This window comes from Marinobacter alexandrii (genome assembly GCF_005871205.1).
GTDB lineage: Bacteria > Pseudomonadota > Gammaproteobacteria > Pseudomonadales > Oleiphilaceae > Marinobacter > Marinobacter alexandrii.
Genome location: NZ_SWKM01000013.1, coordinates 1 through 57,671 on the forward strand (window position 1 = coordinate 1; position 57,671 = coordinate 57,671).

The following is a 57,671-nucleotide window of genomic DNA, read 5'->3' on the forward strand; positions in this document are numbered from 1 at the left end:
ATCCGAAATACCTCGGCCAGCGCCCACACGAATTACTTGGTCAATTTTTTAAAGAGCGGTTGAGCTGCTGCTCAATCAAGGTGGCGTATTCTACATCGTGTCGCCGCCTTGTCAACCGTTTATTTTCAATGTTTTCCGTCTCCGGAAAGCGCCGAAAATCAACCGGCTTACTGCTTGTTTCGAGAGGCGCATTCTACAGCGAATCGAGCCTCTGTCAACCGCTTTCCGAAGAATCTTGAAACTCAATTTCTTCAACAATTTCAAACGGTTGCCTTCCTAGGGTGCCGCTGCATCAGTGACTTGCCCCTCAGAAGAGATGCGCATTCTACAGACCTGCTCAGAGGTGTCAACGGTTGCTTTTAACTTTTTTCAAAAACCGTTTCTGACCGCTTCAAACCACCCTCTTACAGGGGTCTCTATTATAGACCACTATAGACAGTCTCGCCTGACTAGAGTTCCACCTTTACTGCCGCTGCCGCCCCACGTGCCAGCTCCCGTGCCTGCCCAATAGTTTCACCACGAGCCAGAGCCACACCCATGCGCCGACGGCCCTTCAGTTCCGGCTTACCAAACAGGCGCAACTGAGTGTCTGGCTGAGCCAGGGCATTCTCCAAACCTGAGAAACGAACATTGCCGGACTCCCCCTCTGGCAAAATTACCGCAGAGGCCGACGGGCCATTCTGACGAATCGCCGGAATCGGCAAACCAAGGATCGCTCTCGCATGCAGGGCGAACTCAGACAACTCCTGGGAAACCAGGGTAACCAGACCCGTGTCATGGGGGCGCGGTGATACTTCCGAGAACCACACCTCATCACCTTTAACGAACAGCTCTACACCATACAGTCCGTAGCCACCCAGATTGTCGACGACAGCACGGGCAATCTCCATGGAACGATCCAGTGCCAGCGGTGACATTGGCTGGGGCTGCCAGGACTCCCGATAATCACCATCTTCCTGGCGATGCCCGATCGGATCACAGAAAGACACGCCATCGCGATGCTTCACTGTCAACAGGGTGATCTCGTAATCGAAATCAACGAATCCCTCGACAATCACTCGCCCCTTGCCGGCACGACCACCCGACTGGGCATAGTCCCAGGCAGAATCCACACCATCTTCATTCTTTATCGTACTCTGGCCCTTACCGGACGAACTCATCACCGGTTTGACAACAAGAGGAAGGCCCACTTCCTTAACAGCCGCCAGATATTCACCCTGGTTACCGGCAAATCGGTAAGGCGAGGTTGGCAACCCAAGCTCCTCAGCGGCAAGCCTACGAATGCCTTCGCGATTCATAGTCAGATTCACAGCACGAGCAGTTGGAATGACCCGATAACCCTCGTCCTCCAGCTTCACCAACTCTGGCGTAGCAATAGCTTCAATCTCAGGAACGATCAGCTGGGGCTGCTCCTGTTCAATCACCCGGCGCAAGCTGGTCGCATCCAACATGTCGATAACGTGGCTACGATGTGCCACCTGCATGGCGGGCGCGTCGGCATAGCGGTCAACGGCAATCACTTCTACACCCAAACGCTGAAGTTCGATCACCACTTCTTTGCCCAGTTCGCCTGCGCCGCAGAACAATACCTTGAATGCGCCTTCTTTATAGGGAGTGCCGATTTGAACCGTGCTGGTTGCTTCTGTCATGCCTGAGCCTGTCTTCCAGTTAAAGGGGGTTTCGGTGGCTGGGTTACAGCGCTACGTTTTCTTCGCGCACAGCGACTTGACGCAGCACTTCCCTGCGTTCGTCGTTGGTCATTTGTGTCCAGCGAAGAATCTCATCACCGGTCCGCTGACAACCAATGCACATGTCGTTTTCATCGAGCGCGCATACCTGAACACAGGGTGAACGCACTTTATCTGCCACACTCATCGGGACGGCTCGCAGGGTTTCAGCTTGGCCAGGTACCGAGCGCCGTTCTGCACATAGTGCTGTGCACTCATCTCCAACATCTTCTTCTGGTTGTCGTTCAACTCCCGTTTGATCTTGCCGGGTGAACCAACCACCATGGAACCATCAGGTATCTCCATGCCTTCGGGAATCAGGGTATTGGCCCCGATTAAACAGTGCTTGCCGATCTTTGCTCCGTTGAGAACCACCGCGTTGATGCCAATGAGACTGTAATCGCCGATATCGCAGCCATGCAGCATGGCCTTGTGACCAACGGTAACGCCCCGCCCCAGTGTCAGCGGTATTCCCGGATCAGTGTGCAGCACCGAGCCATCCTGGACATTACTTTCCGGGCCTACTGTGATCAGTTCGTTGTCGCCCCGGATAACCACATTGAACCAGACACTCGATTTTTCCATCAAGCGCACACTTCCGATAACTGATGCGTTGTCCGCAACAAACTGACCTTCGCCACTCAGTTCGGGGATACGCGTATCCAGCTCGTAAAACATGTCAGCCTCCTCAGCCTGCATTGGGCGGTTCCAGCAAATCGATACCGGCATCGTACACAGCGTTCATAAAATCGACCAGAACCACCGCCGACAATCCCCAAATCTGATAACGACCCCAGCGATAACAAGGCACATAAAAGGTATGGTTGAGGAAGTTCAGCGCATCTGTTCGTTCGCGCCGGTCTTCAAGCAAAAACGACAAGGGAACACGAAATACGCTATCGATCTCATGGGGATTGGGTTCCATGGGGTGGTCCACCGGTATCACCCCAACATAAGGCGTGACCAGAATACCGTATCGGGACATCACCTGGCTCAAGGGGGCTATAATTTGCACCTGCTCCGGCGGCAAGCCGATCTCTTCGTGGGTTTCCCGCAGGGCGGTGGCCGCCAGTGATGGGTCCCCCGGATCCCGCTTGCCTCCGGGATAGGCAACCTGGCCCCGATGAGTGTTCAGATTCGAGGATCTCAACGTAAAGACCATTTCCGGGTTACGATAATCGTCTGTAATAGGCACCAGGATGCCGGCTTCCGGGTAATCCAGCGCCAGCTGCCTGGGTGCATAACCCGCCAGACGTTCGGCAAGTAAATCGCGCAAATTGTCGCTCCAGGGGTACATCGCAGGTTGGATGAGACAGAGGCAGCCACGATCGTTAAACTGACTACCAAACCAATTTCCAGTATACGGGGAAACACATGAAGTACTGCAGCACATGCGGCCATCTGGTTGAACAACGCATCCCCGAGGGCGATAACCGCCACCGCTATGTTTGCGTAAGCTGCGAAACCATACATTACCAGAACCCTCGCATTGTCGCAGGCACGGTCCCCATCTGGCAGGGCAAAATCCTGTTGTGCCGCCGCGCCATCGAACCCCGATACGGCTACTGGACTCTACCAGCAGGCTTCATGGAAAATGCCGAGACGACCATTGAGGCCGCCGAACGGGAAACACGGGAAGAAGCGCTGGCCGAGGTCGACATCGAGGGCTTGTACTCGATCATCGATGTGCCCCATATCAACCAGGTGCACATGTTCTACCGGGCTACCCTGAAAGATGGCACGTACGGGGCTGGCGAGGAATCCCTGGAAACCCAGCTGTTCGCCCTTGATGATATTCCCTGGAACGAACTGTCCTTCCCGACGGTCCGCAAAACCCTGGAGCTGTTTATTGAGGACTTCGGAAAAGAGTCCTTTGGCGTACACGTGCAGGACATTCGGCACCCGATGTCCTCATCAACCCGCAGGGACTGATTACAGCTCCTCGATTCGATACACCTCATAGGCAGGCTCTTCATAGGGATGGGCCTGCTTCAGCGCCTTTAGCGCCTCACCGACCAAGGCATCTTCACATACAAGCTCCACCTTATACTCCGCCACTACCTCCAGCTCACCCTTGTTGCCCAAAAATGGATCGCTGCCTGCCAGTGGTCGAAACTGGCCTTGCCCCAGAGATTGCCAGGCACAGCTGTCGTAATCACCGATCTTGCCTGCCCCGGATTTAAACAGCGCATTTTTGGTCTGCTCCAAATGAGTCTCGGGTACGAAATAGCACAATTTATACATGGCAACCTCCCTGGACATTCGGACATTTTTTGTACAGATTAATGGCTTAGACACTTACCCACAGAATCTGTGGATAACTCTGGGGAAAGTTTTGGGGAACACGCCTCAAAACCCCGGAATTACTGCACTTGTGTCAAATTGGCGACAAAATCACCCGATTGTTTTTATTTTTATTTTTCAACGAGTTATATGTATTGGGCAAAAGTTGAACCTATTTCCCTTTCTTTGTGCACAGAACGCACAACCAGGCACCATCAGTGTGCATAAAACAAATGAGTCAAGGGCTATTTTGCCAAAGTTTCGGGTTTTGGGCCTTGATATTTGCTTCAATTACGGGAATCCATAACACAAAAAAAACCGGCCATGGAGAATGTCTTCGTCAGACACTTCCAGGGCCGGCTTTGTTCAGTCCGCGGTTTTAGGCGAACCAGTGCCTCGCGTTCCTGAACATGCGAATCCAGGGACCGTCCTCTTCCCAGCCCTCAGGGCACCAGGAATGCTGGACCGCACGAAATACCCGTTCCGGGTGAGGCATCATGATGGTCACCCGGCCATCGCGGGTGGTCAGGCCTGTAATTCCGCCTTCAGAGCCGTTCGGATTGAACGGATAGCGCTCCGTTGCCTGGCCACGGTTGTCGACGTAACGCAGGGCTACCAGTTCGTTTTCGGTGAGATTGGCAGCACTACCAACGCCATTGAACTCGATCCGGCCTTCGCCGTGAGCGACGGCAATGGGCATGCGTGAGCCCGCCATGCCATCAAGGAACGCCGACGGCGACTGCATCACTTCCGCCATCACCAACCGAGCCTCGAACTGCTCCGACTGGTTACGCACGAACCGCGGCCAACCTTCGCTGCCAGGAATCAGTTCGTGCAGGTTGGACAGCATCTGACAACCATTGCACACGCCCAGGGCGAGCGTGTCCTGGCGGTTGAAGAAACCGGCAAACTGATCACGAACCCGGTCACTGAAGAGAATGGACTTGGCCCAGCCCTCGCCGGCGCCGAGCACGTCGCCGTAGGAGAATCCACCACAGGCTACCAGACTGTTAAAGCCTTCCAATGTAACCCGTCCGGACAGCAAGTCGCTCATGTGAACGTCGACTGATTCAAAACCGGCCCGATCGAATGCAGCGGCCATCTCTGTCTGGCCGTTAACGCCCTGCTCTCTGAGCACTGCAACCTTCGGACGCGCACCCGTATTGATGTAAGGCGCCGTGATGTCCTCGTTGATGTCGTAGGTGAGCTCAGCACTCAACCCCGGATCTTCGGCATCCAAAAGGTTGTCGAATTCTTCCTGGGCACAATCCGCGTTGTCACGCAGGGACTGGATACGATAGCTGGTTTCAGACCACAGCCGCTGCAGCTCAACACGCGGCTCATCCACCACGAATTCACCGCCAAAACTCAGCCGCAGCTGGTCGTCGTCGTTCAGGGTACCGATCACACTGGTGTGGTCGCCAAGGCCCGCTCCAGAGAGCTGCTGCAGGACGAAGTCGGTATCTTCACGGCGAACCTGAATAACCGCACCCAGCTCTTCGTTGAAAAGTTCGCGGGCGAATTGCGACGCATCCTCGGCCAGCCCGTCGAGCTTGACGTCAACGCCGGTGCGACCAGCGAAGCTCATCTCGGCCAGGGTGACGAACAGACCACCGTCAGAGCGGTCGTGGTAGGCCAGCAACTTGGCATCGCTGATCAGCCCCTGGATGACCGCAAAGAACGCCTTGATGTCTTCCGGATCATCAAGATCCGGAGCCACCGCACCTACCTGGCGATACACCTGGGCCAGCGCTGAACCACCCAGGCGGTTCTGGCCGGCGGCCAGATCGATCAGAATCAGGTCGGTGTCACCGGCGCTGGTGATCAGCTGCGGCGTCAGGGTCTTGGCAACATCGACGACGGGTGCAAAGCCGCTGACCACCAGGGAGAGTGGCGCAGTGACGCTCTTCTGCTCGCCGCTGTCCTCTTCTTCCCACATAGTCTTCATGGACATGGAGTCCTTGCCCACCGGGATAGTGATACCCAGCTCAGGGCACAGTTCCATACCGACGGCCCGCACGGTTTCGTACAGGTTTTCGTCCTCGCCCGGATGACCAGCGGCGGCCATCCAGTTGGCGGACAGCCTAATGTCGGAAAGCTGGCTGATCGGGGCCGCAGCCATGTTGGTGATCACCTCACCAACCGCCATACGGCCAGACGCCGGAGCATCGATAACCGCAACCGGGGTGCGCTCACCCATGGCCATGGCTTCACCGGCACGGACGTCGAAGGAACTGGCGGTAACCGCCACATCGCTGACCGGCACCTGCCAAGGGCCAACCATCTGATCACGGGCGACCAGGCCAGTAATGGTCCGGTCGCCAATGGTGATCAGGAAGTTCTTGGAGCCCACTGATGGCAATCGCAGAACCCGGCGAATGGCATCGTTCAGGTCAATCTTGGTGGAATCAAAGATTGGCTTGGTAAAGGAGGCGCGGCTGACACTGCGGTGCATGCGTGGCGGCTTACCAAACAGCACATCCATCGGCAGATCGACCGGCTTGTCATCGAAATAGGAATCGCCCAGTTCGAGGTGGTGGCTCTCGGTGGCCTCACCGATCACGGCGTACGGACAACGCTCACGACGGCAAAGCGCGTCGAACCGGTCCAGGTTCTCCGGTGCCACCGCCATTACGTAGCGTTCCTGGGATTCGTTACACCAGATCTCCAGCGGAGACATGCCCGGCTCATCACTGGGAATATCCCGCAGCTCGAACTTGCCGCCCCGGCCGCCGTCTTTCACCAGCTCGGGCATCGCATTGGACAGGCCACCGGCACCCACGTCATGGATAAAGCAGATCGGGTTGTGGTCGCCCATCTGCCAGCAGCGGTCGATCACTTCCTGGCAGCGACGCTCCATTTCCGGGTTGTCGCGCTGAACCGACGCAAAATCGAGGTTCTCATTACTTGAACCAGAATCCATGGACGAGGCCGCACCGCCGCCCAGGCCTATCAGCATGGAAGGACCACCGAGCACGATTAACTTGGCGTCAACCGGGATATCGCCCTTCTCCACGTGATCTTCACGGATGTTGCCCAGACCACCGGCAATCATGATCGGCTTGTGGTAACCGCGGACTTCGTCGCCCGCCGCACCCGGCACTTTTTCCTCAAAGGTACGGAAGTAACCGGCCAGGTTCGGGCGGCCAAATTCGTTGTTGAATGAAGCGCCGCCAATGGGCCCTTCAATCATGATGTCCAGCGCCGAGGCAATGCGCTCGGGCTTGCCGTAACCGATTTCCCACGGCTGGGTATCGCCCGGCAGGTTCAGATTGGACACTGTGAATCCGCTCAATCCCGCTTTTGGCTTGGAACCACGACCGGTGGCACCCTCATCACGGATCTCACCACCAGAGCCGGTGGCCGAACCTGCCGCCGGCGCAATCGCGGTCGGGTGGTTATGGGTTTCCACCTTCATCAGGATGTGGATGTCTTCCTGTTTGTAGCCGTAGACACCTGTCTCCGGATCCGGGAAGAAGCGGCCACCACGGCTGCCACGAATAACGGACGCGTTGTCCTTATACGCAGACAGCACCCCTTCGCTGTTCATTTCGAAGGTGTTGCGAATCATCGCAAACAGCGATTTTTCCTGACCTTCACCGTCGATATCCCAGGAGGCGTTGAAAATCTTGTGCCGGCAGTGTTCCGAGTTGGCCTGGGCAAACATCATCAGTTCAACGTCGGTTGGATCCCTCTGAAGATCAGTGAACGATTTCGCCAGGTAATCAATCTCGTCTTCCGCCAACGCCAGACCCAGGCGGCTATTGGCCTCGACCAGGGCAGTACGGCCGCCTGCAAGAACCGGTACGCGGCCGAGTGGGCGAGGCTCTTCATGACTGAACAGCAGTTCGGCACCGCCCATCTCATGAAACACCTTTTGGGTCATGCGATCATGCAGCAGTGCCGCAATCTTCTCGCGCTGAGCGAGCCCCAGCTTTTTGCTGGCACGAACGTAGAAAGCTGTACCACGCTCAATACGATGAATTTGGCGCAGGCCACAGTTACGGGCGATGTCCGTCGCCTTACTGGACCAGGGCGACAGGGTGCCGGGCCTGGGAACAACCAGGAAAAGCACACCGTCTGGCTCCTCAACAGGAACGCTGGGGCCGTAGGTTAGCAGTCGGTCGAGGATCGCCTGCTCAGACGCTGACAGGCTGTCCTCCAGATCCACGAAGTGCATGAACTCGGCGTATACATGCTCGACTTCAGGAACAGCATCCTGGATACGAGCGTGCAATTTGCGTGAGCGGAATGGCGAGAGCGCGGGAGCGCCGCGAAGTTCAAGCATGATATCAACCTGTATCGCGCGAAACGGGGGATGTCTGGGTGCAATTTTGAAAGGCCGACATGATACTCGAAACCGAGGTCGGGATACAGCGCCGCGGTAGGGAATTCCCGCGGGTACAATTGACATTGTTTTGCATGTAAATTGATCAGCTTTGTTGACCCGCTCACCGGCAGCGACGATCATAAAGGTGTGGCAATGGAAGCTACACCGAGTGCGACACCGGATACGTCCAATACTCATACACTGACGTATCCCGACGATTCAGCTGTAAGGGAGTCCAGGGAATTGCTCAGATTCTTGACTGCTTTCGCAGCCGCACCGGTTCAGGTGATCCTGTTGATCAGTGCAGCTGTGGCCTTAGTTGGCTGCTCGCGCCCCAGTACACTGCAGGAAGTTCTCGCAGAGGACGTTCTGCATGTGATTACCCGTGAAGCCCCCTCGATCTATTACGAAGGGCGCAACGGTGCGACCGGCTATGATTACGAACTGGCAAAACGGTTTGCCGATGAACTCGGCGTCGAGCTGCGGGTTCGCGTGGCCGACGATAACACTGAAATTCTGTCCGTTCTGTCCAGAAATTACGCCCACATCGGCCTCGCCGGTTTATCGGGCCAGCCGGGCATAGCTGGCGAATACCGGGTGCTGCCCACCGGAATCACCGCACAGTCGGTGGTGGTTTACCACCGGGACCTCATGCGCCCGGACTCACTGAATGACCTGACCGGACAAACCCTCCACCTGGTTGCCGAAAGCAATCATGAGCACCTGATCGCCAATGAGAATCAAGGCCTTGACTGGCAGGTCCATCCGAGTATCGATGCGGCCGGTGTGCTGGCGCGGGTGGAGAGCGGTGAGTTTGCCTACGCCGTGGTGTCGTCCAACGAACTGGAACTGAATCACGTCTTCTACCCCCATGTGAAGAAGGCCTTCTATCTGGGAGAGCCGGAAGAACTTGCCTGGCTCTTCCCCACTGACCAGGACAACACTCTGGTAAACGCTGCAGCCGAGTTTCTTGAGAAGCTAAAGGCTGACGGCACCCTGGACCAACTCGCCGAGCGCTTCTACGGCCACCTCGACCAGTTGAACTATGTCGGTGCACGAACGTTCATGCATCACGTCGACAACCGCCTGCCCAAGTATGAAGCCCTATTTCAGGACTACGCCAGCGATTTCGGGATCGACTGGCGGTTGCTCGCCGCCATTGGATACCAGGAATCCCACTGGCGCCCAAATGCGGTCTCGCCGACCGGAGTACGTGGGCTGATGATGCTGACCCGTAATACCGCCAGCTACATTGGCATTAACAACCGAATGGACGCCGAGGAAAGCATCCAGGGTGGCGCCAAGTATTTTCGGATGGTGCACCGGAAAATCCCGAAGCGGATTCCAGAGCCGGACCGCACCTGGTTCGCACTGGCCTCCTATAATGTCGGCTATGGTCATCTTGAAGATGCCCGCCGCCTGACGGAGGGCGCTGGCAAGAATCCGGATCGCTGGATGGACGTAAAGGAGTTTCTGCCTCTGCTCGCGCAGAAGGAGTGGTACACCAAGACACGATTCGGCTTTGCCCGTGGCCACGAGCCGGTTCTTTATGTGCAGAACATCCGTCGTTATTACGACGTCCTGGCTCGGATTACCGAGCAGGCACAGCCCGATACCGCTCCACCTGCTGAGATGGTGAATCTGGAGCCCCAAAACCCGGAGACCGCTTCAGACTCACAAAGCCAGCCAGACATGCGGGCAAGCCTGCCGACCGAACTGGGCCTGATTCCTCCCACACTCTAGTAGAGACCGTAGGCGGTTAGAGCTCTGGAGCCCGGGCTTCCAGCGCGCTGTCAACCTGGCTGGAGGAGAACCCGCGACGATTCAGAAACCGGGCCTGACGCACCTTCTCATCCCAGTCATCTTCAAGATCCACCAGGCCAAATCGCTTTTCCCTGAGCAACACGGCGCGGCGACACCAGTCCTCTTCGGTCATGTCTTTCAGGCACTGCGGCGTACGATGCACGCCTCGCTGTTGAAGCTCCCCCAAAATGCGCAGAGGACCGTAACCGATGTCCATCCGCTGTCGGGCGTACACGTCCGCAAAGCGGTCGTCGTCCAGCCAGCCCTCGTCCTCATAGTCGTCGAGCACCTGCTCAATAATGGCCGATTCGATCTTGCGCTGACGAAGTTTCAACGACAGCTCCAGACGACTGTGCTCGCGCCTGGCCAGCAGCCTCAGGGCTGCCGAACGGGCCTTGTATTCCTGATCATCCTGATTTTCCGGTTTTGCCATTCAAACTCTTCCCGCGTGCGTCGTCAAAACGCTAGACTAGCCACCAAATTCATTCCTGCCGGAGTACACCGGCAGGCAGTACCCGGCTTCCTGATTTGGAAGCCGATGGCCGGTGGCGGCTTACTTTGCCCGACACCGTGAACTGGTTTCAATCCCAAAGGATACCCTCATGGCCGCATTCCTCCAGTATCTGTTTAAATCGCGCAAGTCCCAGGGCGCAACCGCAACACGCCAAAACCAGCCCCGGACGCCGGACGTCGAACAAGCTGAGAAAGCCGAGAAGGACGAGGCACGAGCCAACCTCAGGGAATCCCAGCTGAAAGCCCTCGAGGGCTCACCGACGCAGAAGGAACTTGCCGAACTGGCCATCTCCGGGGCCACCGCCGAAGTGCGGCTGAACGCTGCCAACCGTTTAACCGATGGCAATTGCCTGCAAACGGTTCAGAAAAAGGCGAAAGGCCGCGATAAAAGCGTCTACCAGGCAGTTCGGCAATCACTGCAGAAACTTCGCGAGGAACAGGCCCGGCTTGAGGCTATTTCCGATGCCATTACTACCCTGATAAACACCGCTAGCGAGCAGGCCCGGAGCGAAGACACCAAACTCTATGAGGCACGTCTGGAGACCCTGAACCAGAAATGGGTGGAACTGGAAGCACACGCCACCGAAGAACAGACGCGAGCGTTCCTGGAAGCGAGCTACCGCTGCAAAGAACGGCTGCAGGCCATCCAGTCAGCCCGTGAGGAAGAAGCGCGCCACCTGGAACAGACGCACCAACGGGACGAGACCCTGAGCCTGCTCTCCAAGACACTGGAAGACCTACGCAGCCAGTCACCGGACACCCTGCCCTCCCTGGCATCTCTGGATGCCCTGCAAAAGACACAGGAAAACCGCTGGCTCGAAGCCACGCGTGATACTCAGGTGGACAAGCAGCAGCAAAAAACCTACGACGCCACCATGCTGGCCCTGCGCAACTACATTAGTGCCGTTCGCCAGATTGGTCAGGCCAGGGAGACACTGGCAGAGCTGGCCGACGCAGCCGCTGGCGAGGGAGCCTCCGATGAGCAACGTACCCAGGCCAAGGCCGTGAGCCAGGAAATCAACTGGCCCAACGGCTTCCCGATGCCGTCCCTGCTGGTGCCGGTTCACAAGCTGGCCGGCCAGCGCAAACAGGCGGCACCAGCCAAAGTAGAAGATCTGGAAAAGCAGAAAGTCATCGCTGCGGACCTCGACGCCACCATTGCCAATCTGGAAGCGGCCCTGGAGGCCAAGCAGTTGAAGGAATCGCGGCAGTTGTTCAAAACCGCGCAACAGCAGTTCAAATCCCTGGATCATCGCAATGGCAAGCCGTTCCAGGCCCGAATGCAACTGTTGACCGGGCAGCTTCGAGAACTGGGCGACTGGCTCGGCTTTGCCACAGAACCGAAGCAGATTGCCCTGTGCGAACAGATGGAGCATCTGGCCAAGCAGCCCATAGAGCCCGAAGCCAAGGCTGAGCGAATCAAGGAGCTCCAGAACGAATGGCGCAACCTCGGCGGCTCTTCAGACCGGGAACTCTGGTCACGCTTCAAGGCTGCCTCGGACAAGGCATACGAGCCGTGTAAGGAGTACTTTTCCGCCAAGTCGGGGCTCAAGCGCGCGAACCTGGAAACACGGCGGGCGATCTGCGCGGAGCTCGAAACTTTCCTTGCCAATGCCGATTGGACCAGCATCGACTGGAAAGCCGCCGAAAAGATTCACCTGACGGCACGCCAGGAATGGAAAGCAGCCTGGCCAGTGGAGTTCCGGGAAAACCGACAGGTGCAGAAGCACTTCGACAGCCTGCTGAAGCAGCTGGAAGCTCCGCTGGATGAGGAACGTCAGAAGAATGAGGCCCTGAAGCAGGACATCGTCGATAAGGCTGAGGCCCTGATCGATCATGAGCCCCTTCAGGACGCCATGAACCAGGCGAAAAACCTGCAGTCCGACTGGAAAGCCATTGGCATTACCCGGCACCGGGAAGATCGCAAGCTCTGGCAGGCGTTCCGTAAAGCCTGTGACCAGATCTTCGCCCGGCGCGATGCCCAGCGCAGCGAGCAACAACAGGCCACCCAGGCGGCCGATGACGCCGCAGGAGCAGTCCTGCAGGAAACCCAGGGCATTCAACGGGGTCAGGACGTCAGCGCGCTGAGCGAAGCCCTGACCACACTGAACAACCTGCAAACGCTGGCGTTGTCATCCGACGTGAAAGAGCGTGTGCAGGAAGAGAAGCGGCGCCTGAAAAAGGCGCTGGCCGATCAGCAAATGCTGCAGGACATCAGCACCTGGCAATCCCTGGTGCTGGCCCGTACCGATGGGCAGCCCGAGCCAGAGCAGGTTCCCAGGCACTGGCCGGAACTGGCCGCATTGCAGCAGGCGTACGATCACAGCGAATTGGTGATTCGCGCCGAAATTCTCAGCGGCGTCGACTCGCCGGCCTCGGACCAGCAGCGCCGCATGGAAATCCAGGTTCAGCGCCTGGCAGAAGGTATGGGGTCTTCAGAACAAAATACCAATCAGATAGTGGAACTGGAAAAACTAGTCGCAAACTGGTGCCTCAAGCTCTCTGGGCAGGCACCCGACCAGGCCTTGGCAGAACGGCTGAATAATGCGCTGGCAGCCGTGGCTTCGGACTGAACAACCGATTCACTCACGCTGATGTTCCCGAACAAAATCCCTGGCGGCCATGACCTCTGCCAGGGATTTTTCTTTCATGGTCTTGAGTTCCTCATCGGCCAGGTAGAACATCATATCAATGGAATGTCGGTAATACCGGTTTGGCAGACGGTTTAACGCCACACACATCACATCGGTCAGATAGTCGGTGGTGTCCGCCTCCTGCCGCGTGGCGTCAATCGCGTCCAACACCAGCCGTTCGTAAAAGTTGTCGACAGCATCTCTAAGGGACATGTCACTGCGCCTCTCTTGGCTTCATGCACTTACCACTAACCATAGAAGCCTCCAGTGAAGTTGTCATATTGGCTGAGCAATTTCGCCAATTCGATTGGCAGCCGCCGTCATTACCCCCACTCCCCTCAAACCGCTATGGTTACGCCATCAGCATTTCTATCCGTAACAACAACGATCAGAGGACAGACCATGACCACCGAGGCGTATATTTTCGACGCGGTCCGCACCCCGCGGGGAAAGGGCAAGAAAGACGGCTCGCTGCACAGCGTCAAACCAATCACCTTGCTCACCACCGTGTTGAACGCATTGCAGCAAAGAAACAGCCTGGATACCGCTCAGGTTGATGACATTGTCATGGGCTGTGTCACCGCTGTCGGCGACCAGGGCGCCGATATTGCCAAGACCGCCGCCCTGGCCGCGGACTGGGATGAAAAAGTGGCGGGCGTAACCCTGAACCGTTTCTGCGCCTCTGGCCTGGAAGCTGTCAACCTGGCAGCCATGAAGGTTCGTTCGGGTTGGGAAGACCTGGTGGTTGCCGGTGGTGTTGAAGCCATGTCGAGGGTGCCCATGGGCTCCGACGGCGGCGCCTGGGCTTCCGACCCTGAAACTAACCTGCACACCGGTTTTATGCCCCAGGGTATTGGCGCCGACCTGATAGCCACCCTCGAAGGATTCAGCCGGGCAGACGTGGACGGCTTTGCGGTCAAGTCCCAGCAGAAAGCCGCCAATGCCTGGGCCAACGACTATTTCGCCAAATCCATCGTACCGGTAACCGATCAGAACGGCGTCACCATTCTCGACCGGGACGAACAGGTTCGCCCTGATACGTCCGTCGATTCCCTGGCTGGCCTGAAACCCTCGTTCCAAATGATGGGCGAAATGGGCTTTGATGGCGTAGCCCGTGAAAAATACCACTACGTTGAGCAGATCAACCACGTGCACCACGCCGGTAACTCCTCAGGCATTGTTGATGGCGCCACCGCCATGCTGATTGGCAGTGAGGCCAAGGGCAAAGCCATGGGCCTGACACCTCGCGCCCGCATTGTCGCAACCGCCGTGACCAGCACCGATCCCACGATCATGCTGACAGGCCCGGCGCCGGCTGCCCGCAAGGCTCTGGAGAAGGCCGGCATGACGGTCGACCAAATTGACCTGTTCGAAGTGAACGAGGCCTTCGCCTCGGTGGTGATGCGATTCCAGCGGGAACTGTCGGTTCCGGATGAGAAGGTGAATGTGAACGGCGGCGCCATCGCCATGGGCCACCCGCTGGGAGCCACCGGTGCCATGATCCTGGGCACGCTTCTGGACGAGCTGGAGCGCCGGGAATTGCGCTATGGCCTCGCCACCCTGTGTGTTGGCGGCGGCATGGGCATTGCCACCATCATTGAACGCGTCTGAACCCGACCCATTTCCGACAGGAGAACCGATTATGAGTGCTATCCGTTACGACCTGGGTTCAGACCAGATTCTGACCCTGACCATCGACATGCCCGGCCAGTCCGCCAACACCATGAATGGCGCGTTCCGCGAGGCGCTGACCGAGACCGTCGCCCAGGTGAAATGCGATCTGGATGACCTGCGTGGCATCATCATCACATCGGCCAAGAAAACCTTTTTTGCCGGTGGCGACCTGAAAGAGCTTCACAAGGTCACCCGCGCCGATGCGCAGGCCTTCGAGGCGATGGTAAACGGCCTGAAAGCCGATATGCGCGCGCTTGAGACCTGCGGCAAACCCGTGGTTGCCGCCATCAACGGCAGCGCCCTCGGCGGCGGGCTGGAAATCGCCCTCGCCTGCCACCATCGCGTGGCACTGAACGACGACAAACTGCAGTTGGGCCTGCCCGAGGTCACCCTCGGCCTGCTGCCCGGTGGTGGCGGAACCCAACGTCTGCCCCGAATGATCGGGCTTGAAGCGGCGTTTCCCTACCTGATGGAAGGTAAGAAAGTGAATCCGGCCGCAGCCTTGAAGGCCGGTATTGTCGACGAACTGGTCGACAGCACCGACGATCTGATTACCCGTGCCCGGGCATTCATCGAAGCCAACCCCAGCTGCCAGCAGCCCTGGGATCAGAAAGGCTTCAGCCTGCCCGGTGGTGCGCCACAGCATCCTGCCATGGCGCAAAAACTGGCGATTGCGCCCGCCATGCTGAAACAGAAGACCAAAGGCTGCTACCCCGCGCCGGAACGCATTCTTTCTGCGGCGGTTGAAGGTGCGCAGGTCGATTTTGATAACGGCAGCCTGATCGAAACCCGGTACTTTGCCGAGCTGGTTATTGGCCAGGTCGCCAAGAACATGACCGGCACCTTCTGGTTCCAGCTCAATGCCATCAAGGCCGGTGGTAGTCGTCCCAATGGCATTGAGAAGGAAAGCTTCCGAAAGGTCGGAGTGCTTGGCGCTGGCATGATGGGCGCGGGCATTGCGTACTCCACCGCTACCCGAGGCATTGAGGTGGTGCTGAAAGACGTTTCGGTCGAAAACGCCGAGAAGGGTAAAAGCTATTCGGACAAGCTGCTGGCCAAGAAAGTCAGCCGGGGCCGGATGACGGAAGAGCAGAAGGCGGAGATTCTTGGCCGAATCAAGGCCACCGACAGTGCTGACGATCTGGACGGCTGCGATCTGGTCATCGAGGCGGTGTTCGAGGACAGCGACCTGAAAGCCAAGGTCACCCAGGAAGCGGAGCCTAAACTGAAGCCCAATGGCATCTTCGCCTCCAACACTTCAACCATTCCCATTACCCAGTTGGCCGAAGCCTCCAACGCGCCGGAGAATTTCATTGGCCTGCACTTCTTCTCACCCGTGGACAAAATGCAGCTGGTGGAAATTATCGTGGGCAAAAACACCTCCGATGACACCCTGGCCCGGGCGTTCGATTACGTGCAGCAAATCGGCAAGATCCCCATTGTGGTGAATGACAGCCGCGGCTTCTTCACCTCCCGGGTGTTTGGCACCTTTGTAAACGAAGGCATCTGCATGCTCGGCGAGGGCATTCACCCCGCCAGCATCGAGAACGCCGGCGTTCTTTCCGGCATGCCGGTTGGCCCTCTGGCTATTTCCGACGAAGTCAGCCTGACTCTGATGCGCCACATCCGCGACCAGAGCAAGAAGGACACCGAGGCGGCTGGCAATACGTGGCGCCCGCACCCGGCCGAAGCCGTAATCGATCAGATGCTGGATCAGCATGCCCGCAAGGGCAAAGCGGCCGGCGCCGGCTTCTATGCGTACCCGGCCAGCGGCAAGAAACACCTGTGGCCTGAACTGGAAAGCCAGTTTGTCGATGCAGGCAAAGCTCGTTCGGCGGCATTGCAGGATCTTAAGGATCGGATCCTCTTCATTCAGGCGATCGAAACCGTTCGTTGCCTGGAGGAAGGTGTACTGCGCACCATTGAAGACGCCAACGTGGGCAGCATCTTCGGAATCGGTTATGCGCCCTGGACCGGCGGCGCTATCCAGTTCATTAACCAGTATGGCGTGCGCGCTTTCACCGATCGGGCCCAGGAACTGGCGCAGCAGCACGGCGAACGATTTGCTCCGCCGAAACTGCTACTCGAAAAAGCCGAGGCAAACGCCCCGTTCGCCTGACAATCCTGTGAGAGGGGCGCTGCTCCTCTCATTTTTTCTCTCATTTCACCCCTCATTTTCCAACTCCAGCCCGACCTGTTCGACGTCACACATGACAATTTCATGGACAGATTGTCACGAACCGAAACGACATACCTATGGCAACAGTGATAGCGCTTACCTACAATAAATTGATTCGCCAACGGGTTTGAACGGTTCTCAAATTGGGACCGGCGCCCAGCACCGTCAGGTAAGCATTTATGACCATCGCGGAAAGATTTGTCGCCCAGCACACCCCAGCCAGACCCACCCGAATAGGACTCTGCAAGGCCTTAACCATGGCTCTGCTGGTCGCGGCACCCTGGGGGCTGCAGGCGAAAGTCGATGAGTCCCTTACCTATGAGCCCGTTGCGCCGACCATCGATCAGGCCCGAGCCAACATCCTGATAGCCCGCCAACTGCAATTCACCCATTTCCGGGATCTGGGCATCAGCGATGAGTTGTCCGGCGATGTATTCGACGCCTACCTGGAATACCTCGATGGCCAACGGATCTATCTCACCCGGCAGGACCTGACCAAGATCAACCGGGTTAAGAGCCAACTGGGTGCGGCCCTTAAAACCGGCCAGCTCCAACCCGGGTTCGACATTTACAACCTGGTCCAGCAGCGGGTCATTGAACGGCTCCAGTTCGCCCTGGACCTGATCGACGACGGCATCACAAAACTGGATTTCAGTGCCGATGAAAGCATTCTTCTGGATCGCTCGGACGCCGAGTGGGAAGCCGACACGGAGGCGCTGGACGCTCTCTGGGTAAAACGCATCAAAAATGCGGTGCTGGCGCAGCGACTAAACGGCACCGACGACGAAACCATCGAAGACAACCTGCGTCGCCGTTACGAAGGCCAATTGAAACGGGCCTACCAGGCGCGCAGCGAAGATGCTTTTCAGGCTTACATGAACGCCTTCACCGGCATGTGGGATCCGCACACCTCCTACTTCTCGCCGCGCACCTCCGAGAACTTCAACATCAACATGAGCCTGTCTTTGGAAGGTATTGGTGCGGTGCTACAGTCTGATAACGAATACACCAAGGTTGTGCGCCTGGTTCCTGGCGGCCCGGCCTCCAAGCAGGGTCAACTGCAGCCTGCCGACCGCATTGTGTCGGTAGCCCAGGACGACAAAAAACCGGTCAACGTCATTGGCTGGCGCCTCGATGAAGTTGTCGATCTCATTCGCGGACCACGGAATTCCGTGGTTAGCCTGGAGGTGATTCCGGCCAACGCCAGCGATGAAACCATCACCAAGACCATCGCCATCAAGCGCGACGAGGTCAAGCTGGAGGAGCAAAGCGCCAGCAAGGACGTCATTGAACTTGAGCGCGGCGGCACCGACTACACCGTGGGTGTGATCACCATTCCTACCTTCTACGCCGACTTTCAGGCGATGCAGGCCGGTGATCCGAACTACAAGAGCACCACCCGGGACGTCCGCAACCTGATAACCGAGCTTGAGCAGGAGGACGGCGTTGATGGCCTGGTGATTGACCTTCGCAACAATGGCGGTGGCGCCCTGCACGAAGCCAACGATCTGGTCGGCCTGTTCATCGACAAAGGACCAACCGTTCAGATCCGCAACGCCAACAACGACGTTCAAGTGCTCAACGATGAGGACCCGTCGGTTTCCTACGATGGCCCGCTGGTGGTGCTGACCAACCGCATGAGCGCGTCTGCGTCCGAGATCTTCGCTGGCGCCATTCAGGATTACGGCCGCGGCCTGGTCGTGGGCTCGCAAACCTTCGGCAAAGGCACGGTGCAGGCGGTTCGGCCTCTGAACCATGGCCAGTTGAAGATCACCCAGTCCAAGTTCTACCGGGTATCCGGCGGCTCCACGCAGCACAAAGGCGTGATCCCGGACATCGAAATCCCGTCCCGGATCGACAACGACCGTATCGGTGAAAATGCCCTCGACCACGCCCTGCCCTGGGACCAGATTGAGGCTGTTCCCCACAATCGTTACTTTGATTTCACCGGTATCATCGATGAGCTGAGGGATCGCCACGAGGCGCGTTTCTCAGACAGCGCGGAATTCAGCCTGCTGCAACAGGAAATCAACTTCCTGAAAGAGCAGCGCAACCTGGATTCCGTCAGCCTGAACTTCGATACCCGCAAGAGCCAGCATGAGCAGATCGAGCGGACCCGGCTAACCATCGCCAATGCCCGTCGCGAACTGCGTGGCGATAAGCCTTTTGCGACCCTGGAAGACCTCGAAGACTGGCAGGATCAGCAAGCCGCTGAGCTGGACAATACCGACGACGAACTGGATTTCGTTATTCGCGAAGGCGGGCACATCATGGCGGACATGCTGGAACTGGATCAGCAAATGGCTTCCATTGTCACGCCGCGTCAATTCGCGGCGCAGGCGCCAGCCCAATAAACGGAACGGGACGGAGTATGTCAGAGAACGACAAGGACCAGCCGTCCCGAACTTCACGACGCGCGCTCCAGGACACCCTGCTGGATGCCCTGCACGCGATGCGGTCGATGGAGGAAATCAAGACCCTGGAAACAGCCAGCGATCAGGAGCCAAAAGACCCCGAGGGTCTGATTGACCGGCTGGCCAATCTTACCGGCTCGGCCATCCGCTTTGGCGTTCGGGCCACAGACACCTCCGTGCGCGTTGGTCGTGCGCTGATCAACTCCCAGGACCAACTTCGCGCCATGCTTACCGCAGGCCAATCCCTGAAAGACATCCGCGAGGTGGCCGGCCTGACCCTCTCGGAGATGAGCGAAGCGCTCGACCTCAGGGACAAGTCGGTGCTTGAGGCCATCGAAAACGGTACCAGCACCCTGTCTTTTGAGCTGATCCTGCGCCTTGCCGCCTTGATCGCCCGGAACGACCCCATTCCATTCATCATGCGCACCACTCGCAACTACAATCCGGAAGTCTGGCAAATCCTGAACGATTGGGGTGTGGGGCGGTTGCCACTGCAGTTCGAGCGGGAACGGGAGTTCATCAATATTTTCCGCCGGCACGACGATGCGCGAAACCTGTCCGATGAAGGCTTTCAGAAGGTACTGGAGTTCACCCGTCAGAGCTTTGAAATGTCCCTGCACTTCGTTGAGGAACAGGAGAAGCAGGTGGCCGATTTTAAAGCCAGCTATGCCGAAAACCATGCCGGAAAACCATCTAAACTCCCGGCCGAAGCCCCAGAGTCTGGCAAAAAACCGCCAGCCACCCGGGGCAGTAAGCCCTCAGCCAAATAACTTACCCATCCCTGCGATGTCCGGGTTGTGAACAACACCTTTCTCGGTGACGATCACGTCGATCAGATTCGCCGGCGTGACGTCGAACACCGGATTGAACACGTCCACGCCCCCGGGTGCCAGCGGGATGCCTCGGAACTCCCGGATCTCAGTGCCTTCGCGTTCCTCAATGGGTATGTCCTTGCCCGATGCCAGTGTCATATCCACGGTGCTGGACGGTGCCACCACCATGAAACCAACGCGATGGTGACGGGCCAGCACCGCCAGACTGTAGGTTCCGATTTTATTGGCCACATCACCGTTCGCGGTGATGCGATCAGCGCCAACCACCACCCAAAGCACCTCTTTGAGAGCCAATATGGAAGCTGCCGCACCATCGGCATTCAGGGTAACCGGAATGCCCTCCTGAGCCAGTTCCCAGGCGGTCAACCGACTACCCTGGAGCCAGGGGCGGGTTTCATCCGCGTACACCCTGTTTAGTAATTTTTCTTCGTGCAGTCGGCGGATTACCCCCAGGGCAGTGCCATAACCACCCGTAGCCAGTGCCCCGGTATTGCAATGAGTCAGTACAGACAACGGCCGCTCCGGCTGCATGGCCGCCAGGGCATGATCGGCCATGGCCAGATTGGCGGCCAGATCTTCCTCGTGAATCGCGACCGCCTCTGCCGCCAAACGCTTGCAGGCCTCGGCCAGTGAATGACAGCCGTGGAACACCCGCTCCATGCGCTGCAACGCCCAGAACAGGTTGACCGCAGTCGGCCGGGACGCCGCCAGCTCACGGATTGCCTGCTTGATTTCCGCTTTCCAGTCGCCGCCCCCGGCATGGCGGGCCGCCAGCGCAACCCCATAGGCGGCACTGATACCAATGGCCGGAGCACCCCGCACGACCATGTCGCGAATGGACTGGGCCACGCCGGATGCGCCCTCCAGGGTTATCCAATGCTCCTCCGCAGGCAGAAGGCGTTGATCCAACAACTCCAGGCTGTGCTCATGCCAGCGCATTGCCACGGTTCCAACCACTCGTGAAGGGGCGGGTGAGGAAACGGGTGAAGAGGGACTCGACATAAAACAGCTCCGATTCTGAAACGCTGAAAAGCGCCAGTATAACGTTTATACTTCCGGGCTACATTTTCAAAGCGTGGAACTCCGCGCCCGGCTCTGAAGGCAGGTAAATGACGGCAGACACCATCACCGCAGCCGATATCCGCATTAACGCCCGTTGGGTGATTCCCATCGAACCCAAAGCCACGGTCCTGGAGCACCAGGCCATCATTATCCAGGGCAACCGGATAGCCGCGGTGATCTCCCGGCAGGAGGCCGATGAGCGTTTTCGCACCCGTGAGACCGTCGATCTGGAACACCACGTGGTCATGCCCGGCCTGATCAACCTGCACGGTCACGCGGCCATGTCGCTGTTCCGAGGTATGGCCGATGACCTGCCGCTGATGGCCTGGCTTAACGACCATATCTGGCCGGCCGAGGGTGAGTTCATCAGCGAAGCCTTCATTGCCGACGGTACCCAACTGGCCATGGCTGAAATGCTGCGCACAGGCACCACCACGTTTTCCGACATGTACTTTTTCCCGGAAATCGCGGCCCAGGCCGCTTACGATGTTGGTATGCGCGCCCAGATTGCCTTCCCACTGCTGGACTTCCCAACGCCCTGGGGCTCGGGGCCGGATGAATACCTGAGCAAGGGCGAAGCTTTCATCAACTGCTGGCAAAACAACGATTATATTACCCCTGCCATTGGGCCCCACGCTCCTTACACGGTGTCCGACGAGCCATTGCAAGGCGCCATCTCACTGTCCGCCAGCACCGGTGCGCCGATCCAGATCCACCTGCATGAGACCGAGTTTGAGGTCGCTGACGCAACAGAGAAACTCGGCCAGCGTCCTTTGGCGCGCCTGGCCGATCTGGGACTGTTGGGACCGAACACCCAGTGCGTGCACATGACCCAGGTGAGCGATCAGGACCGCGAGACGGTCGCCCAAGCCGGCGCCCACGTCATCCACTGCCCCGAGTCCAACCTCAAGCTGGCCAGTGGCTTGTGCCCAGTCCAGCGCCTGATGGATGCCGGGATCAATGTTGCAATTGGCACCGACGGCGCCGCCAGCAACAACGATCTGGACCTGTTCGGTGAGCTGCGCACCGCGGCGATGATTGCCAAAGTGGTTGCCGGTGATGCCTCTGCGCTGTCCGCCCACCAGGCTCTCACCATGGCCACGCTGAACGGTGCCAAAGCCCTCGGCCGTGACCATGAGCTTGGTTCGCTGGTGTCGGGCAAACTGGCGGACCTGATTGCCGTGGATCTGAGCGACCCGTTCCTACAGCCGGTCTACGACCCCGCGTCTCACCTGGTCTACAGCAACCATGGCCGGGCAGTAAGCCATAGCTGGATCAACGGCGTACCTCAATTACAGGATGGCCGTCTCACCCGTATCGATGTTGCAGATCTGATGCTGAGGGTGGAGAGCTGGAAGGAACGCATCCGTCAGCAACAGGCCCAATAATCATACTTCGAAGGATTTCTCAGGCAGCAGACCATGACAAACCAGAACGTAGACCGGAATGAAATTGCAAAGTTTGAGGCGTTGGCCAGCCGCTGGTGGGACCCCACCAGCGAATTCCGGCCGTTGCACGACATCAACCCGTTACGCTTGAACTACATCGATGAGCGGGTGCCGCTTGCGGGCAAGCGGGTGCTTGACGTCGGCTGCGGTGGCGGTCTGCTGTCCGAAGGCATGGCCCAGCGCGGTGCTCATGTGACCGGTATCGATATGGGCGAGGCGCCACTGTCGGTGGCGAAGCTGCATGGCCTGGAAAGCGGTATCACCGTCGACTATCGGCAGATCACTGTGGAAGAGCTGGCCGAGGATGCTGACCACGCCGGTCAGTACGATGTCGTTACCTGCCTGGAAATGCTCGAGCACGTGCCCGATCCGGCTTCCGTCATCCGGGCCTGCTCCGCCATGCTCAAACCCGGCGGCCATCTGTTCGTGTCGACCATCAACCGCAACCCTAAGTCCTTCCTGTTCGCGATTGTGGGTGCGGAGTATGTCCTGAACCTGCTGCCTCGGGGCACTCATGAATGGAAGAAGTTCATTCGTCCCTCGGAGATGTCCGATCACCTGCGCCACGCCGGGCTGGAAGTGCTGGAGCTTACCGGTATGACCTACAACCCGGTCACCAAGATTTACAAACTGGGCCGCGATGTCGACGTCAACTACATGATGCATTCCCGAGACGCCCGTGAAGCCTGACGCCAGCCCTTCAGCCGTCCTGTTTGATCTCGACGGAACGTTGATCGATACCGCCCCGGACTTTATCCGGTGCCTGAACCAGCTGCGCGAACAGCACGGGTTGGCACCGCTGCCGGCCGCTCACATTCGCAGGTCTGTCTCCAACGGCGCCCGTGCCATGGTGCGGGTTGGCTTTGGCCTGGAGCCGGAACACCCGGACTACCTCGCCAAACACACCGCTTTTCTTGATCTCTATGAAGAGGGTGTTGCCGTGGAAACACGTCTGTTCGAAGGCATGGATCCAATCCTGCTAGGGCTGGAGCAGCGCGGCATTCCCTGGGGCATTGTCACCAACAAACCGGTGCGCTTTGCGGCGCCGCTGGTTCAGGCCCTTGGCCTGGCACAACGCTGTGCGGCGGTGGTCTGCCCGGACCATGTGGCCGAGCGCAAACCACACCCGGAAGCGCTGTTTCTTGCCTGTGATCAGATCGGCGTGGCGCCGGGTCAGGCCATCTATGTGGGCGACCACGAACGAGATATCGAAGCCGGGCGCAACGCCGGGATGAAGACCATCGCCGTGCGCTACGGCTATATCGAAGAGCCGACTTCCGTTGACCAGTGGCAGGCCGACATCATTGCCGACACCGTCAGCGATCTGGCAAAGCTGTTACAATAGACGCCAGAATTAAACCCGGTTCCCGAACCGGCAACTGCCTGACACGGAGACAGGTTATGCACGATTACCACGCCCCCGCCGATCTTCTGCAAGACCGCATCATCATGGTGACCGGGGCTGGCAGCGGCATTGGCCGGACAGCCGCCCTGGCCTACGCGGCCCACGGTGCCACAGTAATTCTGGTCGGACGTACTGTGTCCAAACTGGAAACGGTATACGACGAGATCGAAGCCGCCGGCCATCCGAAGCCGGCCATTGTGCCGATGAACTTCGAGGGCGCTGCGGTTAAGGACTACGAAGAACTGGCGATGACCCTGGAAGACAACTTCGACCGCCTGGATGGCATTCTCCACAATGCGGCCATCCTGGGCGACCGCAGTCCGGTCGAGCTGTACGACCCGGAAATGTGGAACAAGGTGATGCACGTGAACGCCACCGCGCCCTTTTTGTTGAGCCGCGCGATGATTCCCCTGCTGCGCAAATCCACCGATGCCTCGGTTATCTTTACTTCCTCTGGTGTTGGACGGAAAGCCAAGGCGTACTGGGGTGCCTACGCAGTGTCCAAGTTCGCAGTGGAAGGCCTGAGCCAACTGATGGCGGATGAGCTGGATGACGAGCGCCACAATGTGCGCGTGAACAGTTTGAACCCCGGCGCTACCCGTACCAACATGAGAGCACACGCCTATCCGGCTGAGAACCCGCAGCAGAATCCCGCGCCGGAAGAGCTGATGCCAATTTACCTATACCTGATGGGTAAAGACAGCCACGGCGTTAACGGTCAACAACTGGATGCGCAGCCAAAATAATGGAGCTGCTGTTCTACACCACTACCCAGTGCCACTTGTGTGAGCTGGCCGAAGCGCTGCTGGTCAATACGCCCATGCCCGCGCCGATTCCGGTCGACGTGGTGGACATTGCCCAGTCCGAACAACTGGTGGAGCGTTATGGAACGCGCATACCGGTCCTGCGCCGCAACGACACTGGCGCCGAACTGGACTGGCCATTCACCAGGGATCAGTTACTCACGTTTCTTCAATGAGGATTGCCTGACATGCTAATGGTCATTTCTCCCGCCAAGACCCTCGATTACGAGAGCCCCCTGGCAACGGAATCCCATACCCAGCCGGAGTTTCTCGATCACGCCTGCGAGCTGATCGATCAGCTCAAGGAACTGGAACCTCACCAGGTCAGCAACCTGATGAGCATCAGCGAGAAGCTGGGCCAGCTCAATGCCGAGCGCTTCCAGAACTGGCACACGCCGTTCAACCTGGATAACGCCCGCCAGGCCGCTCTCGCCTTCAAAGGCGATGTCTATACCGGGCTGGCCGCCGAGAGCTTTAGCGAGGACGACTTTGCCTTTGCCCAGAAACACCTGCGCATGCTTTCCGGGCTGTATGGCCTGCTGAGGCCGCTGGATCTGATGCAACCTTACCGGCTGGAAATGGGCACGAAGTTCGAGAACAGCCGTGGCAAAGATCTCTATGCCTTCTGGGGTAGCATTCTGACCGATGAGCTTAACCGCCTGCTGGCCGCTGACGACGGAGTGCTGGTGAATCTGGCCTCCAACGAGTACTTCAAGAGCGTCAAGAAGAAAGAACTGACTGCTCGTCTGATCACGCCCCAGTTCAAGGACTGGAAAAACGGCCAATACAAGATGATCAGTTTCTACGCCAAGAAAGCCCGCGGCTTGATGTGCCGCTTCGCCATCGAAAACCGGATCACCCAAGCCGATGACCTGAAAGGCTTTAACCTCGACGGCTATTACTTCAGCGAGGAACAGTCCGAGGGCGACAACTGGGTGTTCCTGCGGGATCAAGCTTAGTCATTGAACCAGGATTTTTTATCCGATGAATGAAGCAGTCTTTTCACAAATCGCCATGCTGGTGCTACTGACCGGGCTTATTGTCTGGATGGGTATCATCGTCTGGGACCTGGCCAAGAAATCCAAGGCCGGTAAGTTTGGTACCCTGGCACTCTTTACTGTGCTCGGCGCCGGGGTGGTCGGCTTTCTGGTCAAAACCGTGATGGTGGAGATCATGAACCTCTGACGCCTGAGTCGTCACTTTACGGCCACTGACCGGTGGCCGTATCATTCCTGCCCTTTTTCCGTTTTCTGAATCGTCCAATCTTCTAAACGCAAGGATCAAGCCTGATGTGGTTTCGTAATGCCCGTGTTTTCCGATTTACCAAACCCTTTGATATCTCAGCTGAAGAGCTCGAAGAAAAACTCCAGGCCGACACCTTCAAGCCCTGCGGTCCCCAGGAAACCAGCCGGCAAGGCTGGGTGCCTCCGCTCGGCAAGCACGGTGAGTTGCTGGTTCACAGCGCCGATGGCTACCACTTGATTGCCCTGCGCAAGGAAGAAAAGATCCTGCCCGGCGCGGTAGTGAAAGAAGCTGTTGAGGAGAAGGCGGAAGCCATCGAAATTGATCAGGGCCGCAAGGTTCGGCGCAAGGAAAAGGACGAGATCAAAGAACAGGTCATGCTGGAAATGCTGCCCCAGGCGTTCTCGAAGAATCGCCGCAGCTTTGCCTACCTGGCTCCGAAAGACGGCGTTCTGGTGGTCGATGCCGGCTCGGCCAAGCAGGCCGAGGATCTGGCCTCAACCCTGCGCAAGAGCCTCGGTTCGCTGCCAGTGCGGCCGCCAGCGGTAGAACAGGCACCGGCGTTTACCTTTACCGGCTGGCTGAACGAAAGCATCGACATTCCCGGCAAGGTGGTTCTGGGCAACGAGTGCGAGCTGAAGGATCCGTCAGAGGACGGTGGTGTGGTTCGTTGCAAGGGGCTGGACCTGAAGGCCGACGAAATCCGCAGTCACCTGGACGCTGGTATGCAAGTCACCAAGCTTTCCCTCACCTGGGACGATAACGTGTCGTTCGTGCTGGACGAAGAGCTGGGCATCAAGCGCCTGAAATTTGGCGAAACCCTGCAGGAGCAGCTGGATGACATCGATGCCGATGATGCCGCTGCCAAATTCGACGCCGCCTTCACCCTGATGACCCTGGAGCTGTCCCGGCTGATTCCGGGCCTGCTGGAAGCCATGGGTGGCGAAGACCGTTCGGCCATCGTCGAGGAATAAGCCTTGCGGGCGGGAGTTTCCCTAGTGGGAGCTCTTGCCCAGCCGCTCCCGCTGCCAATCCTTCTCCGGTTCGTTCAACACCAGCCGGAGATCCATCACTTCTTCTTCCAGGTTGTACTTGACCTCAAAGCCCAGATGCTCCGCCAGTTGTAGCATTGGTCGGTTGTCCGGTAGCACATTACCCACCATTTCCACCGTGCCGCGGGCTCGACAGTAATCGATCATCTTCTGCATCAGCGCGATACCCAGGCCCTCGCCTTTCATCTTGTCGTGCACCATCACCGCGAATTCGCACTGCAGGTTGTCGGCGTCGGTCCAGGTGCGCACGGTACCCAGGGTTTCCTCGCCCTCGGCATCTTCACGGGGCGCATTGGCAATGAACACCATCTCGCGGTCGTAATCGATCTGGACCATCTGGGCCACATCTTCCCGCGAGAAGTGTTTGCGGTACTGGAAGAATCGGTAACGAATGGATTCCGGAGACTGCAGCTCGTGAAAGGCGCGGTGGGCTGGCTCGTCCTGAGCCAGCACAGGGCGAATGATGACCCGACGCCCGGATTTTGGCAGCACAACCCACTCTTCCAGCTCCCGGGGATAAGCCTGGATAATCGGCTGGCTCGGTTGGTCGCAGACACTGATAGCGATGTTGACGGCAACGGCGCCCTGCTCATTAAACAGTAATGGCGATATTTCCAGGCCCTGAATTTCGGGGATATCAATCACAATCTGTGACAGGGTCACCAGTGTTTCGGACACTGCCCGAACGTCTTCGTCTGGCTGCAGGCTGTTCTCGTTCAGCAGCTTATACATGTAGGTCCGGCGCAGCAGTTCGCGCGCCAGCACCATATTCAGCGGTGGCAAAGCGATCTGGCGATCCGTTGTTACATTGATCTCGGCACCCGAAGCCCCGCACACCACCAATGGACCAAACAGCGAATCCCGGGTTATGCCGACGCTGAATTCGACGCCACCGACGTGCTGATATGAATACTGGACGGCAAATCCCAGGAACCCGCTATCAGGGAAATGCAGCCGGTATTCCTCCATCAGATAGCGGCAAGCGTCGATGATGGCTGGCTCGCCGTTCAGCTTCTGCATGGTGCCCTTGTAGCGACGCTGGCTGGGGCTGAGCTTGACGAACGGCTGACAGGCCTGCTCGTGAATGATGGTGATATCCACCGGCCGGCGCTCGACCGCGAAGGCCTCGAGCACCTCTTCCATGTCGTCGCAGTACATGGTGTCGATGGTGTTGATGCCGTAGTCCGCGGTCAGCTCCCGCGCTTCCTGGTTGGACAGATGGCTACGACCGGCGCGCAAAGCCTTGAGCACCACTCGCCGGGTATGACTGCGATCGGCGTAATGATCGGTGAACGACTCCGGGGTTTCAGTCAGCAATCGCTGAACCCGCTGGTGCCGAACATGCTGCATAAAGGCCATGACCGCCTTTTCCGGGCTGAAGAACGACGGCACCCCGGCCTGGTAGAACTCATCCCGGGCATCCATCACCGTGCTCTGGCCCAGCCAGCAGGTAAACACATTCAAGCGCGTACCCTTGGCCGCCTGGACCACTGCATCAGCGATCTGCAAGCTGTCTTCGGTCAGGCTAGGCGCGTACATCACCAGAACGTTGGCCACTTCCGGGTCCTTGGCCAGCACCTTGATGGCGTTGGCGTACAGTTCCGGTGAAGCATCGTAGTTGAGGTCGATAGGGTTTCGGCGGGTCCAGTAAGGTGGCAGCATTTCCGCCAGCGCGTCAATGCTGTGATCCGATAGCTGGGCCAGTTCGCCGCCCAGGTCCGCAAGCCGGTCAACCGCCAACACCCCCGGCCCCACACCATTGGCCATGATAGCCAGGGTTTCGCGGCGCAGAGGCCGCATCCGGGTCAGCGTTTCCAGGGCATCGAACATCTGACCGAGACCGTCCACACGCAAGACACCGGCTCGTTGCAGCATGGCATCGTAAATCGGATCGCTGCGGTGCAAGCCGGCCGGCAACTGATGGGCAAACCATTCCGACTCCGGTACACGGCCGGACTTAACGGCAATCACAGGCTTGGTCCGGGACGCAACCCGGACCGCCGACATGAACCGACGCGGATTTGGGATATTCTCGATGTGCAGCAGGATGGCCCGGGTCTGGGTGTCTTGGGCCAGGTAATCAATCAGGTCATCGTGGTCGATGTCCATGCCATCACCGAGGGTAAGGAAATAGGAAAAGCCCACCCCCCGGGCAAATGCCCAGTCAATCACGGAGCTGGCGATGGTGCCGGACTGGCCAACAAACGCCACTTTCCCCGGAATGGCGCCCATGTGCGCGTAGGTCGCGTTCAGACTCCGGGCCGGCACCATCAGCCCGATGGTGTTTGGCCCCAGCACACGAATGCCGGTCTCCCGCGCAGCTTCGCGTACCGAATACATCAGCGGCTGCCCGGTCTTACTGTGGGTCCGCGACATCCCCCCGGTCATCACGATGGCCGTACGCACGCCCGCTTCGCCCAACCGTTTGATGGTTTTGGCGACGGTGTCCGGCGGTGTACAGATAATCGCCAGCTCCGGCGAAAAGTCCATCTTGGCGACTTTTTTGACGCAGGGCACACCGTGCACGTTGTCATAATCGTTCTGGTTAACCACCAGCAGCTTGCCGGGGTAGCCGCCGCCCATCAGGTTCCGGAGCACCATGCCACCAAGACTGTTCGACCGCTCGGACGCACCAATCACTACGATGGAGGCAGGATTAAACAGACTCTCGAGGTATCGGGTACTCAAACAGGCTCTCCTTGGGCGTCAGGCGCATGGCCCCGCGGGTGGTAACTCTCAGAAATCAGGTAAGTTATGACGGCACTTCTTATCTTAGGCGCTGATTGATGGATGTGAAACGGCTAGCCCACGCTTTAAGACCAAAGAAACACGGCAGTATCGGTTGTTCCCTGATAACATTGGTGAAAACAAAAGCAGATTCAGGGCATTCAGGCACGTATGACCACGGCATTTTTTTCCCACGACGACTGTTTGAAGCACAACATGGGCCCGGGACATCCGGAATGCCCGGAGCGGATTTCAGCCATTCTCAGTTACCTCTCAGAAACCGGACTGGACCAAAACCTTGATTGGGTCCGGCCGGAGGAAATCACCCGTGATCAGCTGCTAACCGTACATCCTGAACAGTATCTGCACCAACTTGACCTGATGCAGCCGACCCGTGGCCGGGTGTTTACCGACCCCGATACCGCACTGATGCCGGATACCCTGCGCGCCGCTCGCCTGTCGGCTGGTGCCAACGTACAGGCCGTGGACATGGTCATGAGTGGCCAGGTCACCAACGCCTTTGTCTGTGCGAGACCACCTGGGCATCATGCCGAGCGTGCAAAATCCATGGGATTCTGTTTCTACAACAACATCGCCTTGGCCGCGATGCGGGCCCTGACTTTTCACCAGCTGGAACGGGTCGCCATCATAGATTTCGATGTGCACCAGGGCAATGGCACGGTGGACATTGTCGGTGGCGATGAGCGTATTCTCATGTGCTCAAGCTTCCAGCACCCGTTCTACCCGCACTCCCACGTGCACAGACAGGCCAGCAACATCATCAACACCCCCATAGCTGCCGGCTGCGCTGCCATCGAATACCGCAAGACTATCGAGAATGCCTGGATGCAGAGATTGCGGGACTTCGATCCCCAGCTGATCCTGATCTCAGCCGGCTTCGATGGCCACGCGCTGGATCCCCTGGCGGAGCTGAACCTGGAAGTGGAAGACTATCGCTGGTTGACGGAGATGATTGTCGGCGTGGCCCGAGACCACGCCAATGACCGGATCATTTCCTCCCTGGAGGGCGGTTATCACCTCAAAGCCCTGGCCGAGAGCGTCGCAGCTCATGTTCAGGTGCTGAATTCGGTCAATTAGCCCGGACCATCCTCGGCGGGATCACCACCATAGCCGTTGGCCTGCTGTAGCTCCGGACGCTCGCCCTCCCGTTGCAGCCGGATGTTGGTCCGGCGGTTGTCTGCCGGCCGGCGGGAGACCGGATACTGGTCGCCATGGGCACGCACTGTAATCAGGTCCTCGGAGACGCCCCGGGCTTTCAGGTAGTCCGCTACCACGTTGGCGCGTTCTTCAGAAAGCGCCCGGTTGTTAATCCGGCTGCCCAGACGGTCGCTGTGACCATCGACGAAGACCCGCTCTACGCTGGAGTCGGCCAATACAAAAGTGACAACGTTGTCCAGCACCACACGATCGCCGTCGGACAGACTGGCGCTGCCACTGGCAAACGGAATGCGGGAGCGGCGGATCTGATCGTAGTTTACCGGCAGTAGATTGGCGGTGCAGGCTTGGTAGTTCTGAAACTGCCCGGAGAAATTGACGTTAGATACCTGCACGCGTACCAGGCGGCCATCGAACCAGGACTCCCGGCTGACCGTGGGGCGCATACCCTGGAGCAGGCCCTGCACCAGCACCATAGCCCTGCGGGTATCCAGCAGCACCGGACGATTGCTGTCCGACACCGTGACTTTGCCCACTGGCCTGGGCGCAACACCTGGCCGCCAGGCCGGTGCTTCCACCACAAGGGTGCCTCGGCCCGGCCGCATCAGCGGGGATGTTGATTCGAGGAAAAAGGTCAGTTGTTCCCCTGCCCGATGGCGGAAAACTGCCTTGCCATACCCCGGAACTTCATGCACCAGGGCGCATTCGAATACCGACTCCGACAGATACCACTGGCTGTTCTCGATACCGGCACCGTAGCTGGCGGCGTCAACAGAGACCGACACCCCGAGCGCCAGCGCGCCGAGCAGGCTCGGGATTGATTTTGAAAAGCTGGATGCCATAACGGATCACCGACGCTCTTGGGTATTTCAGCATATAGCCTGTTTAACGGCGCCGGCCACGCCGACTTTAGCGCCGGATACAAAAACAAACACACGCCCCTTCTGTTATAATCCGCAAAATTTTATCAGGGCCATGGCCCACAGACAGAACCGCGGAAACCGCCCATGACCGATCAGATCACCCTCACCCGACCCGACGACTGGCACCTGCACGTTCGCGACGGCGACATTCTCGCCGATGTTGTGCCGGCCACCGCCGCCTGCTTCGGGCGGGCCATCATCATGCCAAACCTGGTACCGCCGGTCGTCACGGCGTCTGACGCGATGGCGTATCGGGACCGGATCCTGGCGGCCGCCAAGGGCACCGAATTCCAGCCCCTGATGACACTGTACCTGACTGAGGGAACCACGCCAGAGACTATCCGCGAGGCTAAAGCGGCCGGTGTGGTGGCGGCAAAACTCTACCCGGCCGGTGCAACCACCAATTCAGCCTCGGGCGTGAAGGATATTCGAAACATCTACCCGGTACTGGATGCCATGGCCGAGTGTGGCATGTTGCTGCTGGTTCACGGCGAGGTCACCGACGCAGACATCGACATTTTCGACCGCGAAAAGGTGTTCCTGGATCGGGTCCTGGCCCCAACCATGGAAGCCTTCCCCAACCTGAAGGTGGTTCTGGAGCACATCACCACCGCCGATTCCGCGGAGTTTGTGCAGCAACACGAGGGCGACAACCTGGCCGCGACCCTCACCCCCCAGCACCTGATGTACAACCGCAACCACATGCTGGTGGGTGGCATCCGTCCGCACCTGTACTGCCTGCCGATTCTTAAACGCAACCGCCACCAACAGGCCCTGCGCGATGCCGTCGCGACCGGCGACAAGCGTTTCTTCCTGGGCACCGATTCAGCCCCCCACGCCAAGGACCGCAAGGAAGCCGCATGCGGTTGCGCTGGCTGTTACTCGGCGTACGGCGCACTGAGCCTGTACGCCGACGTGTTCGAAGAGCTTGGCGTTCTGAACAAGCTGGAGGCCTTCGCCAGCTTCAACGGCGCAGACTTCTACGGCTTACCGCGCAACAGCGACACCGTTACCCTGGTGCGCGAGTCCTGGACCATGCCGAGCCAGCTACCGCTGGCCAACGGCCACATCGTGCCACTGAAGGCGGGTGAAACCGTTCACTGGCGCCTGGCGTAAAACACCCTGACTTATTATCACCTGGCACGACCGGAGTTTGAGTGACTGACGAAAACAAAGAACCGCATCCGATGTCCCGCCGCTTTCGCGGCTTTTTACCCGTGGTTGTTGACGTGGAAACCGCAGGTTTCAACCCGGAACGGGATGCCCTCCTCGAGGTGGCCGCCGTGCTGCTGACCATGGACGAAGACGGCTACCTGGTGCGTGGTGAGACCCATGTACAGCAGATCGATCCGTTTGAAGGCGCCAATCTGGAACAGTCGGCCCTGGATTTTACCGGTATCGATCCCTGGAATCCGGAGCGGGAAGCCGTCCCGGAGCGGGAAGGCCTGAGCGAAATTTTTACGCCCATTCGCAAGGCGGTCAAAGCCTTCGACTGCAAGCGGGCAGTGCTGGTGGGCCACAACGCTACCTTCGATCACAATTTCGTGTTTGCCGCTGCCATGCGCTCGGACATCAAGCGCAATCCGTTCCACCCATTCTCGACGTTCGACACCGCCACTTTGGCCGGTCTCGCTTATGGCCACACGGTACTAGCCCAGGCCTGCAAGCTGGCCGGCATTCCGTTTAACAATAAGGAAGCGCACTCCGCTGCCTACGATGCTGAGAAAACCGCCGACCTGTTCTGCGGCATCGTCAACCGCTGGAAAGAGCTGGGCGGGTTTCCACCGCCACCGGTGGAAGAATTGGAGTAACGGTCACAAAAAACCCCGCCGAGGCGGGGTTTTTTATTGCAGCGCAGTGACTTACCAGTAGATGCCGCGCATGATCGCCGCGAAGGCTACCTGTTCGGTCGACACCTTCGGCTTCTGGCCAGACCTGCTGCCCGCCGCTGCCGGTGAGTCCGGGAACATCCTGTAGCCGGTGTTCATCACGATCTCACCCATCTTTGGCGCCAGCGCATGCAGAACCTGAGCAAAGATACCCAGACGCGTGGCAATGCGCTTCGGACGGTAGACGATCGCTTCGGCAACCATGTCGGCCGCTTCATCCGGAGTCAGCGTCGGCACCGAATCGTAGATCTTGGTCGGCGCGATCATCGGCGTTTTCACCAGCGGCATGTTGATGGTGGTGAACGTCACGTTGCGATCCGACCACTCAGCTGCGGCACAGCGACTGAACGCGTCCAGGGCAGACTTAGACGCAACATACGCGGAAAAACGCGGCGCGTTGGTCAGCACACCAATGGAGGAGATGTTGATCACGTGTCCGCGACGACGCTCCAGCATCTTCGGTGCGAAGCCCATGATCAGGCGCACGGAACCGAAGTAGTTCAGCTGCATGGTCCGCTCGAAATCGTGGAAACGGTCGAAAGCCAGATCCAGGGAACGGCGGATTGACCGGCCGGCGTTGTTAACCAGAACATCGACATGGCCGTGGTTGTCCAGAACGGTCTTCACGAAACGGTCGGCGTCTTCCATCTCAGAGAAGTCACACTGGTAGGCATGCACACTGGCGCCACGGGATTCCAGTTCCTTGGCCACTTCCTTCAGGCGCTCCGGCTTACGGGCACCGATAACCAGAATGGCACCTGCGTCCGCCAGCTTCTGCGCGGTGGCAAGACCGATACCGGAAGTCGCGCCGGTAACAACGCACACACGCCCTTCAACCGTTCCGCGCAGGGTGCGATCCTTGAACAGGTCAGGATCCAGATTGCGTTCCCAGTAATCCCAGATCACTGCGGAATAATCGGTCAGCCGCGGCACTTCAATACCCGTATCCTTCAGCACCCGCTCGGTTTCACGGGCGTCGAAACGGGTCGGGTAGTTGATGAAGGACATGACGGAAGGCGGGATGCCCATGTCATCCAGCAATGCGCTGGTCAGTCGCTTCACCGGCGGCAGATTCTTCAGACTCTGACGGATAAACGGCGGGATGAATCCGAACATGCGGGAGTCGATGCGCATGCCCATTTTGGGCGCGTGACCGGCTTCCGAGAAAATATTGAGAATTTCGCCAACCTTGTACGGATCGGAATCCACCAGGTGGAAGCACTTTCCATCTTCGTCATCCAGGTGGGCGATGTGGTCCATGGCGTTAACCACGAAGTCCACCGGCACAATATTCAGTCGGCCGCCTTCGATACCAATAGTGGGAACCCACTGAGGCAGCGCGTGACGGATCTTCTGGATCATCTTGAAGAAATAATAGGGACCATCAACCTTGTCCATTTCACCGGTCTTGGAGTGACCAATGACCATCCCCGGACGGTAGATGCGGAACGGAACTTTGCACTCCTCGCGCACCAATTTTTCGGACTCATGCTTGGTAAGCAAGTAGGGATGATCCAGCTTCTCCGCTTCTTCAAACATGTCTTCGCGGAAGGTGCCCTTGAACATGCCGGCGGCGGCAATGGAGGACACGTGATGGAAGTGCTTGGCGCCCATGGCTTCGGCAGCATTCACCGCGGCGCGAGTGCCTTCGATATTGGTTGCCTGTTGAGCTTCCTCGTCTGCACCCATGTCGTACACGGCAGCCAGGTGGAAGAAATGATCAATGTTGCCTTCCAGCGCTTTCATGGCCTTGGCGTCGATACCAAGGTTCTTACTGGTAAGGTCGCCAATAACGGCCTTCACCTGCGACTCGTCTGCACCCCAGCGCTCCCTCAACTGCTCAAGCTTGCCGAGTGACTGCTCGCGCACGAGTACGTGGACCGTACCCCCCCGTGCCAACAGCTTTTCAACGAGAAAACGTCCAATGAATCCGGTGCCACCGGTCAGGAAATAGTTCATCAATTCTCCACCCTGGTTGTTGCCTGTTTATTGTCTATCCATGCCGGCACCCTATTAGACTTTAGTCGTAAGACTTGCCGGGAATGGCGGCATTGTACTTAACTGCAACCCTCATGTATCGAACTTTTTTAGAGCTTTTACTCTGTAACCTGTTGTTTTTATTAGAGCCATTACTCTAACTTTAGACAGAAAGCCACTCGGGGCGCCTGTCTGCAATGCCGACACAACGGTTCTGAGATTAGCACATCAACCGATCGCTGCACGCCCTCGCGTTCGATTACCGGAAAGCAATGAAACACCCCGCGAGCAATGACATAATCAGGAACTTATTGCGCCACCTGGCGTCATCAACACAAGCTCCAATCCAGCACTTGCGGAAACCACCATGCACAAAGACGATCCGAACGCAGAACGCTACATCACCATCGCCCGCGCCTGCCTCAAGGCCATCAACGATACTGCCGAACATTCCGGTAGCCGCGAAGAAAAAATTCAAGCGGTGTACCAAGCCATTGATTCCGCATTCCAGGCTGAGTTTTCCGAGTACCGGCAATCCGTTGCCATCATGGCCACCGTATTGGAACGTATAGCTTCAGGCCAGCTTGATGCCGACTCGGCTGCAGACCTGGCACGAAAAACGCTTGATCAGCAGCCCGAGACTACTCGCAACGCTCTGATGCACTGAGCGCATCCGAACTCGCAATCAACAACCGAGGTCCTATGAGCACTGGCACCCTTCGTACAGCAATCGCGCGCCTCCATTTCGCCGGCACCCTGGCTTTTATCGCCCTGCTCTTCAGCAGTGCCCTGGCCGTTGCCGCCGAATCGCCCACCAAGAGCCCAAGCGACGATAATGACTATCGCATCCTGGAGCTGGATAACGGCCTGCGTGCAGTGTTGGTCTCGGATGAGGACGCCGACAAGGCGGCGGCTTCGTTGAATGTTGCCGTGGGCAGCGGCGACGACCCGGCCGATCGTGAAGGACTTGCCCATTTCCTCGAGCACATGCTGTTCTTGGGCACCGAAAAGTACCCGGAGCCCGGCGAATATCAGCAGTTCATCAAGAGCCACGGCGGCAGTCACAATGCCTTCACCGCTTTCCAGGACACCAATTATTTCTTCGACGTCGAGGCCCAGTTTCTGGAGCCCGCGCTAGACCGGTTTGCCGAGCAGTTTGCGGCCCCTCTGTTCACCGCTGAACTGGTCGACCGGGAGCGCAACGCAGTGCATTCGGAGTTCAGTTCCAAGCAGAAGGAAGACGGTCGTCGCTTCTACTCGGTCAAAAAGGCTGCGAGCAATCCGGACCATGCCTTTAACCAGTTTGCGGTGGGCAATCTCAGCACGCTGGAGAACACCGAGGAAAACCCGCTCAGGCCCGACCTGATTCAGTTCTGGAAAGACAGCTACTCGGCCAATCTCATGACCTTGGCAGTGTATGGCCCACAGGCGCTGGATGAGCTGGAGCAGATGGTGCGCAATCGCTTCAATGCCATCGAAAACCGTCGGCTCACGCAGAAATCACACCCAGCCGACTTCTTCCAGGCTGACAAACTTCCTGCGAAAGTCACCGTTGATGCCATCAAGGATGTGCGGAGCCTGACCCTGTCGTTCCCCATCCCCTCGCAGGAAGCAAATTATCGCACCAAACCGGCCAGCTACATCGCCAACTTGTTGGGCCACGAAGGCCCGGGCAGTCTGTTTGAAGTGCTCAAGCGCGCGGGACTGGTGGAAAGCCTGTCCGCCGGGTTGGGTATGGATACCGGCGAGAGTGCCACTCTTGAGATCAGCATGACGCTGACACCGGAGGGGTTGCGCCGTCATGACGACATTCTTCCCCTGGTATTCAAGTACATCGACCAGATTCGAGCCAATGGCATCAGCGAGCAGCGCTTCCAGGAAATGCAGCAACTGGCCCGGATCGATTTTCGTTTCCGGGAACAAAGCGATCCCATCCATGAGGTCATGGCCCTGTCCCGGCAGTTGCAACAGTACCCGGCGAAAGACGTTCTCAGTGCGCCCTGGTTGCTGGAGCGCTACGCACCCGAGCAATACTCAGCCATTCTTGATCGCCTTACCCCCGACAACCTGATGGTATTTGTGCTGGATCCGGAACCGGCCTTTGAAAACCCGCAGCAGACTCCCTGGTACGGCGCCGAATGGCAGCAGCAGGCGCTGGAACCAGAGCACCTGCAACGCAATGCGTTACCGGAATTGGCCGCCCTGCTTCGCCTGCCCCAGCCCAACCCCTTTGTACCTGAAGAACTCGGCATGGTTCCCGGCCCGAGCATGAACCAACCAACCCAACTGGCCAGCCGCGATGGTTTGGAAATCTGGTTTGCCCGGGACACCCGGTTCGATACACCTAAGGCCAACGTCTTTCTCAGCCTGCGGACCCCGGCGGCGCGGGCCTCAGCACGCAGCGCCGTGCTAACACAATTGCTGGTCGATGCGGTGAACACCAACCTTAACGCCTGGGCCTACTCGGCTCGTCTCGCCGGCTTGGACTACAGCGTATACCCACACCTGCGTGGCGTAACCGTGCGTGTCGGCGGTTACAGCGACAAACTCCACACCCTGATGAACCGCATCCTGATGCAGCTGGCTGAGCCAACCCTGACCCGCCAACGGTTCAACATTGCTCGTCAAAACCTGGTGGACAGCCTGGAGAACAAGGCCAAGAATCGCCCGGTGGAACAGACCTCCGAGTTCATCCAGACAGCTCTTATTGAGGGTGCCTGGAGCACAGAAGACAAGTTGGCAGCGGCTCGCGAGGTTACCCTGGATGAACTGAAGTCGTTTTCAGAGGCCCTGCTGGCCGAGGTGGACCCGGTAATGCTGGCCCATGGCAACCTCACCCACGCCTACGCCCTCAACCTGGCACAGCAGGTTCGGGCGCTGGTACTTGATGACAGCGCCATAGCCACCGTCGACCGGAGCCGTGTGCGTCAACTGCCGCCAAAGGAAACCCAGGTCACCCTGGACGTGGATCATCCGGACACCGGCTACAGCTTGTACATGCAAGGCGACAATACCGGCTTTGAGGCGCGCGCCCGTTTCCGTCTTCTGGCGCAAATCGTCAGCAGTCCGTTCTACGAGGAACTTCGCACCAACCGGCAACTGGGCTACATCGTCTACGCCACGCCCTTCGAGATGCTGGAAACGCCTGCACTGGGTTTTGTGGTGCAGTCCCCAGGTGCGAGCCCAGGGCAGATTGATCAGGCCGTGCGGGAGTTTGCCGACGAGTTCGAGGCGACTATCGCTGGCCTGGATGAAGCCAGCCTGAATCGGGAGAAGCAGGCAGTGATCAGCAAATTGCTGGAGCGTGACCGTCAACTCGGCGATATTTCCAGCCGATACTGGCGCGAGATCGACCGCAACGCCGACAGCTTTGACTCTCGGGAGAAACTGGCCAACGCCATTAAATCCGTCACCAAAGCGGAGTTGGTGGAGACGTTCAAGCAGGCAATTATTGAACGGGAACGCGCCTTGCGGGTGGTCACCGGCCAGGAAAACGCCAATGCCGACGGCAGCCTGACCCGTTTGATGGCCCGGCCGCCGGTGCCAGCGAGCTGAATCAGGCGTCGATCAGGCGCTGGAAGCGGGCCCAATCCTCGGGCTCGTCGACATCCCAACGGGGCTCCAGCAAACTGACGCGGAGCCCCAACTTTTCAAGCCGGGCCTGGGTTTGCGCCAGAACCTGCTCACTGCCCCACTCGATATCATCCAACATGCCGGGTACCACGCGGCTCGCGCCAATCAGGACATAGCCGCCGTCGTTCGACGGACCCAACACCACATCAAACTCGGTCAACTTATCCAGCGCCTGACGCACGTATTGGGGATCCACCGAGGGACAATCGCTGCCAATGACCACGGCCCGGGAATGCGCCTCCAGCGAGGACGTCAGCGCCGCCAGCATTCGGTCGCCCAGAGTTCCACCTTGCTGGATTCTCTGTTCCAGGCCCGCACATTCGAGGTTGTGCACGATAACATCGGCTTCATAGGGTACCCGTTCAATCTCGCGATCCCACCAGAACTGCACCGGATAGCCGGTGGCGCAGAGGTTGTCGAGAACCGCGAGGGTCAGGGTGACGTGGGCGCGAAGGGCGCCACCGGCTCCGAGAGCCGGCATTAATCGGGTCTTTACACGGCCTTCTTCCGGCCATTTCGCGAATTGCATTAACACTGCGCTCGAGCAGTTGGTATCAGCCATTGCGGACATCCGAGTTGTAGGCCTGGGCCAGGGATTCCGGCGACTCGCCGCGCCAGTAACGCCAGCGTAACCGCCACATCAGAAAAATCGTACGCCACGGCCCCAGTTTTTCCCAGCGCCGGCTGTCGGTGATCACTGGCGACCGAACACAAACCGGACGGGATACCAGACACAAACGCCGGGAAAACTCGACATCTTCCATCAATGGCAGCGGCTGGAAACCACCCAGAGCCTCAAACACGTCTCGACGAACGAACATAGCCTGATCGCCGGTGCAGATTCCCGTCAGCCGGGACCGGGTGTTCATGAACCAGGCTATCACCCGGAACAGTGGTCGTTGCCCGCTCAGGCGCACATCGAATCGGCCCCAGGCATTGCCGCTCGCCATGAAGGCCTGAAGGCGCTGCAGGGCATCGGAAGGAAGGCGGGTATCGGCATGCAGGAACAGCAAAAGGTTGCCGCGGGCAACGGCCACACCAGCATTCATCTGGGCGGCCCGCCCCTTGTCAGCGTCCACAACCCGATCGCACAAAGGCCGGGCCAGTGCAGCAGTGCCATCGTCACTGCCGGCATCCACCACAAGGATTTCGTGGCCGGCACGTCTGAGCGGCGCCAGCGCTTCGAGAGTATTCTGAATGCCGGCTGCTTCGTTCCACACCGGCACTACCACACTTAAGAAAAACTGATCAGGCAACGTTTACTCCGGAATACCTAGGAATCAGGGCTACACCTTGAGCCACCCGCCTCAGCCCGCTATCATACCGCCCTTCCTGACAAATTGCCCCCGTAGCTCATCTGGATAGAGCGTCCCCCTCCTAAGGGGAAGGTAGCAGGTTCGAGTCCTGCCGGGGGTACCAGTTTCTGTCTTGCCAAACTAGTTTCCCAAACTCCCCCAGCCTATCAGCAACTAGCGCATGGCTTTTTGCTTTCATTTGCTTGTCACGCCTCTGCAGCCTTCCGCCCGCTCTGTCGGACTATCATAGATGTCAGGCGAATACGTGGCGCGACGTTGGCAGGTGGGCTAAGGTTTTGTTTTAAATTAAGGTTGGCCAAAGTGGGCTCTACTTTTTTGCGGAATAATGAAGCGGTCAGATTTTTGCGATTGCTGAGAGTTCGGTCTAATCACTGTTAAGTTTTCATCGAGATCGGTCATGGACGAAAAAGTACGAGCATCCTGGGAACGGACTCTTCACCCAGAAACTCTCAAAACCAACATCATCACAGCCTCAATATTCTCAATGGCTTTCGAAATACTGAAGAGCAGCATTGTTGAAAAGATCGAAAGCTTCTTTACGAATGGTTTTGACCATAATGGACCGATTGTCAGCCCAGAATACAAAGAAAAGGTTCTTTCCCTGAATAGAAGCCCCGTCTACGCGTCATTGAAGTGGCTGCAGGACATGGACGTCATCAATGATGAGGACATGGGGAAGTTTGAACACATCAAAACGTGTCGCAACACGCTTACACACGAGATGCTTTCTTTCGCTTCCAATGGAGTTGATTTCAACGTTGCTGAAGCATTCGACGAAATGGTGGAGCTGTTACGGAAGATCGAAATCTGGTGGTTCGAGCATTTTGAAATGGCAATAGATCCGGAATCTTATCCAGACGATTTAGATAAGGATCAGGTGATTCCCGGGCCAGTCTGGAGTCTCCAAATGCTCATAGATGTTGCGTTGGGACCAGAGGAAGAGGCTCAGAAGTATTACGATCTGTTTGTGGCAGCCGCAGACAAAACTTAACCAGTGGGTGAAGCCGACCGGAAATACGCTCCGCTCCGTCCCGGCGACTTACCCAAGGCGTTAAACAACCGAGCTACCCACGAACAACCTATGCCAGAGAGCAGAGTATGACTGAAACAACAACGACGTCGGCCCATTGCCAATGTGGCGCACTCAAGCTGCGAATCACAGATGTGCCCGTTGTGCAGTTGGTCTGTCACTGCAGTGATTGTAGAAATCTTTCTGGCATGCCGTATGTTGAGGCGGCGTTCTTTAAATCCGATGCATGCAGCGCTGATGGGAAAGTCGACGCAACGACAGTAAAAGGCAGCACGGGGTCTGACAAAACGTACTATTCGTGTGCAGTTTGTAAAACACCGTTATACGTGCGGGTGACTGCTCTCAATGGTGCTTGGGCCGTAATGGCGGACCGACTGTCGCCCTTTACATTCAAGCCCCAGGCGCATATCTGGACAAGTCAAAAAGCGGATGATGTGCAGATCCCCACAGGAATCACCCAAACTCCAGAAAGGCCTCCCAAGGAGTTGGTTGATGTCATGGTGTCGGGGTTTTGGGGTAGAAAATGATCTTTCCCCATTGGAAGCGCTGAATCGCGCTACTGTAGTCCGTTTTATGCACCCGAGTTATCTGCCCTATTCATAGGCTGTCGCCTTAAGCTAAAAAGTTGTCATCCTCTGGCAAGCTCCAAACCTATTCGTCGGCTATGTTGTTGTGAACTACAGCAACCAGCCTTTTCTGGCGCGTATCGGGATCTCACTCTATGTATAAGCCTGCCTTAAGCCTTCTTGCCATCGCCGTATTGTCTCCATTCGCCGCACAGGCGAGCCCAACCCAGGTGTTCTGGGGCGACACGCACCTGCACACCTCGTATTCTGGCGATGCCTTCGCCATGGGGAACGAATCCGCTGACCCGGAAACGGCCTATCGTTTTGCCAAGGGACAACCGGTCATTCACCCGTACAACCGCGTACGTGTGCAACTTCAGAGGCCGTTGGACTTTCTGGTGGTTGCGGACCATGCCGAATACATGGGCCTGATGCAGTTGGTGCGCGATGAAAGTGCGCTGCTGGATGACACCGATAACGGCCAGCGTCTTATCGATCTCTGGAACAATAAAAGCCCAAAATCAGTTTACTATGACATCGCGGGTGCGCTGGTACGCGGAAAGCCTCTCCAGGATCTGCTGACGGACAGCATCCGCGAACCGGTCTGGAACAAGATCGTGGATGCCGCAGAAAACAACTATGAGCCCGGCGAGTTCACCACCTTTATCGGCTGGGAATGGTCCTCGCTGCCGAATGGAGCAAACCTCCACCGGGTTGTGTTTACCAACAAGGGTGGCGATGTCGCCAAGCAGTTCCTGCCTTATTCATCCGCCGAGAGCAATAAGCCCGAGGATTTGTGGAGCTGGCTGGATCAGACCTCCTCAAATACAGGTGCAGACTTTGTTGCCATCCCCCACAACTCCAATATCAGCAAGGGCCTGATGTTCAACGCCGTGGACAGCCAGGGCCACCCGATCAGTGCCGATTACGCACGGACCCGCATGCGCTGGGAGCCCGTCGCTGAGGTCACCCAGGTGAAAGGCGACTCTGAAGCCCATCCGGACCTGTCTCCCAACGACTCGTTCGCCGATTTCGAAACTTATGCCCATGTGATGAGCTTCGGTGCAGCTAATGATAAAGAAGAGGTAGATCAGCGGAGCAATTACGCCCGCAGTGCACTCAAACGTGGTCTGGAGATTGAAGAGCGTACCGGTGCCAACCCGTACAAATTCGGCATGATCGGATCCACCGACTCCCACACCGGCCTGAGCACCGCGAGCGAGCCCAATTTCTGGGGCAAGTTCGGCGTGGACTCCATTCCAGAAAACAAGTCCCAGGAAACCACGCCAGGCGCCACTGGCTGGGACATGTCCGCCGCTGGCATGGTGGCTGTCTGGGCAGAGGAAAACACCCGCGAGTCACTGTTTGCCGCCTTCAAGCGCAAGGAAGTCTACGCCACCACGGGTCCACGGATGCAGGTGCGACTGTTCGGCGGGTTCGATTTCAACGCCGATGACCTCAAACGCAATGATCTGGCAGAAGTGGGTTACAACAAAGGCGTCCCGATGGGCGGCGACCTTCTGCAAGCTCCGGAGGGAAAAGCTCCGAAATTCCTCATTCACGCTGTAAAAGACCCTCAGGGAGCGAATCTGGACCGGGTACAGGTCGTCAAAGGCTGGCTGGATGACGACGGCAAGAGTCACGAACGAGTGTTCAACGTGGCCCTGTCCGACAGTCGCGAAGATCTTGGAAACGAGACCAAGCCCGTTGGCAACACCGTCGACCTGAAAACCGGCCGTTACACCAATACCATTGGCGATGCCGAACTGGTGACCGTCTGGACCGATCCGGAATTCGATACCAGCCAACGAGCCTTCTACTATGTGCGGGTTCTGCAGATCCCGACCGCACGCCATTCAACTCTGGATGCCCTGGCGCTGGGCAAACCCAGACAAGCCGCCAGCTATCGAACGGTCATCCAGGAACGTGCCTACTCATCCCCCATTTGGTACACCCCCTGATCGGGTGAGGAGGCCCAAGTCATGTTGAAACGACTGATCAAAGATCCGCTGGTTCACTTTACGTTGGTTGGCGCCGCGTTATTTGCCGTCTATTACCTGGCAGGCTCGCCGGATGAACGCCTGGATGAGAACACCATTGTGGTGGACCGCAACGCGCTGTTGACGTTTATCCAGTATCGCTCCAAAGCCTTCGAACCCGCCCAGGCTCGCAAGCGACTCACTGAGATGCCTCAGCAAGAGCGCGATGCGCTGGTTAAAGACTACGTGCGCGAAGAAGCGCTTTTCCGTGAAGCCAAGGCCATGGGCATGATGGAAAACGACTACATTGTTCGCCGCCGTTCGGTGCAAAAGCTCGAATTTATTGCGCAAGGCGTTGCCGAACAAACCAGCCAGGTGAGCGATTCGGAGGTAGAAACCTACTTTGATCGGCATCGGGATGACTACTACGAAGCGCCGTCCTACAGCTTCACCCATGTGTTCCTCAAATCCGATGGTCAGCACTCAGCGCAGCGCGCCACGGCTTTGTTACAGCGACTGAACGCCGACAATGTGGGATTCGCCGAAGCTACCCGTTTTGGCGACCGCTTCCTGTACCACCGCAATTACGTGGAGAGAACACCGGGCTTCATCGCCAGCCACTTTGGCGAGGATTTCGGGAATTCGCTTTCCGAACTCGAGACTGACAACGTTCGCTGGCAGGGGCCGATAGCCTCGGAGCACGGCCTTCACCTGATCAAGATTCGCGAGTACCGCCACGGCCGTGTGCCAGCGCTTGCAGAAATCCGTTCTCGGGTAGAAAGCGATTTCCTGCGCCGCAAGCAGCAGCAAACACAGGAAGTGGCCATTCAGCAGATTGTGGAGCAGTACGATGTTGAAACTCGCCTTTAGAACCCTGTTGGCGTCGCTGCTGCTCATGCCCGGAATACTGTTGGCTCATGATGCGCGGCCGCTTTATGTGCAGATCGACACGCTGGACAGTGAACCAGCGGCTGAACGCCTCTACACAGTGAAACTTCAGGTTCCGCCCACAATCGACGCCAGCAACCGCCCTTACCTGATGCTGCCAGACACCTGCCAACACCAGCCCATGGGTACGCTGATCCGGCTGCACTGCGCCACCAACTTGAGCGGGCAAACCCTTCGGATTGGCTGGCCCCAGCACAACCCATCGATCAGTACCCTGATTCGGGCCACGCTGGAATCCGGCGAAAGCTATCAGAAGCTGTTGGGCCCGGATGAAACCAGCTGGCAAGTGCCAACCGAGAGAGGCACGCTTGCCGTTGCCAGTGAATACAGCATGCTGGGTATCGAACACATACTGATCGGCTGGGACCATCTGCTGTTCCTGGTCTGCCTGATCTGGATTGCCGGAACCTTCAAGCGAACGCTGGTCACCATCTCAGGGTTTACCGTGGCGCACTCACTGACTCTGGTTCTGACAACCCTGGGCTATGTCCGTCTGCCCATTGCGCCAGTCGAGGCCGTGATTGCTCTGAGCATTCTTTTTCTGGCGGTTGAGATTGTTCGCAACCGGCGTGACACCCTCGCCTGGCGCTTCCCGGTAGCGGTTTCGACACTTTTCGGGCTGATTCATGGTTTCGGATTTGCGTCCGTGCTCCAAGATATAGGCCTGCCCAAAAACGATCTTGGCGCCGCGCTGTTGTACTTCAACATTGGTGTGGAGATCGGTCAGATCCTGTTTGTCAGTGCAGTCATGGCAATTTTTGCATTATTGAGGCGAATTGAAACCTTCCCTCTGGCTGGTGCTCAAACGCTGATGGTTTATGGCGCGGGCAGTCTAGCTGCCTTCTGGACCCTGGAGCGGGTTTCTGGATTCTGAAAGCGCCAGACGAGCGCACCTTAAGGGCGCTCTTCCAGCGCTTCAAGCGCGTGCCGTAGGCCAACAGCAATTCGCTGGACCTTGGTCACGCGGTCCCGGCAGGCAACAATGCCAAAGTTCAGGTACTCGCCGTGGCTGGAGCAGGTAAAGTTCAACGGCACGCCAGGCATGATCAAGCTGACCGGATAGACATGGAGAAGCCGAGCTCCATCCAGATACCGGTCTTCTCTCTGCCCGGGGACATTGGAAATAACAGTGTTAAATGCCGGCCGCCCCTGCCCTGCCCGCCCCATAATGACTGAGGACATAAATGGCCCTGTGGCCATCAGTGAGTATGGAATGGTGGCGTTTTCCGGCAGGCTGTGCAGAAACGCTTTTGCGGCCTGGGTAGATGTTTTTACCTGGGCAAGGCGCTCATGGGGGTCCGCAACATTGGTACCCAGAGCCCCGAAAATCATACTCACCTGATTACCCACCCGATGGTCGCCTGGTTTTCGGGTGGACACAGGGAGCGCGGCGGTCAGGGACTGGTCCGGCAATGCGTTCATACTGATCAGGTAATCCCTCAGCGCGCCTCCCGCCAACGTCATCACCACATCGTTTAAAGTGGCATCCGCCGCTTTGGCAACGGCTTTCAGCCGCGACAGTTCGAAGTGCTGGGTGGCAACTCGTCTCTGCGCGCCGATTGGCCCGTTGATGACGGAAGCTGGGGTGGACGCAAAGGTAGTCAGCTCCGGGTCTTTTTTGCGCAACCGCAGCGCCGCACCCAAGGCGGCCTTGATATCGCCGAACGCGGGCATGGACAGTGAATCCGGTTCAGCATCGTTTTCAGGCCGATACCTGGTCCAATGCGGCGGCGTGTGCTCATCGCCAGTCGTGGACAGCCCGTCGACCAGCAACCGACTGGCGCTGACGCCGTCCACCAGCGCATGGTGCAGTTTCACGTAAAGCGCAAAGCGGTTATCAGCAAGCCCCTCGATGAAATGGCATTCCCAGAGCGGTTTTCGCAAGTCCATGGGCAGGCCGTGAATCCACGCGATCATCTGCCCCAACTCTACCTCACCGCCCGGCTCCGGCAGCGCCCATTGCCGCAGATGGTATTCCAGGTCCAGGTCATACACCGTGCACGTTGCCGGGCTCAGCTGCCAGCGGCTGGGACGGGTCAGCATCTGGTTCCAGGGGTAAAACACGCGGGTTTCCCGACGCCAGCGTTCCACTAGCTCAGTGACAAAGGATGCCCGCTGGATAACGTTCAGACCCTTGGGGTACTCAAATACCATCAATCCTGCCACGTGCATGGGCATATCCCGCCCCTCCAAGCGCAGTGATGCAGCATCCAATAAAGACATTTTTCTCAGGGTCATAAGTCACCTCCGGTGATGCCAAGACCTTCTTCCAGCTCAACCAGTGCATCGGTCAGGCCAGTGGCAAGCCGCTGCATATGGGGTACAGAATCCCGGCAGGCCGTGATACCCACGTTCAGTACGCCCGCGTGGCTGTAACAGGTAAAACTGACGGCCATCCCCTGGAACACAATATTGGCAGGGTAGAGATGCAGCAGGCGGGCACCTCGCAGATACTTGTCCTTGCGCCCGCCGGGCACGTTAGACACCACCGTATTGAACATGGGCCGACCAGTGCCGCCCAGACCCGAGAGCATTTTCAGAATGGCAGGTGCCATGCTGGCCAGGGAATATGGCACACGCATCTGCGGTGGCACCTCCTGAACGTGTTTCTTGGCGTGGCTGGTGGAGGCATGGATCTCCCGGAGCCTGACCACTGGGTCGGCGATGTTGGTGCCGACGATGCTATAGATCATGCCTACGGCGTTGCCACTGCTGATATCCCCCTCTTCCCTCAGCGACATGGGAATAGCGGCTGTCAGGCTTTCCCTCGGCAGGGCGGTAATGTCCTGCAGGTAGCGCCGCAGGCTGCCACCGACCAGGCAGGCCACCACATCGTTGAGGGTGACGCTTTCCTGGCGGGCAACGGTCTTCAAGCGATTCAAAGAGATAGCCTGGGTCGCAAACCGACGCTGTGGGCCAATGCGACCGTTCAGCGGGCTGTGGGGCGCGGACCGCAAAGTGGTCAAGGCATCATTCTGGCCGAACATCTTCAGCACATTTCTGGCGGTGCCCGCCACCTCGTTGAACGACGGCAGTTTGAGCGGCTTCAGGCTCAGGGGTTTTTCGGGAGCGGCGTGAACCCAAAACGGCGGCGTGGTCAAATCATCCTTATGGTCAGACAGCCCGTTCATAAGCAGTGAAGCGCCACTGACGCCATCGACAATGGAATGATGAAATTTTACGTAGACAGCAAACCGATCATGTTCCAGACCATCAATCACCACGCATTCCCAGAGCAGTTTCCGAAGATCCATAGGCTGGCTGTGCAGCCGGGCGACCAGTTGCCCCAACTCCTTTTCACCGCCGGGCGCTGGCAGCGACAGGTGTCGCAGATGGTATTCCAGGTCCGGATCGTAAGAGGTCACCAGTGAAGGCGCCAACTGCCAGCGGGAACCGGATACCAGCACCTTGTTCCAGGGCGACGTAATCCGGGTTTCTTTGCGGCCATCCTCCATGAGTTTTTTCACGAAACTGGCGACCCCTTCTTCTGGTGCTTCAAACACCATTAGCGCCGCCACGTGCATTGGGGTTCGGGGGGTCTCAAGCTGAATAAACGCTGAGTCCATGGGGGAAAGCCTGGATAAAGTCATGAGTATTTCTCTCTAGCGTTGCTGCCAACATTGCTGTCGGTGTTCCTTTCTTCGCCAAGCTGCTCGTGAATAAACGCTGCAATGTCTTCCCGTGCCTGCCTGGCCTCGGGAAACCAGTCTTCCAGCAGTGGGAAGGCGTGAGGTAAGTCAGTCCAGAGCATCAGCTCATTGGGCACGCCGGCCTGAGTCAGGCGTCGTGCAAAATGAACACTGTCATCCCGAAGGAACTCCACCTCGCTGGCAACAATAAACGTCGGCGGAAGCCCTGACAGATCTCCCAACAAGGGAGACACCTCCGGGTCAGAAGCATCGCCTCCGTTGAGATACCCCTCGAGGGCATGAGTCAGCGAAGTTGCCGGCAGCATGGCGTCGCGACCGGCGTGCAGTGACCTTGAAGGCGTACCGTGTAGGCGCGACAGGTCCAAGGCCGGCGATACGGCGATCGCGCACCCGGGCATCGGCAACCCCTTGCGAGCGAGTCTTTGCAGCAGAGCTGCCACGAGATTGCCGCCGGCGGATTCGCCGCCCAAAATGATTCGGCGGGCCGAAATACCCGCGTCCAGAAGCAGGCGATAGGCGGCTTCGCAATCGTCCAGCCCCGCTGGAAACGGGTGAGCCGGGGCCAGGCGATAGTCTGGTAAAAACGCACTACCAGACAGGGATTCGCACACCCGCCCCGCAAAGGCCAGGTGCCCCTCCGGCATGGCCGGCAGCACAAACGCACCGCCATGCAGCCACAGCAACACCGGCTCACCGGACTCGTCGAACGGCCGGCCAATAAAATGACCGGGCACTACCGTCCCATCTTCGCCGAAGTAATCGTAGCCACAAGAAATACTGTCCAGCCGGTGAGCGCCGCGGGCGGCCACTTTCAGCTGAGCACTGGCCAACCGCCTGGGGCCGCCCCGCAGAACCATTGCCAGCAAGGGTCGCAATAACCATCGCAATAGCCACAGGCGCCACCGGCTTCTTAGGCTTAATTGCGGATTACGTCGGGATGGGCGTGGATTCAGGCTACTCATAGACGTTCCGTCAAGCCCAAGGTTGAACCATAATCTTCACGTCGCTTTCTGGCTTGGCCAGGCGGTCAAACGCACTATTGATCTGGTCCATGCCGACCACATCAGAGATCAGTCCGGACGCCTCCAGTTCACCCTCGGCAAGAGACCGCAAGGTGTCGCCAAACTCTTCCGGCGTGTAGAAGCTGACAAACCGAAGATCCAGCTCTTTTAATACCGGCATCGCCGGAATCAGGTTGTCTTTTTCCATGCACAGACCAACAACCACAATGCGGGCACCGAAAGGAGCACCGGCACAGACGTTCTGGATCAGCCCGGGCACACCCACACACTCGAAAATCAGCGACGGCTTGAGGTCGTGGCCGCCTAACAGGGGGGAAACGGGACCCGCCAACGAGGCATCGGTGGTGCGGGCGGCCTCTTTCCAGCTGTCGTACGGTGAGTGTTCTGCCGGGTTCACCACCACGTCAGCTCCCATCTGCCCGGCGAGATCCCGCCGGGCTTTCGAAAAGTCAGACGCCACAATCGGGCCGATCTTCATCATTTTCAGCACCGCTATAACCGCCAGACCAATCGGACCACAGCCCACCACCAGGGGCACGTGGTTCTGTGTTGGCTCGCTTTTTCGCACGGCGTGCATGGCCACAGCCATGGGTTCAGTCAACGCTGCGGTGTTGCAGTCCAGGCCATTGGGCACTTTCATGGTCAGGCGCCCGTCCACCAACAGTTGCTCGGAGAAGCCACCAGGCAAGCTGGCACCGCCAGATCCGATAAACGACACGCCCTCCTCTCGTAGCAAAAATGGCAGCGACACCACCGTGTCGCCTTCCCTGAACGGCGAATCTTTCTGATTTACTTCCAATACTTCGCCGCAGAATTCGTGGCCCAGAAGAATGGGGTTGTCCGGATCCACCAGGGGTTGCCCTACGATCTGGCGGGTACCCTCTGCCAGATCATGGGAATGGTGCAGGCAATGCAGGTCTGAGCCGCACACACCACACACCAGTGATTTCACCAATAGTTCATTTTCTCTCGGCTGGGGCGTGGGTACGTCCATGACTTTCAGAGTATTGTTATCGACCGTTGCGCTACGCATTTCAGATTCTCCATCAATTGTTTTTGTTCAGGTTTAACGCAATTCTTTTCTGAGAATTTTGCCCACACTGGATTTGGGCAATTCCTCGAGTACGATCACCTCTTTGGGGACTTTGTAGGCGGCCAGATTCCGGCGGCAGTGCTCAACCACCGTTTCCACGTCGATGTTGGCGCCATTGCCGGCCACGAATAGTTTTACCCGCTCGCCGGTTTTCTCATCGGGGGCACCCACACAGGCGGCTTCCGCCACGATGTCCAGCTCGCTGGCAACCGCTTCCACTTCATTCGGATACACGTTGAAACCGGACACAATCAGCATGTCTTTTTTGCGATCCACGATTTCGAACAGGCCGTTGGCGTGCATCACTGCTACATCGCCGGTCTTGAAGTAGCCGTCGTCTGTAAAGGTTTGCGCGTTGGCATCTGGTCGGTTCCAGTAGCCGCTCATCACCTGCGGGCCCTTGGCGCAAAGCTCACCCGGCTCACCCGGTGGCAGTTCATTGCCCTCCGGGCCCAGAATCTTCACGTCAGTCGAGGGCACTGGGAAACCGACCGTGCCGGTAAAGCCACTTTGGCCCATGGGATTCAGGGTGAGGATCGGGCTGGTTTCGGACAGACCAAAGCCTTCCAGAATGTGACCGCCCGCAAAGGCTTCCCACCGGTCTGAGGTGCTGCGGAAGATCTTCGAGCCCCCGCCGAGGGAAATCTTGCAGCGGGAAAAGTCGACCTCCTTGAACAGCGGATGTGTGGCCATGCCGGCGTACAGGGTGTTCACTCCGCCTATCACGGTGAAACCGGCATCCTTTATTGTGGAGAGAAAACCTTCTACATCCCGGGGGTTGGGAATCAGGATGGCCTTGGCACCAATGGCCGCGTACGCCACGTACACCATTAGGCCGAAGATGTGGTACATGGGCAGCGCCAGAACTACCCGCTCCCTGCCCGGCTCGTTGGCCTCGGGAACAAACGCCTTAAATTGTTCGGTGTTGGCAATCAGGTTGCGATGGCAAAGGGTGGCGCCTTTAGACGGGCCTGTGGTACCACCGGTGTATTGGAGAAACAGCGTATCGTCACCGGCCAACGCCACTGGGGCTGGTGACTGATCAGCGTACGCATCAAGCAGATCCGAAAGCGCCTCACTCTTGCCCAGTCCGTCAGCCAATGGCGGGGCTGGAATCTCGATATCAGCGCCGTCGCCCGGGGCCACCGTGACTACACAGCCAACGGAGGTGTTACCTTGGATAGCCGCCAGAGCCTCGGTTGAACCGTTGTAACAAAACATGGCGGTAGCACCTGAATCGTTCAGCTGGTGCTCAAGTTCCCGCGCGGTGTAAAGCGGGTTCACGTTCACCTGTACGCCACCCGCTTTAAGAATGCCCCACATGACGATGGGATAGGCAAATACGTTGGGCAGCATGACCGCGATTCGGTCGCCCTTCTTGACGCCATACCGATCCTGCAGCAGACAGGCTACAACGTCTGACAATTGGTCCAATTCCGCATAGGTCAGGGTCTCGCCAAAACATTCAAGCGCCTCTAGGTCGCTGAATTTCTCGACTGCCTGTTTGAACAAATGCGTCAGCGACGAATAGGTATCCGGGTTGATTTCGTGGGGGATGCCTTTGGGGTAATGATCAAACCAGATCTTTGCCATAATGCTGTCTCCTCAAAGTCATTCGCCATGCTCAGCAGGAACACCAAATCTGGGTCTGGTGTCTGGCTTGCCCACGCTGATGCGATACGAATGTTGGTTTTTGTTAAGTACCTATATGGAGTGTTTATAATGGCGCTTCACGACGAAATGCACTTGCCCGAAGCTGCCGTAGATTTGTCACTTGACGCCAGCGTGTGACGACGCCTAAATAGAAAGAGGCAATGACTTAAAACCGATAACAAAAAGAAAGGGAATGTTTGTGGAAACAGCGCTTATCCGAATGAGTTCACTGACGGCCTATCCTGAGCTGGTCAGGGAGTTGGGGGCGGACCCAGAACCCTTCCTCCAGCGCGTTCATGCCAGCGAGGCCATGATTAACGACCCGAAGCAAATGCTGCCTTACGTGTCGCTCATTGATCTGATGGAATGTTCTGCTGAGGAACTGGATTGCCCGGATTTTGGTCTCAAGCTCTCCAATAAGCAGTCGGTCAATATTCTCGGCCCCCTTGCGATCATTGCCCGTAATGAGGTCAATGCCTATTCTGCAGTGACTAAAATCGGGCAATACATGGGGTACTACAGCCCGGCAATCCGCCTGCACATCGACAACCCTGCCAACGGACAATCGGCCGAGTTGGGTTTCAACCTGGAAATTGCGAGCCGTCCGGATCGCCGACAGATCATAGAGCTTTCCCTTGGCGTGGCATTTCAGACGATGAAAATGCTGACCCGCCCCGATTTTCACCCCCAGCGCGTTGTCTTTTCCCACCCTCGGGGGCTGCCAATGCGACAATACCGGAACTATTTCGGTTGCCCGGTGGAGTTCAATGCTGATCGGGATGCACTGGTTATTTCCTCAGAGGACATGCTTCACCCCATCGATGGCGCAGACAGCGGCATCCGGACCATGATGGAAAACTTCGTCAGCGAAGCCATCAATGCCAATTCCCTCTCTTTCTCTGACGTAGTCAAAGATCTGATCATCAAACTTCTGCCCGTACAGCGGTGCACCATTTCCATGGTTTCAAAATACCTGGCCGTCAGTGAGCGAACCCTTCAACGGCGACTCAAAAACGAAGATATGGTGTTTGAAAATCTGGTCGATGACGTTCGCAAAGACCTGGCCTGGGATTACCTCACCGGTCAGAAAATGCGCATGTCTCAGCTAACGGCGTTACTGGGCTACACCGAGCAAAGTTCGTTCAATCGCGCCTGCCAGCGCTGGTTCCGACGATCGCCCCTTAAAGTCAGGGCCGAGGCGACCGCCGATGCAGACCATAAGGTGACTGGCTAGCGACACAACCCGATGTGGTTGAGCAGGGGGGGCAGCAGATACCTGGGCGCCTCTGCCTGAACGAAGTGCCCCACTCCGGGCAGCAGTTCGAAGGTGACTCCTTTTGGAAAATCCTCCTCAACGATTGCATGTCGGTGGGTATCCGGCCCGTAGATGGCGTCCTTATCCCCCGCCACGATCAACGTTGGCACCGGGAATGGCCGATCTGTGTTCAGCAACCGGAACCAGGACCTGTCCCAGGGTCGATAGGCCTGCTGGTAGTAACGCAGGGTCGCACGGAGAACACCTGGCTCTTCCATGCGTTCCTGGCTGCGGCTGATCAGATCTGGAAATGAGTGGCCATTTGACCACCTTTTCCACAGATACCGGTGAAACCACCAGCCATTGGTTTTCATCAGCCAGTCCGCGACAAAGCGCAGCTGGAACACCACCTGATACCAGGTGTGCCTGAATATCAACGGTCGTTTTGGGATCAGCTTGATCATCCGGAAGATCGGCGGGATGGACACCGCCGTAAAGCTGGTGAAGGTTTCCGGCCGGGTGTATACCGCCATGTAGGCCACCGCCGCGCCCCAATCATGACCGACCAGATGCACAGGACCGTCGGATAGCGCCTGGCACAGGGCCACCGCCTCGCGCCCAAGTGATTCCAGCCGATAGTCGTCGTGCTTCAGCAGGTAACTGCTTTGGTAGCCTGGCATGTGCGGTGCTTTAACCGTGTAGCCAACTTCGGCCAGCGGTTTGATGATGTCCTTCCAGGTCAACGGGCTGTCAGGAAAGCCGTGCAGCAGGATCACGGTCTGCCCATTGGCATTCTCTGGTGCCGGTTCCTCGATCAGGACATCAACGACGTAACCCTGAAACTCAACCTGATGCCAGTTCATATCCCTGCTCCTCTTCCTGCTGTCGTTTCTGCGGCTGATGCGCTTTCTTTTTCCGAACCAGAAAAGCTGCCAGCGCGGGCAGAAGCAACAAGGCGCCAAACAGGTTCACCAGGAACATGAACGCCAGCAATATGCCCATATCGGCCTGGAACTTGAGTTCCGAAAAATACCAGGTTGCGACCGACAGGGTCATGGTCAGGGCGGTAAACGCCGAGGCCGTACCCCGCTGTTTCAATGCTTCGTAGAACGCATCGCGAATATCGCGGCCGTTCTCTTCCAGTTCGTACTTCATGCGCTCAAACAGATAGATTCCGTAATCGATACCACTGCCTACTCCAAGCGCTATCACTGGCAGAGTATTCACCTTGAGACCGATGCCCAGCAGCGACATCACCGCGTTACACAGCAGGGTGACCAGCGCCAGCGGCAGAATAATGCACAGGCTGATGCGCAGGCTGCGGAACATCGCCAGGCACAGCAAGGTGACGGAGAAGAACAGTGACGTATTCACCCAGGGATTGGCCGCACTGACCGCCTCATTGGTGGCGGCCATCACCCCTACGTTTCCGGACGCCAGGCGATAAGTCAGCAGCTTATTGTCGTAAACCGATTTAAAACGCTTGATCGCCTCGACAATGACATCAATGGTTTCCGCCTTGTGATCCGACAGGAAGACGGAAATAGCCATGGCATCGCACTCGGTGTTCATCAGGGTGCTGCCGTTGCGCGTGGCAAAAGCCACCCCCTGCGCCACCTGCGCCTGGTTGCCGGGAATGACTCTCCACTTGGGGTTCGTCTCCGCGTAGGCCTGGGTTACGCCCTTTACAAACCCGGGCAAACCGGACACCGACGCAACGCCCGGCAACTGGCGCAAATAGAGTTCAAACTCCGACAACTGGGCCATCACTTCAGGCTTAACGCAGGGCATGTTGTCACCCTCGGCTTCCACGATTACCTGCAGTACATCGACACCCACTGAGTACTGCGAGGTGACGGCCGCTACATCCTGGTTATAGCGTGCGTCACTGCGTAGCTCCGGCACGCCATCGCCTAGATCGCCCACATGAAGCGTGTCCAGCCGATAGATGCCAAAAGCAGTCAGGCCAACCGCGCAGATGATCGGAACCACAGCCCCACGAGGTGTCGCCAGAACGCTGAGTTTTTCCCAGAACCAGTAATGTTGTCCCTTGCCACGGAAACGGTCCAGCGCATGTTCATCCACCTTGGTGTACGACAGCAGCGGCGGCAGTACCAGCGAGTTGGTCAAGATCATCACACCCACACCCATGGTGGCGGTGATGGCCAGCTCAAACACCATCTCAATTTCGACGAAGGCGATGACCAGGAAGCCCAATACGTTGGCAGCCAATGCAACCACACTGGGAATCAGCAGGTTCTCAAGGCTGGCCCGTGCAGCGTGAACCGTATCGTGCCCATCGACGATGTCCAGCTTCCAGGCGTTACACATCTGCACGGCATGGGAGATGGCAATCGCAAAGATCAGGAACGGTACCAGTATCGACATGGGGTCCAGCGTCAGACCTAGCAACGGCAAAAGCCCCATCAGCCAGACCACCGGCAATGATGCGGTCAGTAGCGTCAGCCCAGTCAGGCGCTTGGACTTGGTATACCAGAACAGTAGAACAGCGATCAGCAGCACCGCCACCGCAAAAAACATCAGTACGCCACGGGCACCGTTGGCAATGTCCCCGATGGCCTTAGAGAAACCGATGATATTGACCTCAACGGTCTCCGATTCGACTTCGCTACGAATGGTTTCAAGCCTGTCTGCAATTCCCTGCAGATCAATTTTTTCACCGGTATCTGGATCTGTTTCCTGCAACGTCGCCACGACCATGGCGGACTGGAGATTGTTGGAAACAATGCGACCAATCCAGTTGGACTTAAGGGTACGTTCGCGAATGGCCTCAAGCTGTTCGGGTCGACCTGCGTAATCAGACTCAATCAGGTTGCCCCCGACAAACCCCTCCTCAACGACTTCCGAGTAACGCACGTTGGGGGTGAACAGCGAGGTCACCGAACTGCGCTCGATGCCGTCCAGGTAGAACACCTTGTCGGTCGCCTTTTTCAATGCCGCCAGATAATCTTTCTCAAACACTGTGCCATCGGTATTCCGCAGCGACACCATGATCTGGTTGGCGCCCACAAACTCGTTCTGGTAATCCAGGAACGTGGACATGTATTCGTGCTCCAGCGGGATCATCTTGAAGAAACCCGCCTCGATCTTGAGCTTGGTTGCCGAATACCCCAGACCGAGGGTCAGGATAGCCATGACAATCAGCAGTGCCAGCCGGTGGCGAAAAATCACCCCGGCAATCGCCTGCAATTTTGTAGGTTGTTGTGAATTAGTCATTGTTGTTCTCCACGGCCCAGTTCTGCCAGCCCGACACCACGGGTGCCGCTGATCAGCCATTTACCGTTGATTCGGGATACAGAGGTGATGTCACCGTGTTGCGGCGCTCGTGTTTGTCGGCGGAAGGTTTTACCGTCGTCACTGCTGGCCAGGAATTCGCCACTGTTACCCAGCAGGTAGACATCTCCGTTACTGG

49 protein-coding genes and 1 tRNA gene (1 of these 50 running past the window's edge) are annotated in these 57,671 nt (G+C 57.8%); 28 read left to right on the forward strand and 22 right to left on the reverse strand.

Annotated elements, in window-relative coordinates:
• Nucleotides 1-239: hypothetical protein (locus FCS96_RS20145; protein ID WP_212747082.1), on the forward strand; the 239-nt coding region annotated here is incomplete at its 5' end.
• Nucleotides 240-449: 210 nt separating this feature from the next.
• Here the strand turns inward: FCS96_RS20145 and purT are convergent.
• The 4 genes from purT to FCS96_RS11025 are packed head-to-tail and all read right to left on the reverse strand — an operon-like array spanning nucleotide 450 to nucleotide 3,003.
• On the reverse strand, nucleotides 450-1,649 hold the full coding sequence (purT, locus tag FCS96_RS11010) for a formate-dependent phosphoribosylglycinamide formyltransferase (protein WP_138440437.1): 1,200 nt from the start codon (nucleotides 1,647-1,649) through the stop codon (nucleotides 450-452).
• A gap of 43 nt (nucleotides 1,650-1,692) precedes the next feature.
• The gene (locus FCS96_RS11015; protein ID WP_138440438.1) at nucleotides 1,693-1,875 is read right to left on the reverse strand and encodes a DUF1289 domain-containing protein; all 183 of its coding nucleotides are present in this window, start codon (nucleotides 1,873-1,875) and stop codon (nucleotides 1,693-1,695) included.
• The gene (locus FCS96_RS11020) at nucleotides 1,872-2,405 is read right to left on the reverse strand and encodes a gamma carbonic anhydrase family protein (protein ID WP_138440439.1); all 534 of its coding nucleotides are present in this window, start codon (nucleotides 2,403-2,405) and stop codon (nucleotides 1,872-1,874) included. The genes FCS96_RS11015 and FCS96_RS11020 overlap by 4 nt, the downstream gene beginning before the upstream one ends.
• A gap of 10 nt (nucleotides 2,406-2,415) precedes the next feature.
• Nucleotides 2,416-3,003: an NUDIX hydrolase gene (locus tag FCS96_RS11025; protein ID WP_138440440.1), complete on the reverse strand. Its 588-nt coding sequence runs from the start codon at nucleotides 3,001-3,003 to the stop codon at nucleotides 2,416-2,418.
• 98 nt (nucleotides 3,004-3,101) lie between these two features.
• Between FCS96_RS11025 and FCS96_RS11030 the strand changes: the two genes are divergently transcribed.
• The gene (locus FCS96_RS11030) at nucleotides 3,102-3,659 is read left to right on the forward strand and encodes an NUDIX hydrolase (protein ID WP_138440441.1); all 558 of its coding nucleotides are present in this window, start codon (nucleotides 3,102-3,104) and stop codon (nucleotides 3,657-3,659) included.
• On the opposite strand, the gene FCS96_RS11035 is transcribed toward FCS96_RS11030, so the two are convergent.
• Nucleotides 3,660-3,971 (reverse strand): Nif3-like dinuclear metal center hexameric protein, encoded by a 312-nt coding sequence (locus FCS96_RS11035; protein ID WP_138440442.1) that lies wholly within the window; start codon nucleotides 3,969-3,971, stop codon nucleotides 3,660-3,662.
• 418 nt (nucleotides 3,972-4,389) lie between these two features.
• Nucleotides 4,390-8,298: a phosphoribosylformylglycinamidine synthase gene (gene purL / locus FCS96_RS11040; protein ID WP_138440443.1), complete on the reverse strand. Its 3,909-nt coding sequence runs from the start codon at nucleotides 8,296-8,298 to the stop codon at nucleotides 4,390-4,392.
• Between the two features lie 297 nt (nucleotides 8,299-8,595).
• Here purL and mltF point away from each other — a divergent pair, with 297 nt between their 5' ends.
• The gene (gene mltF, locus FCS96_RS11045) at nucleotides 8,596-10,083 is read left to right on the forward strand and encodes a membrane-bound lytic murein transglycosylase MltF (RefSeq protein WP_228264086.1); all 1,488 of its coding nucleotides are present in this window, start codon (nucleotides 8,596-8,598) and stop codon (nucleotides 10,081-10,083) included.
• Between the two features lie 16 nt (nucleotides 10,084-10,099).
• Here the strand turns inward: mltF and FCS96_RS11050 are convergent, their stop codons facing one another.
• Complete coding sequence (locus tag FCS96_RS11050; RefSeq protein WP_138440445.1) at nucleotides 10,100-10,576, reverse strand: regulatory protein RecX; 477 nt, start codon at nucleotides 10,574-10,576, stop codon at nucleotides 10,100-10,102.
• A 169-nt stretch (nucleotides 10,577-10,745) separates the two neighbouring features.
• On the opposite strand from FCS96_RS11050, the gene FCS96_RS11055 reads away from it, so the two are divergent.
• Nucleotides 10,746-13,229: a DUF349 domain-containing protein gene (locus FCS96_RS11055; RefSeq protein ID WP_138440446.1), complete on the forward strand. Its 2,484-nt coding sequence runs from the start codon at nucleotides 10,746-10,748 to the stop codon at nucleotides 13,227-13,229.
• Nucleotides 13,230-13,238: 9 nt separating this feature from the next.
• Here the strand turns inward: FCS96_RS11055 and FCS96_RS11060 are convergent, their stop codons facing one another.
• Nucleotides 13,239-13,502, reverse strand: a complete 264-nt coding sequence (locus FCS96_RS11060) for a late competence development ComFB family protein (RefSeq protein ID WP_138440447.1) — start codon at nucleotides 13,500-13,502, stop codon at nucleotides 13,239-13,241.
• A 189-nt stretch (nucleotides 13,503-13,691) separates the two neighbouring features.
• Here FCS96_RS11060 and FCS96_RS11065 point away from each other — a divergent pair, with 189 nt between their 5' ends.
• The 4 genes from FCS96_RS11065 (at nucleotide 13,692) to FCS96_RS11080 (ending at nucleotide 20,326) form a co-directional block, all read left to right on the forward strand.
• Nucleotides 13,692-14,900, forward strand: a complete 1,209-nt coding sequence (locus tag FCS96_RS11065; protein WP_138440448.1) for an acetyl-CoA C-acetyltransferase — start codon at nucleotides 13,692-13,694, stop codon at nucleotides 14,898-14,900.
• A 31-nt stretch (nucleotides 14,901-14,931) separates the two neighbouring features.
• Nucleotides 14,932-17,082, forward strand: a complete 2,151-nt coding sequence (locus FCS96_RS11070; RefSeq protein ID WP_138440449.1) for a 3-hydroxyacyl-CoA dehydrogenase NAD-binding domain-containing protein — start codon at nucleotides 14,932-14,934, stop codon at nucleotides 17,080-17,082.
• A 239-nt stretch (nucleotides 17,083-17,321) separates the two neighbouring features.
• Nucleotides 17,322-19,496 (forward strand): carboxy terminal-processing peptidase, encoded by a 2,175-nt coding sequence (locus tag FCS96_RS11075; protein WP_138440450.1) that lies wholly within the window; start codon nucleotides 17,322-17,324, stop codon nucleotides 19,494-19,496.
• A 17-nt stretch (nucleotides 19,497-19,513) separates the two neighbouring features.
• Nucleotides 19,514-20,326 (forward strand): helix-turn-helix domain-containing protein, encoded by an 813-nt coding sequence (locus FCS96_RS11080; RefSeq protein ID WP_138440451.1) that lies wholly within the window; start codon nucleotides 19,514-19,516, stop codon nucleotides 20,324-20,326.
• On the opposite strand, the gene mtnA is transcribed toward FCS96_RS11080, so the two are convergent.
• Complete coding sequence (mtnA, locus tag FCS96_RS11085) at nucleotides 20,315-21,391, reverse strand: S-methyl-5-thioribose-1-phosphate isomerase (RefSeq protein ID WP_138440452.1); 1,077 nt, start codon at nucleotides 21,389-21,391, stop codon at nucleotides 20,315-20,317. The two genes, FCS96_RS11080 and mtnA, sit on opposite strands and share 12 nt — an antisense overlap.
• A gap of 107 nt (nucleotides 21,392-21,498) precedes the next feature.
• Here mtnA and FCS96_RS11090 point away from each other — a divergent pair, with 107 nt between their 5' ends.
• The 8 genes from FCS96_RS11090 to rdgC all read left to right on the forward strand — a co-directional run bounded on the left by FCS96_RS11090 (nucleotide 21,499) and on the right by rdgC (nucleotide 27,323).
• Nucleotides 21,499-22,839 carry a TRZ/ATZ family hydrolase gene (locus FCS96_RS11090; protein ID WP_138440453.1) on the forward strand — a complete coding sequence of 447 codons (1,341 nt, stop codon included), beginning with the start codon at nucleotides 21,499-21,501 and terminating at the stop codon, nucleotides 22,837-22,839.
• 33 nt (nucleotides 22,840-22,872) lie between these two features.
• Entirely contained in the window at nucleotides 22,873-23,589 is a 717-nt protein-coding gene (gene ubiG / locus FCS96_RS11095; RefSeq protein ID WP_138440454.1) for a bifunctional 2-polyprenyl-6-hydroxyphenol methylase/3-demethylubiquinol 3-O-methyltransferase UbiG, read from the forward strand.
• Nucleotides 23,579-24,244 carry a phosphoglycolate phosphatase gene (gene gph / locus FCS96_RS11100; RefSeq protein ID WP_138440455.1) on the forward strand — a complete coding sequence of 222 codons (666 nt, stop codon included), beginning with the start codon at nucleotides 23,579-23,581 and terminating at the stop codon, nucleotides 24,242-24,244. The genes ubiG and gph overlap by 11 nt, the downstream gene beginning before the upstream one ends.
• Before the next feature lie 56 nt (nucleotides 24,245-24,300).
• Complete coding sequence (locus FCS96_RS11105; protein WP_138440456.1) at nucleotides 24,301-25,050, forward strand: YciK family oxidoreductase; 750 nt, start codon at nucleotides 24,301-24,303, stop codon at nucleotides 25,048-25,050.
• Nucleotides 25,050-25,283, forward strand: a complete 234-nt coding sequence (locus FCS96_RS11110) for a glutaredoxin family protein (protein ID WP_138440457.1) — start codon at nucleotides 25,050-25,052, stop codon at nucleotides 25,281-25,283. The genes FCS96_RS11105 and FCS96_RS11110 overlap by 1 nt, the downstream gene beginning before the upstream one ends.
• Nucleotides 25,284-25,295: 12 nt before the next feature.
• On the forward strand, nucleotides 25,296-26,066 hold the full coding sequence (yaaA, locus tag FCS96_RS11115; protein WP_138440458.1) for a peroxide stress protein YaaA: 771 nt from the start codon (nucleotides 25,296-25,298) through the stop codon (nucleotides 26,064-26,066).
• A gap of 25 nt (nucleotides 26,067-26,091) precedes the next feature.
• Nucleotides 26,092-26,292, forward strand: coding sequence for a DUF2788 domain-containing protein (locus FCS96_RS11120; protein ID WP_138440459.1), 201 nt, complete (start codon nucleotides 26,092-26,094; stop codon nucleotides 26,290-26,292).
• Between the two features lie 104 nt (nucleotides 26,293-26,396).
• A complete protein-coding gene (gene rdgC, locus FCS96_RS11125) occupies nucleotides 26,397-27,323 on the forward strand; it encodes a recombination-associated protein RdgC (RefSeq protein ID WP_138440460.1) in 927 nt (308 codons plus the stop codon).
• A 21-nt stretch (nucleotides 27,324-27,344) separates the two neighbouring features.
• Here rdgC and FCS96_RS11130 read toward each other — a convergent pair whose 3' ends face one another.
• On the reverse strand, nucleotides 27,345-30,089 hold the full coding sequence (locus FCS96_RS11130) for a bifunctional acetate--CoA ligase family protein/GNAT family N-acetyltransferase (RefSeq protein WP_138440461.1): 2,745 nt from the start codon (nucleotides 30,087-30,089) through the stop codon (nucleotides 27,345-27,347).
• A gap of 210 nt (nucleotides 30,090-30,299) precedes the next feature.
• Here FCS96_RS11130 and FCS96_RS11135 point away from each other — a divergent pair, with 210 nt between their 5' ends.
• Nucleotides 30,300-31,226, forward strand: a complete 927-nt coding sequence (locus tag FCS96_RS11135) for a histone deacetylase family protein (RefSeq protein ID WP_138440462.1) — start codon at nucleotides 30,300-30,302, stop codon at nucleotides 31,224-31,226.
• Here the strand turns inward: FCS96_RS11135 and FCS96_RS11140 are convergent.
• Nucleotides 31,223-32,146, reverse strand: a complete 924-nt coding sequence (locus tag FCS96_RS11140; RefSeq protein WP_138440463.1) for a flagellar protein MotY — start codon at nucleotides 32,144-32,146, stop codon at nucleotides 31,223-31,225. The genes FCS96_RS11135 and FCS96_RS11140 overlap by 4 nt on opposite strands.
• A 165-nt stretch (nucleotides 32,147-32,311) precedes the next feature.
• On the opposite strand from FCS96_RS11140, the gene pyrC reads away from it, so the two are divergent.
• Both pyrC and rnt read left to right on the forward strand, forming a co-directional pair.
• On the forward strand, nucleotides 32,312-33,343 hold the full coding sequence (gene pyrC / locus FCS96_RS11145; RefSeq protein ID WP_138440464.1) for a dihydroorotase: 1,032 nt from the start codon (nucleotides 32,312-32,314) through the stop codon (nucleotides 33,341-33,343).
• 41 nt (nucleotides 33,344-33,384) lie between these two features.
• Nucleotides 33,385-34,038, forward strand: coding sequence for a ribonuclease T (rnt, locus tag FCS96_RS11150; RefSeq protein ID WP_138440465.1), 654 nt, complete (start codon nucleotides 33,385-33,387; stop codon nucleotides 34,036-34,038).
• 51 nt (nucleotides 34,039-34,089) lie between these two features.
• Here the strand turns inward: rnt and FCS96_RS11155 are convergent, their stop codons facing one another.
• On the reverse strand, nucleotides 34,090-36,075 hold the full coding sequence (locus FCS96_RS11155) for an SDR family oxidoreductase (protein ID WP_138440466.1): 1,986 nt from the start codon (nucleotides 36,073-36,075) through the stop codon (nucleotides 34,090-34,092).
• 385 nt (nucleotides 36,076-36,460) lie between these two features.
• Between FCS96_RS11155 and FCS96_RS11160 the strand changes: the two genes are divergently transcribed.
• Together FCS96_RS11160 and FCS96_RS11165 are read left to right on the forward strand one after the other, a co-directional pair.
• Nucleotides 36,461-36,760, forward strand: a complete 300-nt coding sequence (locus tag FCS96_RS11160; RefSeq protein WP_138440467.1) for a hypothetical protein — start codon at nucleotides 36,461-36,463, stop codon at nucleotides 36,758-36,760.
• 35 nt (nucleotides 36,761-36,795) lie between these two features.
• The gene (locus FCS96_RS11165; protein WP_138440468.1) at nucleotides 36,796-39,648 is read left to right on the forward strand and encodes an insulinase family protein; all 2,853 of its coding nucleotides are present in this window, start codon (nucleotides 36,796-36,798) and stop codon (nucleotides 39,646-39,648) included.
• Between the two features lies 1 nt (nucleotide 39,649).
• Here the strand turns inward: FCS96_RS11165 and FCS96_RS11170 are convergent, their stop codons facing one another.
• A complete protein-coding gene (locus FCS96_RS11170) occupies nucleotides 39,650-40,288 on the reverse strand; it encodes a TIGR04282 family arsenosugar biosynthesis glycosyltransferase (RefSeq protein ID WP_138440469.1) in 639 nt (212 codons plus the stop codon).
• A complete protein-coding gene (locus FCS96_RS11175) occupies nucleotides 40,281-40,982 on the reverse strand; it encodes a TIGR04283 family arsenosugar biosynthesis glycosyltransferase (protein ID WP_138440470.1) in 702 nt (233 codons plus the stop codon). The genes FCS96_RS11170 and FCS96_RS11175 overlap by 8 nt, the downstream gene beginning before the upstream one ends.
• An 86-nt stretch (nucleotides 40,983-41,068) precedes the next feature.
• On the opposite strand from FCS96_RS11175, the gene FCS96_RS11180 reads away from it, so the two are divergent.
• The 6 genes from FCS96_RS11180 (at nucleotide 41,069) to FCS96_RS11205 (ending at nucleotide 46,439) form a co-directional block, all read left to right on the forward strand.
• A tRNA-Arg gene (locus FCS96_RS11180) sits at nucleotides 41,069-41,145 on the forward strand.
• Nucleotides 41,146-41,439: 294 nt separating this feature from the next.
• Complete coding sequence (locus FCS96_RS11185) at nucleotides 41,440-42,033, forward strand: hypothetical protein (RefSeq protein WP_138440471.1); 594 nt, start codon at nucleotides 41,440-41,442, stop codon at nucleotides 42,031-42,033.
• 107 nt (nucleotides 42,034-42,140) lie between these two features.
• Nucleotides 42,141-42,599 (forward strand): GFA family protein, encoded by a 459-nt coding sequence (locus tag FCS96_RS11190; RefSeq protein WP_138440472.1) that lies wholly within the window; start codon nucleotides 42,141-42,143, stop codon nucleotides 42,597-42,599.
• Nucleotides 42,600-42,793: 194 nt separating this feature from the next.
• Nucleotides 42,794-44,599 carry a DUF3604 domain-containing protein gene (locus FCS96_RS11195; protein ID WP_138440473.1) on the forward strand — a complete coding sequence of 602 codons (1,806 nt, stop codon included), beginning with the start codon at nucleotides 42,794-42,796 and terminating at the stop codon, nucleotides 44,597-44,599.
• Between the two features lie 21 nt (nucleotides 44,600-44,620).
• A complete protein-coding gene (locus tag FCS96_RS11200; RefSeq protein ID WP_138440474.1) occupies nucleotides 44,621-45,487 on the forward strand; it encodes a peptidyl-prolyl cis-trans isomerase in 867 nt (288 codons plus the stop codon).
• A complete protein-coding gene (locus tag FCS96_RS11205) occupies nucleotides 45,468-46,439 on the forward strand; it encodes a HupE/UreJ family protein (RefSeq protein ID WP_138440475.1) in 972 nt (323 codons plus the stop codon). Before FCS96_RS11200 ends, FCS96_RS11205 begins: the two co-directional genes overlap by 20 nt.
• Nucleotides 46,440-46,459: 20 nt before the next feature.
• On the opposite strand, the gene FCS96_RS11210 is transcribed toward FCS96_RS11205, so the two are convergent.
• Genes FCS96_RS11210 through FCS96_RS11230 form a run of 5 tightly spaced genes read right to left on the reverse strand, consistent with a single transcriptional unit; the run spans nucleotide 46,460 to nucleotide 52,923 of the window.
• Entirely contained in the window at nucleotides 46,460-47,803 is a 1,344-nt protein-coding gene (locus FCS96_RS11210; protein ID WP_138440476.1) for a wax ester/triacylglycerol synthase family O-acyltransferase, read from the reverse strand.
• Nucleotides 47,800-49,131, reverse strand: a complete 1,332-nt coding sequence (locus FCS96_RS11215) for a wax ester/triacylglycerol synthase family O-acyltransferase (protein ID WP_171040766.1) — start codon at nucleotides 49,129-49,131, stop codon at nucleotides 47,800-47,802. Before FCS96_RS11215 ends, FCS96_RS11210 begins: the two co-directional genes overlap by 4 nt.
• A 20-nt stretch (nucleotides 49,132-49,151) precedes the next feature.
• Nucleotides 49,152-50,177 (reverse strand): alpha/beta hydrolase, encoded by a 1,026-nt coding sequence (locus tag FCS96_RS11220; RefSeq protein WP_138440478.1) that lies wholly within the window; start codon nucleotides 50,175-50,177, stop codon nucleotides 49,152-49,154.
• Nucleotides 50,178-50,187: 10 nt separating this feature from the next.
• Nucleotides 50,188-51,270, reverse strand: a complete 1,083-nt coding sequence (locus FCS96_RS11225) for a zinc-binding dehydrogenase (RefSeq protein ID WP_138440479.1) — start codon at nucleotides 51,268-51,270, stop codon at nucleotides 50,188-50,190.
• Between the two features lie 33 nt (nucleotides 51,271-51,303).
• Complete coding sequence (locus FCS96_RS11230) at nucleotides 51,304-52,923, reverse strand: AMP-binding protein (protein WP_138440480.1); 1,620 nt, start codon at nucleotides 52,921-52,923, stop codon at nucleotides 51,304-51,306.
• 280 nt (nucleotides 52,924-53,203) lie between these two features.
• Here FCS96_RS11230 and FCS96_RS11235 point away from each other — a divergent pair, with 280 nt between their 5' ends.
• On the forward strand, nucleotides 53,204-54,217 hold the full coding sequence (locus tag FCS96_RS11235; protein ID WP_171040768.1) for an AraC family transcriptional regulator: 1,014 nt from the start codon (nucleotides 53,204-53,206) through the stop codon (nucleotides 54,215-54,217).
• On the opposite strand, the gene FCS96_RS11240 is transcribed toward FCS96_RS11235, so the two are convergent.
• The 3 genes in view from FCS96_RS11240 to FCS96_RS11250 are tightly spaced (each overlapping or abutting the next) and all read right to left on the reverse strand, a layout consistent with a single transcriptional unit that may run on beyond the window.
• A complete protein-coding gene (locus tag FCS96_RS11240) occupies nucleotides 54,214-55,101 on the reverse strand; it encodes an alpha/beta fold hydrolase (protein ID WP_138440482.1) in 888 nt (295 codons plus the stop codon). The genes FCS96_RS11235 and FCS96_RS11240 overlap by 4 nt on opposite strands.
• Nucleotides 55,082-57,475 (reverse strand): efflux RND transporter permease subunit, encoded by a 2,394-nt coding sequence (locus FCS96_RS11245; RefSeq protein ID WP_138440483.1) that lies wholly within the window; start codon nucleotides 57,473-57,475, stop codon nucleotides 55,082-55,084. Before FCS96_RS11245 ends, FCS96_RS11240 begins: the two co-directional genes overlap by 20 nt.
• A protein-coding gene (locus FCS96_RS11250) for a WD40/YVTN/BNR-like repeat-containing protein (protein WP_138440484.1) crosses the window boundary here: on the reverse strand, nucleotides 57,472-57,671 show its end. Its footprint extends 754 nt past the window's final position; 200 of the gene's 954 nt are visible here — the last part of the coding sequence; its start codon lies beyond the right edge, outside the window — the gene reads right to left on this strand; its stop codon occupies nucleotides 57,472-57,474. The genes FCS96_RS11245 and FCS96_RS11250 overlap by 4 nt, the downstream gene beginning before the upstream one ends.

Bases quoted from the DNA above. Each gene is read 5' to 3' on its own strand.
- purL (WP_138440443.1), bottom strand. From the start codon at position 8,298: ATGCTTGAACTTCGCGGCGCTCCCGCGCTCTCGCCATTCCGCTCACGC.
- FCS96_RS11135 (WP_138440462.1), top strand. From the start codon at position 30,300: ATGACCACGGCATTTTTTTCCCACGACGACTGTTTGAAGCACAACATG.
- pyrC (WP_138440464.1), top strand. From the start codon at position 32,312: ATGACCGATCAGATCACCCTCACCCGACCCGACGACTGGCACCTGCAC.
- FCS96_RS11055 (WP_138440446.1), top strand. From the start codon at position 10,746: ATGGCCGCATTCCTCCAGTATCTGTTTAAATCGCGCAAGTCCCAGGGC.
- FCS96_RS11120 (WP_138440459.1), top strand. From the start codon at position 26,092: ATGAATGAAGCAGTCTTTTCACAAATCGCCATGCTGGTGCTACTGACC.
- FCS96_RS11190 (WP_138440472.1), top strand. From the start codon at position 42,141: ATGACTGAAACAACAACGACGTCGGCCCATTGCCAATGTGGCGCACTC.
- purT (WP_138440437.1), bottom strand. From the start codon at position 1,649: ATGACAGAAGCAACCAGCACGGTTCAAATCGGCACTCCCTATAAAGAA.
- FCS96_RS11165 (WP_138440468.1), top strand. From the start codon at position 36,796: ATGAGCACTGGCACCCTTCGTACAGCAATCGCGCGCCTCCATTTCGCC.
- rdgC (WP_138440460.1), top strand. From the start codon at position 26,397: ATGTGGTTTCGTAATGCCCGTGTTTTCCGATTTACCAAACCCTTTGAT.
- FCS96_RS11215 (WP_171040766.1), bottom strand. From the start codon at position 49,131: ATGGACTCAGCGTTTATTCAGCTTGAGACCCCCCGAACCCCAATGCAC.
- FCS96_RS11050 (WP_138440445.1), bottom strand. From the start codon at position 10,576: ATGGCAAAACCGGAAAATCAGGATGATCAGGAATACAAGGCCCGTTCG.
- FCS96_RS11210 (WP_138440476.1), bottom strand. From the start codon at position 47,803: ATGACCCTGAGAAAAATGTCTTTATTGGATGCTGCATCACTGCGCTTG.
- FCS96_RS11070 (WP_138440449.1), top strand. From the start codon at position 14,932: ATGAGTGCTATCCGTTACGACCTGGGTTCAGACCAGATTCTGACCCTG.
- FCS96_RS11075 (WP_138440450.1), top strand. From the start codon at position 17,322: ATGACCATCGCGGAAAGATTTGTCGCCCAGCACACCCCAGCCAGACCC.
- FCS96_RS11105 (WP_138440456.1), top strand. From the start codon at position 24,301: ATGCACGATTACCACGCCCCCGCCGATCTTCTGCAAGACCGCATCATC.
- FCS96_RS11205 (WP_138440475.1), top strand. From the start codon at position 45,468: ATGTTGAAACTCGCCTTTAGAACCCTGTTGGCGTCGCTGCTGCTCATG.
- FCS96_RS11110 (WP_138440457.1), top strand. From the start codon at position 25,050: ATGGAGCTGCTGTTCTACACCACTACCCAGTGCCACTTGTGTGAGCTG.
- FCS96_RS11160 (WP_138440467.1), top strand. From the start codon at position 36,461: ATGCACAAAGACGATCCGAACGCAGAACGCTACATCACCATCGCCCGC.
- FCS96_RS11245 (WP_138440483.1), bottom strand. From the start codon at position 57,475: ATGACTAATTCACAACAACCTACAAAATTGCAGGCGATTGCCGGGGTG.
- FCS96_RS11195 (WP_138440473.1), top strand. From the start codon at position 42,794: ATGTATAAGCCTGCCTTAAGCCTTCTTGCCATCGCCGTATTGTCTCCA.
- yaaA (WP_138440458.1), top strand. From the start codon at position 25,296: ATGCTAATGGTCATTTCTCCCGCCAAGACCCTCGATTACGAGAGCCCC.
- FCS96_RS11235 (WP_171040768.1), top strand. From the start codon at position 53,204: ATGAGTTCACTGACGGCCTATCCTGAGCTGGTCAGGGAGTTGGGGGCG.
- ubiG (WP_138440454.1), top strand. From the start codon at position 22,873: ATGACAAACCAGAACGTAGACCGGAATGAAATTGCAAAGTTTGAGGCG.
- FCS96_RS11240 (WP_138440482.1), bottom strand. From the start codon at position 55,101: ATGAACTGGCATCAGGTTGAGTTTCAGGGTTACGTCGTTGATGTCCTG.
- FCS96_RS11015 (WP_138440438.1), bottom strand. From the start codon at position 1,875: ATGAGTGTGGCAGATAAAGTGCGTTCACCCTGTGTTCAGGTATGCGCG.
- FCS96_RS11155 (WP_138440466.1), bottom strand. From the start codon at position 36,075: ATGAACTATTTCCTGACCGGTGGCACCGGATTCATTGGACGTTTTCTC.
- FCS96_RS11185 (WP_138440471.1), top strand. From the start codon at position 41,440: ATGGACGAAAAAGTACGAGCATCCTGGGAACGGACTCTTCACCCAGAA.
- mtnA (WP_138440452.1), bottom strand. From the start codon at position 21,391: ATGTCGAGTCCCTCTTCACCCGTTTCCTCACCCGCCCCTTCACGAGTG.
- FCS96_RS11200 (WP_138440474.1), top strand. From the start codon at position 44,621: ATGTTGAAACGACTGATCAAAGATCCGCTGGTTCACTTTACGTTGGTT.
- FCS96_RS11220 (WP_138440478.1), bottom strand. From the start codon at position 50,177: ATGAGTAGCCTGAATCCACGCCCATCCCGACGTAATCCGCAATTAAGC.
- FCS96_RS11090 (WP_138440453.1), top strand. From the start codon at position 21,499: ATGACGGCAGACACCATCACCGCAGCCGATATCCGCATTAACGCCCGT.
- FCS96_RS11020 (WP_138440439.1), bottom strand. From the start codon at position 2,405: ATGTTTTACGAGCTGGATACGCGTATCCCCGAACTGAGTGGCGAAGGT.
- FCS96_RS11170 (WP_138440469.1), bottom strand. From the start codon at position 40,288: ATGGCTGATACCAACTGCTCGAGCGCAGTGTTAATGCAATTCGCGAAA.
- FCS96_RS11030 (WP_138440441.1), top strand. From the start codon at position 3,102: ATGAAGTACTGCAGCACATGCGGCCATCTGGTTGAACAACGCATCCCC.
- FCS96_RS11035 (WP_138440442.1), bottom strand. From the start codon at position 3,971: ATGTATAAATTGTGCTATTTCGTACCCGAGACTCATTTGGAGCAGACC.
- FCS96_RS11065 (WP_138440448.1), top strand. From the start codon at position 13,692: ATGACCACCGAGGCGTATATTTTCGACGCGGTCCGCACCCCGCGGGGA.
- FCS96_RS11140 (WP_138440463.1), bottom strand. From the start codon at position 32,146: ATGGCATCCAGCTTTTCAAAATCAATCCCGAGCCTGCTCGGCGCGCTG.
- FCS96_RS11225 (WP_138440479.1), bottom strand. From the start codon at position 51,270: ATGCGTAGCGCAACGGTCGATAACAATACTCTGAAAGTCATGGACGTA.
- FCS96_RS11230 (WP_138440480.1), bottom strand. From the start codon at position 52,923: ATGGCAAAGATCTGGTTTGATCATTACCCCAAAGGCATCCCCCACGAA.
- FCS96_RS11060 (WP_138440447.1), bottom strand. From the start codon at position 13,502: ATGTCCCTTAGAGATGCTGTCGACAACTTTTACGAACGGCTGGTGTTG.
- FCS96_RS11080 (WP_138440451.1), top strand. From the start codon at position 19,514: ATGTCAGAGAACGACAAGGACCAGCCGTCCCGAACTTCACGACGCGCG.